The sequence below is a fragment of the Bacillus sp. A015 genome, from assembly GCF_053851875.1.
Genome location: NZ_JBSPZB010000010.1, coordinates 57,672 through 115,342, shown reverse-complemented (window position 1 = coordinate 115,342; position 57,671 = coordinate 57,672). Strand labels below are relative to the sequence as shown.

Below are 57,671 nucleotides of genomic sequence, written 5' to 3'. Positions count from 1 at the left end.
TTTCAATGGCGTTGTAAGAAGAGTCGTTGAATAAATCACTACTTTGTATATAACCGTAAACAGGCTTCCTTAAACAGCAGTTTAAGGAAGCTTTTTCTTTTTTTGAAGATATGAGCAAATGATTCGCTTATTCCCCGCAGATTTAATAGGATATGGGTAAGGAATAAAAGCTAAGAATGGAAATGATGCTTTCTGTCATGAATGGAAGCATCACCCAAGGGCATTCTAATAGGAAATGCTAGCAGCAATTGAAGAGGGAGTGACAGTTGTGTCAGAAGAAAAAATCTACGATACGATCATCATTGGAGCGGGTCCTGCCGGAATGACAGCCGCTGTTTATACATCACGAGGAAATCTTTCAACATTAATGATTGAAAGAGGAATTCCAGGTGGACAAATGGCGAATACGGAAGATGTCGAGAACTATCCTGGCTTTGAAAGCATTTTAGGGCCGGAACTTTCAAATAAAATGTTTGAGCATGCGAAGAAATTCGGTGCTGAGTATGCATATGGCGATATTAAAGAAATTGTTGACGGTGAAGAGTACAAAATCGTCAAAGCCGGTTCAAAAGAATACAAAGGGCGCTCTGTCATTATTGCAGCAGGTGCTGAATACAAAAAAATCGGTGCACCAGGTGAAAAAGAGCTTGGCGGCCGCGGCGTATCATACTGTGCAGTATGTGACGGTGCCTTCTTTAAAAACAAAGAGCTTGTGGTGATTGGCGGCGGAGACTCTGCGGTAGAAGAGGGTGTTTACCTCACACGCTTTGCATCAAAAGTAACGATTGTCCATAGACGCGACAAACTTCGTGCCCAAAGCATCTTACAAGCACGTGCCTTTGATAACGAAAAAATCGACTTCATGTGGAATAAAACCGTAAAACAGATTAATGAAGAAAACGGAAAAGTCGGCAGTGTGACATTAATTGATACTGTGACAGGTGAAGAAGAAGACTTCAAAACAGACGGCGTCTTTATCTACATCGGTATGCTGCCACTTTCTAAACCATTTGAAAACCTAGGGATTACAAATAAAGAAGGCTATATTGAGACAAACGAAAGAATGGAAACAAGAGTAGAAGGCATTTTCGCAGCTGGTGACATTCGTGAAAAAACACTTCGTCAAATTGTCACAGCAACAGGTGACGGAAGTATTGCAGCACAGAGCGCACAGCATTATGTAGAAGAGCTTGCTGAAAAGCTAAAAGCAGCGAAATAAACGGCTGTCGCAAATCCTTAATATAGCGTCACGGGCTTTTAACTGGAATGTAACACGGGTGAAACAATTATCCGTTATGATAAAACTAGTAATTGACCCCCTTTTATAAGGAATATATGTTTGGCACGGATGTGAATCCGTGTCCTTTTTTTTGCATAAAATCAGAAATTCACGAGATGTTCACAAATGACGCATGGAGAACCGTTAGATGTTGTAAAATAAAGAGTAGAGAAATTGGACGTGACATCATTCAGATCTATTTTTCGGTGAAGAACGGGCATGTTCATTGTGGGAGTCAGGATGAACCTGTATAATAAGAAAAAGACATATAAGAGTAGGTGACAGCTGATGCAACGAGTAACCAATTGTGTGCTGCATCACGAAGATCAAGTTCTCTTGCTGCAAAAGCCAAGACGCGGCTGGTGGGTAGCGCCGGGCGGCAAAATGGAAAGCGGAGAATCGGTCAAGGATTCAGTCGTTCGAGAGTATAGAGAAGAAACAGGCATTTATATTTTAAATCCGCAGCTAAAAGGTGTTTTTACCTTTATCATAAAAGAAGGCGATCAAATCGTTCAAGAGTGGATGATGTTCACCTTTATGGCAGATTCATTTACTGGGAAAAACGTGACAGAATCAGAGGAAGGTATTTTAAAATGGCATGACGTACAGGATGTGCCTAGTTTGCCGATGGCTCCTGGAGATTCCCATATTCTTGACTTCATGCTAAAGGGAAAAGGACTTCTCCACGGCACTTTTACGTATACGCCAGATTTTGAACTAATTGCTTATCGGTTAGATCCTCAAGGAGACTAATAAATGAACCGTTTTCATAAAGAAGGAGAGGGAGCAGGCATGAATACGCACAAACAAGATGATATTCAGCTTGTGATTATTACAGGAATGTCAGGTGCAGGGAAAACCGTTGCCATTCAAAGCTTTGAAGACTTAGGTTACTTCTGTGTGGATAACTTACCGCCATCACTTTTACCGAAGTTTCTAGAGCTCATGAAGGAATCGAATTCAAAGATGAGCAAGGTGGCTCTTGTGATGGATTTGCGCGGCCGCGAATTCTTTGATAGCTTAGTTGCTGCCTTAGATGAAATGAATGATATCGGCTGGATCACACCAAGGATTCTATTTTTAGATGCAAACGATAAGGTGCTTGTCTCAAGATACAAAGAAACGAGACGTTCGCATCCCCTTGCGACAACAGGACTGCCGCTCGAAGGTATTGCAATGGAGCGCGAGCTGTTAGAGGAGTTGAAAGGCCGGTCTCAAATGATTTTTGACACATCGGATCTGAAACCAAAACAGCTTCGAGAAAAAATTGTCACACACTTTGCCACCAATCAAGGGCAAGTGTTTACAGTGAATGTGATGTCCTTTGGCTTTAAATACGGTCTGCCGATTGATGCTGATCTTGTCTTTGATGTGAGATTCCTGCCGAATCCTTACTATATTGAGAGCATGCGTCCACAGACTGGAAACGATGAAGAAGTGCGCTCCTATGTGATGAAATGGACTGAAACACAAAAATTCATGGAGAAATTAATCGATCTCCTCAGCTTTATGCTTCCGTCCTATAAACGAGAAGGAAAGAGCCAGCTTGTGATCGCCATCGGCTGTACGGGCGGCCAGCATCGATCTGTGACGCTCGCTAACTATTTAGCGGAGTATTTTAAAAACGATTACTATACACATGTCACTCACCGGGACATTGAAAAGAGAAGCAGAAAATAGATGACGACACTACCAAAGGTTGTCATTCTTGGCGGCGGTACTGGCTTATCTGTTTTGCTCAGAGGGCTAAAAACAAAGCCAGTGGATATTACCGCCATTGTAACGGTTGCTGATGATGGGGGCAGCTCAGGCAGACTGCGCCATGATTTGAATATTCCGCCTCCAGGCGATATTCGAAATGTACTTGCGGCACTCTCTGATGTTGAACCGCTTGTAGAAGATTTATTTCAGCACCGTTTTAACAAAGGGAATGACTTAACAGGCCACTCTCTCGGCAACCTCATTCTTGCGGCTATGACAAATATAACCGGTGATTTTTTTCATGCCGTCACAGAAATGAGCAAGGTCTTAAATGTGAGAGGAAAAGTATTGCCAGCAGCGAATTCAAGTGTTGTTCTTCACGCGGAATTAGAAAATGGGCAAGTGGTGACTGGAGAATCAAAAATCCCAACCTATGGGGAAAGGATTAAACGAGTGTTCCTCACACCAAATACGATTGAGCCGCTCCAAGAATCCATTCAAGTCATCCGTGAAGCTGATTTGATCGTCATTGGACCTGGCAGCTTATATACGAGTATTTTGCCGAACTTGCTTGTACCGCATATTGGAGAAGAAGTGATTCGCTCTAAGGCGAAAAAAGTGTATATTTGCAATGTCATGACGCAGCCGGGGGAAACGCTTTCCTACAGTGCAGCTGATCATGTGCAGGCATTAAACGATCATATGGATCGACCGTTCATTGATATCATTTTTGTGAACAATAAAGAAATTCCAGAAGAAATCAAAGCAAAATATGCAGAAGAACAGGCGCAGCCTGTACAGTTCGACACCGATGTACTCAAAGCAATGGGACTGGAAGTCATCCCTGGAGAAGTCATTACATATGACCAACATGTGATTCGTCACGACACGCTCAAGGTGGCCTCACTGCTCGTCGACCTGCTGCATCAGAAAAAATAGGAATGGGGGTGGCAAGGATGTCATTTGCATCCGAAACAAAAAAAGAGCTGACTAATCTGGACGTGAAGGACTGCTGCTCAAAAGCAGAGCTTTCTGCCCTCATCCGTATGAACGGTTCATTATCTTTCTCTAACCGAAAATTGATTTTAGATATACAGACAGAGAACGCAGCCATTGCAAGACGTATTTATACGCTGCTTAAAAAGAAATATGACGTGACAGTCGAGCTGCTCGTCCGTAAGAAAATGAGATTAAAAAAGAATAATGTGTATATTGTCAGACTGGTAGAACGAGCGAAAACCATTTTAGAGGATTTGAAAATATTAGGTGAACAATTTGTATTTGAGCGCAATATTTCAGAAGAACTTGTGAAGAAAAGATGCTGCAAGCGCTCCTATATGAGAGGTGCTTTTTTAGCAGGCGGTTCTGTGAATAATCCAGAAACGTCTTCCTATCACCTTGAGATTTTTTCGCTATACAAAGAACATAATGATGCCCTTTGTGAGCTGATGAATCAATTTCATCTCAACAGTAAAACACTTGAGCGCAAAAAAGGGTATATTACGTACATGAAAGAAGCTGAAAAAATTACGGAATTCTTAAGTGTTGTGGGCGCCCATAACTCATTGCTTCGCTTTGAAGACGTGCGAATCGTCCGAGATATGAGGAATTCCGTGAATCGGCTCGTCAATTGTGAAACAGCAAACTTGAATAAAACGATCGGTGCCTCACTGCGTCAGGTCGAAAACATTCAATTCATTGATGAAAAAATTGGACTGGATGCTCTGCCAGATAAACTGCGTGAAATTGCTAAACTGCGAGTCGACTATCAAGAAGTCACGCTGAAGGAACTTGGCGAAATGGTGGAAAGCGGCAAGATCAGCAAATCAGGCATTAACCACCGCTTAAGAAAGCTAGATCAAATTGCAGAACAATTACGAAACGGACAAGCTGTTACACTTAAATAGGAAAATAAAAAAGGGAGGCAGATCATATGGTGGAAGAAACGGTCACAATCCAGCTGAAAACAGGTTTGCAGGCACGTCCAGCTGCTTTGTTCGTACAAGAAGCCAATCGCTTTGGTGCTGATATTTTTCTGGAGAAAGATGGGAAAAAGGTCAATGCGAAGAGCATTATGGGTCTCATGAGTCTTGCGATCAGCTCTGGGGTCACTGTCAAACTGATTGCAGATGGTGCGGATGAACAGGAAGCCATTGATACGTTAACGGATTTTATCAATCAAGAAAACTGAGTCTCTTCACAGGCTCAGTTTTTTTTAGGAGGGAATGTGGATGATTCAATCAGCCTTTTTACAGAAGATCGGATACGAAGGTCAGTCCATCACCTTTGATCACTTGCCTGCTTTATTAAAAAAGATGGCGTATACTTTTCCATTCGAAAACAGATCTGTGCTGAATAAACAATCCTATGACTTGGATCAAGAAGGGTTGAAGCAGCATCTTCTTGAAGGAAAGAGAGGGGGTCTTTGTTATGATCTCAATCCTCTCTTATATTATGTGTTAAAAGAGGCAGGACTCGCTGTACAGCTCGTTCAAGGGACAGTGTTTAACAATGAAGCGGGCGCATGGGCAATTGATGGCACGCATGTAGCCATAGTCCTGAAACATCACAGCGAACGCTTCCTCATTGATACAGGCTTCGGAGCCAATTTACCTCTTCAGCCTGTACCCTTTACAGGTGAATGGGTAGAAGCACCGTCTATTCGTTTTCGTGTCAAAGCAGAGGAAACCGAAAAAGGGACACACCTGCTCCAATTAGACAGGGGAGAAGGTGCTGAAACAGGCTATGCTTTTACATTAAAAGAAGTCAACGAGCACACTCTGGTCCAAATGAGGCAGGAGATTTATGAAAATGAAGCATCCCCTTTTAACAAAAAACCGCTTGCTTCAAAGCTGACACCAACAGGGCGTGTTGTCGTCACGGAGGATCATGTCACCACACATGAACATGAAGAAGTGTCGAAAAAGCCGCTCCCACAGCCTTTTGAGGACTACGTGAAAACCCTTATACCGTGAACAACATAAAAAGACAGCCCTTTTGACCTAGGGATGCCTTTTTTCATTGATTAACGAATACGTGTAAATGTCGCATAGTGGTCCGTTGTTTTGTATATGAGCCAGTCACTTGAATACACGAGGCGGTTAGCATTACGGAAGCCGGAGACGTAGTTGATATCTGCCTCACGCCATGTTCGGCCACTGGCTGAAGGAAGACGTCCCTCCCGGTTAGAGAAAACATCTCCACCGATGCTTTTGCCTGGCGCAACCTCCGCTAGATTTCCTTTCGATGCAACCCATCCAAGAGCACTTGCTTGTGATTTTGTGATGTAATTATCAGGTAGTCGTTTGTAGCGAATTAAATAATCTGCTACCCCATCAAATGTATTAATGACGGCAAGGGTACGCAAATCTGATGCAAGTTGAATTGAAGCTGGTTCATTCGTGGCTGTAGGTGTAAGAGGTGTTGCTGCTTGAGCTTGCTGCGGGATAAATCCAGAAAACAGAATAGTAGCGATCAGAGCGAACATAGTAAAAATCGAACTTATTTTTTTCATCTTCATCCTCCTATAAAGGAAATCGGATGCTGTCCTCTTGTTGCTTGTCTATCCATATTATAGCACCCGAACATGAAGGGAATGTAAAGAATCAGAATGTTTGCTAAAATGAGTCTTTTCTCCTGAGTCCATTCTTAGATAATAAATAAAAAGACGCAGTTCCCGCCTTTCAGCGTGTAGACAAACCCTCGCATTCTGTGTCAGTCCTGCGTGCCGGTGCTCACGAATGTCAAATTCGCTCCGCTTCGGTACTCGTCCTTCCTAGACTTCAAAGGTTTTCTATCACGCTGAAAAGAAGACAAAGGGCTAAAATAAAGATCATTTTAGCCCTTTGTCAACAGTCTAAAAGACGCAGTTTCCTGCGCCTTTTTCCATTAAGTTGTGGCAAGCTCCTTCACAACATCAACAGGGGCCTTTCCATCAATTCCATGAATCACATTATGAATGGCCCGTTTTAGCATGAGATCTCTTGTTGTTTCAGTAGCGGAACCGATGTGAGGGGCAAGAGTAACCTGGTTCATCTCTTTGAATGGATGATCTTCCTGGAGCGGTTCCTGCTCATACACATCAAGACCTGCCCCTTTAATCCATCCCTCCTGAAGTGCTTGAATCAGGCTTTTCTCATCCACTGTTTTCCCGCGGGAGATGTTTACAAATAAAGCGGTCTGCTTCATTAACTTAAATTCTCGTTCCCCCATCATATGATACGTTTCTTCGGTTAGCGGTGTGATCAAGACAATGATATCGGCTTGCTTCAGCAGGTCATCAAGTGCGCAATATAAAGCGCCATACGCCGATTCAGCCTTTTCATTCCGGCTTCGGTTATGATAGAGGACGTTCATATCAAAACCAAGTGCTGCCCGTTTGGCTACTTGCTCCCCGATACGGCCCATGCCAATAATGCCGAGCGTTTGATGATGAACATCAATGCCAAATATATCTTCTTCCTGTACAAATTTCGTCCATTTTCCCTCGCGGATAAAACGATCAAGCTCGGTGATTCTTCTTGCAGAGGAGAGAATGAGCGAAAAGGCAAGATCAGCGACGGTATGATCAAGTGTATAAGGAGTGTGCGTGCCGATCACTCCTCTTTGTTTCATGGCTTCTATATCAAAGTTGTCATAGCCGACCGAGTTATTGCTCACCACCTTGAGTTTTGGTGCGTGATCTAATAGTTCTTGATCGATTTTCGTTCCAGACGTTAAAAGGCCATCAGCATGTTGCAGCTTCTCAAACAAAATATCTCTTGGAATGGGGTCCTTTGATTGCCACACCTCATATGTACAATGTTCCTTTAGTATTTTCTCAAAAGAGGCAGGTAAGGGTTTGGCGACAAAAATATGTGGTGTCACAGTCAACTCGCTCCTTTCACATTGTCATCTTGCTCCTTTTATTATAAAGCAACCATTTCGGTATCACACGTTTGAATATGAGTTGCTCAATATTTAATATACTGAAATAACGGTGAAGGAGAGACATTTTCTTAGTAAACAAGTATATTCATAAGCCATCTGATGCATTTTTAAAACATTAAAAATAATCTATTGGTAGATGTGTCATAGAGAACTATCAGATTTTTTGAGAGATTATCTGACAAACTGGAAAATAGATCGAGACTTTCTGATAGAAAATTTATTATATTTGAAATGTATTAAACCGGACGTCCATTTTCTACTAAACCATTTCATCGTCTTTTGATGAACTGAGAACAATAGATTGAAAGAGCAGGCCGCATATCCCTTACGCTGAAGCGGTACCAAGACCAAAATAGAGAAAATGCTTACTTTTTTTCTCATCGTTTTCTCATTTTTTTCTTTTTTTTCTATCATTTTTCTTCTCTATGCTTGAGAGCACACGAAAGAAAAGGGGGACAGGCAAGGCGTTACGATACTTAAAAAAAGATGGGAGCTGGCAACATGGGATCAAAATTAGAAGAGATTCTTCAGCACAATTCAGAGTTTGTAAATGAGAGACATTATGAGCCTTACAAAGCGGGGAAATTTCCTGAAAAGAAACTGGTCATCTTAACTTGTATGGATACACGTCTTTTGGAACTGTTACCGCAATCCATGGGGCTGCGTAACGGTGATGCCAAAATTATTAAAAACGCCGGAGCCATCGTTACACATCCGTTCGGCAGTGTGATGCGGAGTATTTTACTAGCTATCTATGAGCTGAAAGCAGAGGAAGTGTGCATTGTGGGACATCATGAATGCGGAATGGCAGGTCTTGCGGCAGATCCTTTACTTGAAAAGGCCAAAGCACGCGGAATTGAAGAGAAATGTTTGAGCATTGTGAAAAACTCAGGGATTGATTTAAAGGGCTGGCTGACAGGCTTTGATTCGGTTGAAGAGAGCGTGTCCCAAAGCGTGAAATTAGTCAAAGCGCATCCGCTGATGCCAAGTAATGTGGCTGTTCATGGACTAGTGATTCATCCAGCAACAGGAAAGCTGGATGTCGTTGTAAAAGACAAACAGATCGATCCACAGTATACCTAAATCATCTACACATACTTGAAGGAGGCCAACACATACCATGCGTTTTTATGGAAGATTTGAAGGTTATGATTCATCAAAATTTAGACGCGATTTAATCGCTGGGCTTGTCGTGGGCGTTGTGGCAATTCCTTTAGGCATGGCATTTGCCATTGCATCTGGTGTCGGACCAGAATATGGATTATACACAGTCATCGTTGCCGGCATTTTGATTTCATTGTTTGGTGGTTCAAAGTATCAGATCGGCGGGCCGACCGGGGCGTTTGTTCCGATTTTATTCGGGATTGTCAGCCAATACGGTATTGAAAACTTACTTATTGCCGGCTTTATGGCAGGCTGTTTGCTTGTATTGTTCGGAGTATTCAAACTAGGAAAGCTCATGAAATTTATTCCTCGTCCGGTTATCATCGGTTTTACTGCTGGTATTGCTGTCATTATTTTTTCAGGGCAGATTGCCAACTTCCTCGGATTAAAGGGTGTTGAAAAGCATGAAAGCTTTTTCCTCAATATGAGAGAAATCGTGGTCCATCTCGGCACCACAAATAGTCTCGCCATCATCACAGCCGTCATCGGGCTCATCGTGATTTTGGTGGCACAAAAATACATTCCCAAAATACCTGGTGCTCTATTAGGTCTATTGGCTTCAACATTTGTAGCCGTTCTCTTTTTCCAAGGACAAGTTGAAACAATCGGCTCTGCATATGGTGAAATCCCTCGCCAGCTGCCAAGCTTCGCTTTTCCTGAATTAACGATCGAAAAAATGATTTATCTGCTGCCTCCAGCCATTGTCATTGCGCTTTTAGGCGGTGTGGAGTCAATCTTGTCAGCAATGGTTGCTGATAATATGAAAGGCTCTAAGCATGACAGCAACAAGGAGCTTGTCGGGCAAGGAATCGCCAATATGGCGGCACCGCTTTTCGGAGGGATTCCAGCGACTGGAGCCATTGCACGTACAGCAACGAACATCAAAAATGGCGGAGCAAGTCCGATTTCAGGTGTTGTCCATGGCGTCGTTGTATTGCTCATCTTAATGCTCTTTGCACCATATGCATCCATGATACCACTTGCTGCCATGGCGCCGATTTTAATGTTTGTTGCTTGGAATATGAGTGAGAGAAAAGAGTTTATCCATATTGTGAAAGTGAAAAATGCGGATTCACTTGTACTTGTCGTGACCTTCCTGTTAACGGTCATCGGTGATTTGATTATTGGCGTCACCGCAGGTCTCATTTTAGCGTTTATCGCCTTTATCAAAAAAATGAGCCAGACGACCAACATTCATACAAATGTCGCTGTTCCCCAAATAGAAACGGCAACCACTTTAGAAAAACAGACAGACCAGAAAGATATCAGTATGTATTCCATTGAAGGACCACTGTTCTTCGGTACAACAGATTCATTAGAAAATTCGATTTTGGATCATGTTCAGACAAAGCCGAAAACGCTCATCCTGCTCATGAATAAAGTCAACTATATGGACACATCAGCAGAAGCGGTCCTGATGAATATCTCCAATCGTTTAAAGCATCATAATGGCAAACTGATGATTGTCGGACTTCAATCACAGCCAAAAGAGCTTTTGCATCGTACGGGTCTTTTTCATCAAATTGGAAAGCAGCATTTCTTTGAACGAACGGATGATATTTCACCACAGCAGCTATAAGGGTGTAAAAAAGAGCACGTGACGGTTTGGTCACGTGCTTTTTGCTTGTTCTATTTCAGTGGAAAAACGTTTTGTGAGTTTCTGTTGATGAGAGGCGAAAACCTCTTCTAATGTCACATCATAAAGATCAGCTAAAACGAGTAGATTCGCTAACACATCGCCCATTTCTTCGATAAGGTCTTGCTTTAACTCTAGTGTCTCTTGTATTTTTTCATCAGGCCGATCACGCCCAATCTCTACGGCTCTAACGGCACGAGCGAGTTCTCCCGTTTCTTCCATAAGAAAGCCCAACCGAATAAACGGCCCGTATTTTGTCCAATTTCTCATTTCGTAAAACTCCTTGATCCACTTCTCCATGTCAGTTGTTTGCATTTTCTTTATACAGCTCCTTATATGGTGTTCATTTTTTCATTTTACACTATATATAGATAATGTAGCTGTTTCTTTACAATCAACTATAGTAGAATGGGTAGGTGAAGAAATCATAGAGAGAGATGGAGCTGTTTTGATGAAAACGATTTGTGTGTTTGCTGGTTCGAATCCAGGTGTGAATGACATCTACAAACAAAAGGCTGTCGAGCTGGGTGCTTATATGGTAGAAAAGGGCATTTGTCTTGTATACGGCGGTTCACGAATTGGACTAATGGGTGCCATTGCAGATGAGGTATTGAAAAACGGCGGGCAAGTGATTGGGATCATGCCAAAAGGGCTTTTTAGAGGAGAGGTTGTGCATCAAGAGCTGACAGAGTTAATAGAGGTAAAAGGGATGCATGAACGAAAAGCGAAAATGAGCGAGCTGGCCGATGGATTTATTGCCATGCCGGGTGGCTTTGGTACATATGAAGAATTATTTGAGGTGCTATGCTGGGCACAAATCGGGATTCACCAAAAGCCAATTGGATTGTATCAAGTGAATGACTATTTCAAGCCGCTCATTGACATGGTGAAGTTCAGTGTACAGGAAGGTTTTTCAAATGAATCACACCTTCAATTGTTACATGCCTCCAGTGAGCCGGAAGAATTGATTTCACAGATGGCTTCTTATCAAACACCATCTCTTCAGCAGAAATGGACGGAGCTGTCTTAAAGCATTTGAACAACAAAAAACCGTCTGTTCGAAGGAGCAGACGGTTTGTTTTGTCATTATTTTTGTTCTTCTGAATTACGGGTCAAGACTTTGTCAATGAGTCCGTATTGAAGAGCTTCTTCCGCTGTTTTGAAGTTGTCACGATCTGTATCGCGCTCAATCACTTCAATTGGCTGACCAGTACGTTCAGCAAGTACTTGGTTCAGTTTATCGCGTAAAGAAAGGATTCGTTTAGCCGCAATTTCAATTTCTGTCGCTTGACCTTGGGCTCCGCCTAATGGTTGATGAATCATCACTTCACTGTTTGGAAGGGCATAACGCTTACCTTTTTCACCAGCAGCAAGCAGGAACGCACCCATTGATGCAGCCATACCAATACAAATAGTTGATACCTTTGGTTTAATAAATTGCATCGTATCGTAAATGGCCATACCAGCTGTGATAGAACCGCCAGGGCTGTTAATGTAGATAGAGATATCTTTCTCTGGATCTTCGGCTTCCAAGAAAAGAAGCTGTGACACGATGGAGTTGGCAACATTGTCATCGATCGCAGAACCAAGCATGATAATACGGTCTTTTAAAAGACGAGAATAAATGTCGTAAGCTCTTTCCCCACGATTTGTTTGTTCAATGACTGTAGGTATTAAATTCATAATGTTCCTCCTTCACCTTTTAGGTAAGTATGTAATTCAATGATACATTTTTGGTCAATAAAGGTCAAACAAAATGCTGACCTAAAATCAAATACCTCTATCCATTTTCCCCAAAATCCTTCCACTTCAAACCATCATATGAATATATGTATTTGAAAGAAGAAAATACATCGGCAGGTCTGATGATTAATCATTGCTTTCTTGCAGCATTTCCCTTATAATTTGATATGCTGACGTTCAAAAAACATATCGTGCGCTCGTAGCTCAGTTGGATAGAGCGGTGGTTTCCGGTACCACGTCTGCCGGGGGTTCGAATCCCTCCGAGCGCGTCTATAGTATCCGATAGGATTCGATTTATCATTTGTGAAAAAGCTGAAAACCCTTTGAAATAAAGGGTTTTCTTTGTTTTTTATGTGATTGAAATTACGTGAGTACACGTTAGAAAACGATATTATTTCATTTCATTTTGCACAAATTTTTCACTTGTGGCACTTTCAAGTAATAACATTTTTTGAAACAAATCCAAAGTGTTTTTAGTATCTTCTTCTCTAAGCTCCTTCACCACATGAGCATAATATCTAAGAGTGTTGTGTCAATGCTAGCATGTCCTAGCCTTTCTGAAACATAAGAAATAGATATTTTCTTGTAATGAAGTATACTGCATGGGTGTGTCTAAAACCATGAATTGTTCCAGGTTCAATTTTTAAGTCGTTCAAATGTTAATACTTTTTTAGGGTTTGTAGGACTAACAAAATAAGCTCATAAGGGTTTGGTGTTATTTCTTTGAAAAAATCTTTAAACAATTTCATTGTTTCAATATCCATTTTAATGACTCTGTTAGAAGGGTCATTTTTTGTGGGCTAAAAACCTTTTCCTGTCTTGTAGTCCCATGTTCGAAATGTTGTTTTCTTAATATCTAATTTCTTCAATAACTCCGCGGACTAAAGAGTGGGAAATAGCATATAGCCAAGAAGAGAAAATACTAAAAGAAATATTTAAAGATGAATTGGTTGATATTTTTCACATTTGGGTTTTAAAAAATATTTAATTAAACACCCAGATGATGCTAAAAGATATTGAGATTTAAAAATAAAATTAGCAAAACAGTTTCCTGAAAATCATTATAAGTATCAAACTGAAAAACAGAAATTTGTTAATGAATTGGGCAAATTCTTATTAAGTTAACGGGTGCAATAGTCCAGGAAGGCTTATCGCTTTTTTGTAGAAGTTATTGTATTAACGGAGAGTTTAGTTGCAGAAATGTTGTAATATAGATTTTGTTTAAAAAAGATGTGGCTTTTTAACAATAAAATGGAGATTGGTTATAAATAGGGGGGAAGTTTGATGTTAAATCGTGTCATTCAACAATTTGGATTGAAGGTACTATCAATTAATGAGGTTGAAGACTCTCATAGTTCAACAGTTTATAAATGTATTTTGTCTAATGGTGATAAAGTTTTTTTGAAAATTCCTTTTACAAGATTGAAGTATCAGCGAGAATTAGAAGCCTATGAAATTTTAAAAGGAAGTGTCTCTATTCCTGAAATGATGGATTATTGGACAGGTGATGAGGATTGTCCAGGTGCTTTTTTATTATCTGAATTAAAAGGGAAACCGTTAACATCTAATGCTACACCAACAATAGCGTTCCAAGTTGGGGTCCTTCAGGCTGAAATGCATTCTATTCGTCCTCTTTCTGAGCAAATGTTAACTTGTATAAAAAATGAATTTCCGAACTGGTCTCATTTTGTTGAACAGAAATTTTATAGTTTTGCTGAAGATGTAAAGGATATTTTGGATGAACAATTATACAAAAAAGCCATTGAAAAATTTGAAAAGATGAAACAACAACTTCCGTCTCCAGATGGACCAAGCTTTGTACATATGGATTTTCGTCCAGCAAATATAATTGTTGATAATGATAAAGTTTCAGGAATAATAGATTTTGAAAGCGTAAGATTTGGTTCAACAGAAGTCGATTTTACCAAACTGTATCGTGATTTTTTAAGTTATGATGTTAGCTTGTATAATGCATACCAAGAAGGCTATAACAGTATCAGACCATTAATTGACCTGGAGAATGTGTTACCTTTTTATCGATTTACAGATGCATTCAATAGTATTGGATGGTCTAAACGCCGAGGAATTGAAAAAAATGCTTTGTTTTTAGAAGAAAATTTGTCAAGATTGAAAAAATGGTTACTATAATATAAGTTGATTTCTCTCTACATCAGAATATTAAATAATATATCGTGGTATGTGAAGGAATGTACTTAAATTAACGGGTGCTATAATTTAATAAGCACCTAATATGAAAAGACTTTTATTGTAAACATAGCAGTAGAATATATTAACAAAATGTATTCAACTAACATCTATCGTGTTGGTTCAAGTAATATCATTCTCAGTCTTTTAATATACATTTTTATCCAAATGAAAATTCCCAAAACGTTGATATAAATGGATTTAGGTGGATTCAATATACGTGAAATTGATAAGTATATTTCTCAAAACGAGAAGTGAGATTTTAAAAGGGTTTTTTAAATATTTAATGTTGATAAGACTGATTTAAAGTGGACATAGAAATATTCTTTGCACAAGATAATTTTAAAATGTTGTTACAACAGTAAATAAAGACATAAATTATACGTTGTGAAAAACAGTCTGCTGCATTCAAAAAAATGCTGCTCAAATCATAAGTTCAAAAAGACAAAGCACTTAATAGGAGGCTTTGTCTTTTGTTCTTGTATCCTTTTAAAATACTGGCCATAAGACTCATTTCTTCCCTTTTTAGGCGTATTTGTTGAGGTTGCTGGCTGTATATGATTAACATGGAAGGGAATTGACAATGAGGAGGGATTTCTTGTGGCGAAGATTTTATTGATTACGTTCCCAGCTGAAGGACATGTGAACCCCATGTTAGGGATCATAAAAGCATTGACGGATCGAGGTGATGAAGTTCATGCGGTCACAACTGAACATTATCAGGAACGAATCAAACGCTTAGGCGCTCACGTACATATACATCCAGACTATATTCGCACATTAAGTGTGGAAGAAGACGATTTAGATTCCATGCAGCCATTCTTTCATGCAATGCTGCAAACGTCATTAGATATTTTAGAGGTGGTGGAAACACTTTCTCAGCAGCATTCATTTGATTTGGTCTATTTCGAAATGTTTGGGGCAGGCGAGCTTGTCCGAGATTACTTGCAGATTCCAGGGATCGGTTCGAACCCTTCTTTTGTGCTGCAAGAGGCGCATTTTGATACACCTCTATATAGAAAGGATGAGAAGGCCGCTCATCTGTTAGAAGAAATAAATGAACGTTTTGGGGTACAGCCGAAGCGTTTGATGCAATTCATGAAAAACCGCGGAGAACTGAATATGGTGTATACAAGCGAATATTTTCAGCCGTCTGTCGATGCATTAAACGATTCGTTTGTCTTCATTGGACCGAGCTTTCTAAAACGAGCAGATCAGCACCCATTCCCGCTGGAAGCACTTGAGCAAGAAAAAGTCGTCTTTATTTCGATGGGTACAGTTCTTGGGGATACAGAAGCATTTTTTAATATGTGTATTGATGCTTTTGCAGACTTTGATGGAAAAGTGGTCATCGCAACAGGAGAAAAAATTGATAGGTCTCTCTTAAAAGAGGCGCCTTCTCATTTTCTGATCGAGCCTTATGTACCGCAGCTTGAAGTGCTCGAACTGACAGATGTGTTTGTGACACACGGCGGAATGAACAGTGTCAATGAAGGCATTCATTATCACGTTCCGATGGTGGTCATTCCGATCGACAAAGATCAGCCGATGGTGGCACAAAGGCTGACGGAATTATCCGCTGCTCGGACGCTTGATAAAGACCAGCTGACGACAAAGCAGCTAAGAGATGCCGTGGAGACTGTTCTGGAAAGTGACACGTACCGTGCCGGGATTGAAAAAATTGAAGAAAGCTTCCAAACAGCAGGTGGAACAGAAAAAGCATTACGTGTGATCGATCAATTTATGCAGGCGAAACAGACTCAATCATGAGCCTCAGCGTGTAGACAAACCCTCGCATTCTGTGTCAGTCCTGCGTGCCGGTGCTCACGAATGTCAAATTCGCTCCGCGCCGGTACTCGCCCTTCCTAGACTTCAAAGGTTTTCTATCACGCTGAAAGGAAGACAAAGGACTAAAATAAAGATCATTTTAGCCCTTTGTCAACAATCTGACAGACTCAATCATGAGTCTGTTTTTTTGATGAAAAAAGAATTGTATTTCCCATTTCTGTATGCTAATATTCAATTCGTAATCATTTCGATTAAAAATCGGAATGATTACGAAAATATCAAATTGGGGGAAGTACATATGAATGATCAAGCTGTTTACATAAAGAAGAAATATGAGAAAAAGCATCCCTATGTGACATATACCTTGATGCTGTTTTCAGTCATGGCTTGTTTTTTATTGGCATCATGCTCTGAAAATAAGGCATCTTCCAGCTTACATGACCGAGAAGAAGATGAGCTAGTGTATGCAAGTACAAAAGATATAAGGGACATTAATCCCCATCTATATGGCGGAGAGATGGCCGCTCAAAATATGGTATTTGAATCGCTTGTCGTCAATACAGACAAAGGAGTTCAACCAGCCCTAGCTAAAAGCTGGGACATTTCAAAAGATGGAAAGACCTACACCTTTCATCTTCGAAAAGACGTGACTTTTTCAGATGGTGAGCGGTTTAATGCGAAGGCAGTGAAAGTGAATATTGATGCAGTTGTCAAAAATATTGAAAAGAACGCTTGGCTCAATCTCGTATCAGAAATCAAATCCACAAAGGCTGTAGATGAACATACATTTGTTCTCACGTTGAAAGAACCTTATTACCCAACGTTAGAAGAGCTAGGCTTAACTCGCCCATTCCGTTTTATTTCTCCAAAAAGCTTCGTTGATGGGACCACAGCAAAAGGAGTCAAAGAGTATGCAGGGACAGGTCCTTATGTGTTAAAGGAACATAAAAAAAATCAATATGCCGTGTTTGAAGTAAATGATCACTATTGGGGGAAAAAGCCCAAGATTTCAACAGTGAAGTGGAAGGTCATGCCGGATCATCAAACGATTTTACTTGCGCTCCAAAAAGGAGAGATTGATCTCTTATTTGGAGCAGATGGTGACATGATCGACGGAGACTCATTTCAGGCATTAAAGGAAGCGGGTCAATACGGTGTGACCGTGAGTCCTCCTGTTGGTTCAAGATCTATTGTGATCAACTCCAATCAACCCGTCACAAAAGATCCAAAAGTAAGAGAAGCATTTCAATACGCCATTCAAAAAGAAATGATTACAGAAGGGATTTTAAATGGAACGGAACAAGTAGCACACACGCTGCTTGCCTCGTCAGTCCCTTATGCAGATATCCCGCTTAAAAAGAAAACCTATCAAAAAAAGAAAGCAGAGGCATTACTGGATGAGGCAGGCTGGAAGCTAAAAGAAGACGGCTATCGCTATCAAAAAGACAAACCACTAAGCGTGACCATTTATTATAATTCGGATAATGCAGGCGAAAGAACGATTAGTGAATCGATTCAACATGACTTCAAGCAGGTTGGGATCAAGCTGGATATTAGAGGAGAAGAAAAACAGGCATTTTTAGATCGTCAAAAAACAGGAAAGTTTGATCTGATGTACTCTCTATCGTGGGGACTTCCTTATGATCCACAAACCTACGTCTCTTCATTCCGTGTTGCATCTCATGCTGATTATCAAGCCCAATTAGGCTTGAAAAAGAAAAAGTGGCTAGATGAGACAATTACGAAGGTATTGGTGGAAGCAGATGAGCAAAAGAGAAAACAAATGTACCGAGAAATTTTGACGTATATTCATGATGAAAATGTCTACATCCCAATCTCTTACTCTGTGACAAAGGCCGTTTATAATAAGCGCCTTAAAGGTGTAGGTTTTCATGTATCACAGTATGAAATTCCCTTTGACCGATTGTATTTTTCGTCTTAAACCGGAGGCGGGGACATGACACACTATATCTTAAAACGAATATTGCTGCTTTTCCCACTCATTGTCTTCATCACCTTCTTTGCGTTTGTGTTACTTACGATGCGGGCAAGTGATCCAGCTGAGGTCGCTTTGCGTGTGAATCAAGTGACTCCAACAGAAGAAATGATTGAATCGATGCGACAAGAGCTAGGCTTAGATCAACCATTTTTCATACGCTATGCCACATGGCTTAAAGATGGATTAACAGGTGATTTTGGCAACAGCTATGTCACACAGGAGCCGGTTTTTGATCTCATTATGGAGGCGCTGCCTGCCACATTGAAGCTTGCAGGAGCAGCGCTCTTTTTCATCATTGTGTTGAGTTTGTTATTCGGAATGGTATGTGCGTATGCGGCTCATACCTGGGTGGACCGAATACTGAGAGCCTTTGTGTTTATCACAGCTTCAATGCCTAGTTTTTGGTTGGGGATTTTGTTTATTTGGCTTTTTTCTGTCAAATTCAACTGGGTCAATACGAGTGGAATGGAAGGTTTCAAATCTATTCTTCTACCAGCTATCATACTATCACTTGGCTACTTATCGACCTATGTGAGACTGATTCGAAATCAAATCCTAAAGTTTCAGCACGAGCCATTTGTTTTTTATGCAAGAGCCCGTGGTTTAAAGGAACGTACTATTCAATTGAAAGTCATGAGACATGCGCTTCAACTAGCGGTGACAGCACTTGGCATGTCTATTCCAAAGCTCATTGCTGGAACCGTCATTATTGAAAATCTTTTTGCTTGGCCAGGGGTTGGACGGTTGTGTGTGACGGCTATTTTCCACGCCGATTTCCCGATTATTCAAGCCTATTTGTTTGTGATGGGGTTCCTGTTTGTTGTGTGCAACCTCATCGCTGATGTTATGCAAATGATCATGAACCCGCAGTTAAGAAAGGAGGGCTGAGAACGATGATAGGGTGGAATCAATTAAGAAAAGACCGTATGGCCATTCTTTCTATCTGGTTATTAGCACTTGTCGCATTAGCTGGACTGTTTGCACCAGTGTTAGCACCACATGACCCGACAGATACGAACATTCTTCAAAAATATGCCGGCGTCAGTCTTACTTATCCGCTCGGAACGGATCAGCTGGGGAGGTGTGTATTGTCGCGGCTTTTATATGGCATTCGCACAACGATGCTTGCGGCCATGCTGACGATGTGTATCACGATGCTTATTGGCACCACACTTGGACTCATAGCCGGCTTTTTTCGAGGAAAGGTTGATGGAGTTTTGATGAGGCTGTGTGATGTCATGCTGTCCTTTCCAGCAGAGGTGATGATCCTGGCCATTGTGGGAATATTGGGACCTGGACTTTTCAATATTATTTTGGCCAATGTCCTTGCGAAATGGGCCTGGTATACAAGAATGATTCGTTCGTCTGTCCTGCAATATGCGAATGAGCCATCTGTTCAGTTTGCAAAAGTGTCTGGTGGTTCCCCCTTTTACATACTGAGGAGACATCTATTCCCTCGCATCTCAGGAGAAATCGCTGTCTTTGCTACACTTGATGCGGGCTGGGTGATCTTAAATATATCCGCTCTGTCTTTTCTTGGGTTAGGTGTGAGTGCACCTACACCGGAATGGGGCATGATGCTAAACGAGGCGAAGAATGTCATGGTGACACACCCAGCTCATATGCTCGCGCCTGGACTTGCCATCTTATTCGTGGTCATGGCGCTGAACTTTTTAGGAGATAGTCTGCAGCAGGCCGCGAACCCTGCTATGCATCATATCAACAAAAAAGGGGGGAAACCATTTGCCTTTCATCGACGTAAAAAATCTGTCCGTACATGATCCAGTACAGCAAAAGAATTTGGTGGCGAATATCACGTTTTCATTACAACAACAACGCTGTTTAGCCGTTATTGGAGAAAGTGGAAGCGGAAAATCAACCGTCGCAAAAGCGTTAATTGGCCTGATACCCCCTTTGCTAGAGGTGGGAGGAGCGATCATGTTTGACGGTGAGAAATTGACAAGTCAGGCGGCAGAGCAGTGGCGAGGAAAACGAATTGGCTTCATCTCACAGGATGCCATGAATGCGTTCAATCCCATCGAAACCATTGGTCATCAAATGATGGAAACGTTTCAGCGGCATTTGAGCATACGCGGGAAAGAAGGAAAAGCCCAAGCCATCGCTGGACTGGAGCGTGTCCATTTAAGAAATCCACATCAATTGATGAAAAAATATCCTCATGAGCTGTCTGGCGGCATGCTGCAGCGTGTCATGATTGCGATCACGATGATGCTTTCTCCTGACGTAATCATTGCGGATGAGCCAACTGCGTCGCTTGATGCATACAATCGGCGTGAGGTCATCATGGAATTACAGAGGCTGAAAGAAGAAACAGGTGCTGCCTTGATCATCATTTCGCATGATTTAGGCGTCGTTCAGGCGATCGCTGACGAGTTGATGGTGATGCATCAAGGAGTGATGCTTGAGCATCGCGCAGCTGAGAAGATATTCACATCACCCGAGCATCCCCAAACAAAGCATTTACTAGAGACGAGACTTCGCTTATCTGCCCCCCTTGAAGCACTTAGACAGCAGAAGAGAGTGAGGGTGTTCCCATGTTGATCACAGCCAATCAATTACTCAAACATGGAGAGGCAAAAGGCTTTTTCTCTCATCAAAAGGAATCAAAAGCACGAATATCAAACGTATCGTTTCAAATCGAAAAAGGACAATGTATCGGGTTAGTCGGTGAGAGTGGAAGTGGTAAAAGCACATTAGCACGTATCCTGCTCGGTTTAGAAAAGTTAGATGGTGGAGAGGTATTGATTGATGGGAGGCCAGCTCACATATGGAGGAAGAAGAATCGGGGGAAAATGAGTGTTGTCTTTCAGGATTATCTATCTTCTGTCCATCCATCCTTTACGGTGAAAGAAATCATTGCTGAACCCATGCGATTGTTAAAGCATGAAAAGAATATGGATCAGAAAGTATTGTCATTGCTTGATCAAGTCAGGCTTCCCTCGTCTTTGCTGAATCATTATGCTCATCAGCTAAGCGGGGGGCAGCTCCAGCGGGTTTGCATAGCAAGAGCCATATCCACGAATCCTGCAATTCTCATATTAGATGAAGTCCTTAGCTCACTTGATGTTTCTGTTCAGGTACAAATATTGGAGCTGCTTGAGACATTAAAACAAGAATTAGACATGACCACCCTGATGATTACGCATGATGTAGAGGCAGCGGTGTATCTATGTGACAGGCTCCTTTTTTTACATGAAGGGTTACTTGTGGAAGAATGTACAAATGACCAGCTGTTTGAAGCGACCCATCCATTTACGCTCAAGCTGCTGGACTCACTCATGCCTTTTCAGCTTGACAAAAAATAACCAATCTTTTATCGTATACGTAACAAACGACGGAAGGGTGACCCAATGCAATGAAGTACTAATCCTATGACCTGTAAGCAAAATGAAAGAACGAAGGCAGTGAGCAAACGACATGTGTTGCCATGTTTGCTGCGTTTTCATTTTTTAGCTTCGGAATAGGATGGTACAGCTTGGGAATCAAAGAATGAGGGGATTGATACGGGGATGTGTGTGTTCATTCGATGAACAGCACGTCATTCTGTATCAATACGCTTATTTTTGTACACCATTTTGCCTCCTATTCTGAGAATGGGAGGCTTTTTCATGTCTCCTGATACGAAAGGAGAGGGTTGGATGTTACTCAAAGCCAATCAGTTAAAGGTATTTCGAAAGGATCGGTTGTTATTTGATATTGAGGAGCTTGCCATCCATCAAGGCGATCGCATTGGTCTAGTGGGGGCAAATGGCAGTGGGAAAACGACTTTATTGCATGTGCTGGCAGGTCAAGAAAAACCAGACAGTGGAACGTTTGCTGCCACAACGACCTGTACTTTGCTTCCACAGCTGAAAACAGCTGATGGCAGACAGAGTGGTGGAGAGATGACCCAGACTTATATTGAAAGGGCCTTAAGCCGTCCGTCTGCCCTTTTATTAGCAGATGAACCGACGACTCATTTAGATACAGAGCACATTGAGTGGCTGGAAGAGAAGCTGCGTGATGATCAAGGTGCCCTCATTGTCGTTTCACATGATCGTGCTTTTTTAGATGCGCTATGTACAGAAATTTGGGAGCTGGATGATGGGGTGCTTAAGCAATACAAGGGCAGCTACACGCATTTTGCACAGCAAAAAGAGCTGGCGCATCGTCAGCAGGTGGAAGCCTACGAGGCTTATACACAAAAGAAAAAGCAGTTAGAGCATGCGCTGCAAAAGAAAATGAAAAAAGCGGACAAAGCCACAAAGCCATCACAGAAGCTGAAATCCTCAGGGCCCAAAATTGCAAAGCCCTACTATGCATATAAGCAAAAAAAGCTTCAAAAAACAGCCAAATCCATTGAAACAAGAATGGAGAAATTAGAAAAGGTTGAGAAAGTAAAGGACGTCCAGCCCATTCAAATGACTCAGCATACGATGAAAGAAGTAGCAAGCCGAACCATCCTGCGTGTGAAAAATGTAGATGGCAAGGCGGGTGATAAAGTTCTTTGGAAGCAGGCGAATGTGGAAGTGAGAGGCGGAGACAAAGTCGCCATCATCGGAAAGAACGGGAGCGGCAAAACGACATTTCTCCGAATGCTAGTGAATGGACATCCCGGTGTTTCTCGTTCAGAAGCTGTCAAATTAGGCTATTTTAGTCAGGATCTTTCAGGGCTGAAGGTAGATGAATCGATTTTACAAAATGTGCTTAGAGAGGCTGTTCAAGATGAGACAGTGGTTCGAACGGTTTTAGCGAGACTTGGGTTTCGGGGAGATGATGTGTATAAGCTTGCTAGCGTGTTAAGCGGGGGAGAAAGAGTGAAGACCATGCTTGCATCATTACTCGTCAGTGATGCCAATGTCCTCATGCTGGATGAACCGACGAACTTTTTAGATCTTGCGGCAGTAGAAGCGCTTGAAGGTCTATTGAAGGATTACCCAGGTACAGTTGTGTTTGTCTCCCACGACCGCAGACTCAATGAGGAGGTTGCCACTCGTATTCTGCATGTTCACGAAGAACGCATTGAAGGGTTTGATGGCACATATAAAGAGTATAGGCAAAAGGAAGAAAAACCATCTGTTACAAAGAGAGAAGAGGAGCTTCTGTTGATTGATATGCAGCTGTCTGAAGTGCTCAGTCGCTTAAGTATAGAGCCTTCTCAGGAGCGGGAAGAGACATTTCAAGCATTATTGAAAAGAAAGAAGTCTTTGGAGTCATAAAAAGAAACCCCTGTGTTTACTGCACAGGGGCCTGTTCATTTCGTTCCTTTTTTAATTGTTCTAGTTCACTAACTGTGACAAGCTGGTAGCCTTGTTTGGTGAGCTCATGTATGATTTTCACTGCTGCTCGAGCTGAGCTTTCATAAATATCGTGCATTAATACCGTTCTGCCATCTGCTGCATGTGAGAGAACGTGGCTTGTGATCTGCTGGCTGTTGCGAATTTTCCAATCCTCAGGATCAACATCCCACAAAGAAACTTTCATATCAACCGCTTGATTGATGTCTTGATTTGTTCCTCCATATGGCGGTCTAAAGTGTGTAGGTGTATAACCGCTAGCTTTCTTAATCAGCTGCTGCGTGTCCTTTACCTGTTTCACCGCTTGCTTTAGAGGCAGTCTTGTTAATAAAGGATGGTTGTAAGAATGGTTTCCAATCTCATTCCCGCCTTTTAAAATGTCGGCAAGCATTCCAGGATAGTACTGAACCCTGCTGCCTAATACGAAAAAGGTGGCGTGTCCTTTATTTTCCTTCAGCGCATCTAAGATTTTTGTCGTTGTTGCGGGATTCGGACCATCATCAAATGTGAGTGCGATGGCTTTTTTGTTCGGATCAAGCTTTGATTTCTGTGGCAGCTTGACGGCTTTTCTTTTAGGGTTCGGTTCTTTGATTTCATTCTGATTTTTGGTCTTATTCATATATTCTGGCTTCAAGATATCTTTCAGCAAAGTCTTTTTGATCGCGAGCGTTTGCGGACCAAGATCCTCTGCGGCTACTTGAGAAGCTGGGAAATAGAATTCTACATATTTCTCTTTCAAGGCAAATTGACTGAAGTTTTGAGCAGTAGGGGCTGTTCCTTTCTGAAGGAGAGAGTGATCCTTAGCCAAGGTTTTGTCCTTTCGAAGCTCCGTGTATGTAATATAGGATAATTTCTTTAAATAATTGGTTTTAGGCAGAAATAAATCTTTTGTGTCAAGAAAGGTTTTTTTCTGAAAATCAAAATTGATCGTTAGATGATTAGTGGTCCCATTTTGCTGACCTGTATAGGTATAGGTTGTAAAGTGAATGGCAGCGGATTGTTTCGCATAATGCACCATGTCATAATCAATATTCAGTTCAAAGCGTTTATTTTCATCGATATCTTTTGCTTCACTGAATGTCTTTTTGAAATGCTCTAATGCTGAATTTGTATAGCTTTGAATCTTGTCATCTAGCTCTTTTTGGTGAAAAAGAGGATAGTTGACTGCATATCTCATAAATTTCCCGTCATTTACGAGAGTGACTATTTCGACATTTTTATAGTTCGTATCCTGCTTCACATTTTTCTTCTCTCTACCGCTAGCTTGTTGGTTTTGAAAGAAAGCAACTGCTCCAATGACGATCGCAAGCGCAAATAGGATGATACTCCATTTTCTCTTTACTGACACAACTTTCAAATCTCCTCTCATGACGGGTCATTCTTTATCAGTTTGACATCTGTTTGTAATATTTTTATAACATTTGACTTACTTTTGTAATTTTAGGTGATTTTCATGCGGAATGTCAACTATTTTCCTATTAAAATATCGGAAAAAATGATAGGTCTTTCAGAACGAAAAAAAGAAGAGGAAAAGAATCATCTCATCTTGTTGTCTCACACATACCTTCAATAATTAAAAAATGGGGTGTACATTGATTTTTCAGAGGCTGGCGGCTATAATTTTAATGATTATGATTCTCATTTTCAAATTGACTTTAATGAAGAAAAGGATGACACCGATTTTGCACGATAAGCAAACACCTCAACAAAAACGATCATCACGTATTCTGTTCTTTTTGATATTTTTTCTCGCAGTCATTGGTTTGCTTACTGCTATGTTTTTTGCTGTTTCATACGGTGCAAAAACATTGTCTCTGCAAACGGTTTGGACAGCTGTATTTGACTACCAGTCAGATGTAACAGAGCAGCAGATCATCCATGAATTAAGACTTCCGCGTGTTCTAGGGGCAGCCCTTGTTGGAGCGGCCTTTGCTGTAGCGGGTGCTCTCATGCAGGGCATCACAAGAAATCCGCTGGCAGATGCGGGGATTTTGGGCATTAATGGCGGTGCGATGTTTGTTGTCGCTCTCTGTTTTGCTTTTTTCCCAGGCATGCCTTATTCAGCACTCATGTTTTTTTCTTTTATCGGTGCTGTACTGAGTACGCTGCTCATCTTTGCCATTGGGGCAGCTGGTGGTGTATTGACACCGCTGCGCCTGACCGTTGCGGGAGCAGTTGTTGCCGCGTTGCTTCATGCGCTCAGCTCTGGAATCGCCATTTATTTTGATTTAAGTCAGGATCTGGCTTTTTGGTATGCAGGCGGTGTGGCTGGTGTGAAATGGCCGCAGCTGACGATTCTCGCCCCGGTCATTCTGATTGTGATCGTATGGGCGATGCTATTAGGGCGTTCACTGTCGTTACTATCGCTCGGTGAAGATGTAGCGGCGAATTTAGGGGTGAAAACACGACAAGTGCGAATACTAGGAATGGCAGCTGCTGTTTTATTAGCAGGGGTTTCTGTATCAGCAGTTGGGTCCATTGGGTTTGTCGGGCTCGTCATCCCGCATATTGCACGCAGGCTGGTTGGTGTAAACTATCGTTTCGTCATTCCGATGTCAGCGATTTTAGGCGCTATGCTGCTTGTCTTCGCTGATCTTGCCAGCCGCACAGTGAATCCGCCAAGAGAGCTTGCCATTGGCGTGATGGTGGCACTTGTCGGTGTTCCTTTCTTCTTATATATTGCTAGAAAAGAAGGGAGGAACCTGTCATGAAGGAGAAACAGCGTGCTCTTGTTGTGACAGTCGTCTTGCTTTGTCTGAGTGCTGCTGTGATGCTGTATAGTTTAAATACCGGCACGCTGAAACTCAGTCCCATCGTTGTCGTCAAAACCTTATTTGGCTTTGGGGATTTCCAAAGCGAAACGGTACTGTTTGACTATCGTCTGCCACGAATTGTGGTGACCATTCTAGCGGGAATTGGTCTTGGCATCGCGGGCGGCATTTTGCAGAGTTTATCTCGTAATCCACTGGCCGATCCTGGGATTATTGGACTGAATGCAGGGGCAGCATTTGGCTTAATTATTTTTGTGACGTATTTCCACGCACTTGAAGGCAATCCATCTCTTCTTATTCCGCTCTTTACATTTGGTGGTGGACTGCTTGCGGCAGCGGTCATCGTGCTCCTTGCGTATGACCGGCATGAAGGGCTTGTTCCCATCCGGCTGATCCTAGTAGGAATCGCGGTTGCGGCGGGATTTAGTGCATTGACCTTATATTTGTCATTGAAGCTTGATGAAGATACATACACGTTTGCTTCAAGATGGCTTGTGGGCAATGTATGGGGGAGAGACTGGATTCATGTGTTAGCGCTTCTGCCTTGGATTGTATGCCTTGTGCCGCTTACGCTTATGCAGTCAAGCACGCTTAATGCATTAACATTAGGAGATGCTGTCGCCTCAAGTGTAGGTGTACGTGTCCAGCGTAAACGCCTCTTTTTGCTTACCTTAGCTGTTGGCCTGGCTAGTGCAAGTGTTTCGATGACAGGCGGAATTGGCTTTATTGGCCTCGTCGCCCCGCATTTGGCCAGGCGGCTTGTCGGGTCACTGCATCAGTATTTTTTACCGGTTAGTGCGCTGCTTGGCTTGGTGATTTTGGTCAGCGCTGATACAGTCGGACGTTCCATATTTGCTCCAAATGCCATACCAGCGGGTGTGGTTGTGGCCTTTATCGGAGCCCCTTATTTTCTCTATTTACTGACAAAAACGAAATAAAAAATGAAAGAGGAACCCATCATGAAAAAATTACTTGTGTTTGGTTTAACGATCTGTTTCTTGCTTCTTGCCGCTTGCGGTCAACAGGAAACAAAAAATACGACAAATCAAAATGATCATGGAACACCTAAGGTTGCTTCCTTGTCTATTCATTTAACAAATAACTTACTAGCACTCGGTATCAAGCCCGCCGGCTCTGTCGTAGGAGGAGGCTTAAAAGATTTCCTTCCACATGCGAAAAAGCAGCTGAGCCATACGAAGAAGCTCGGCATTGCAGCAGATCCAGATATGGAGTCACTGCTTGCTTTAAAACCAGATGTCATTTATGTCGATGAAGAACTAGCTGGACAAGACTTATCGAAATACAAGAAAATTGCCAAGACCGAAGTGTTTAATTTAAATGATGGCACGTGGCGGGATCATTTGAAAAAAATCGGCAAGCTCGTCAATAAAGAAAAAGAAGCCGATCAATATATCAAGGATTACAATCAAGAAGCAAAAGAAGTGAAATCACTCATCCAACATAAGATTGGAAACGGAAAAGTAATGGCGATCCGTGTGACAGCAAAGGAGCTTCGAGTATTTAGCATGAAGCGTCCAATGGGTCCTATTTTATACGAAGATTTAGGTCTCACACCTGTCGATGGTGTGAAAAAGCTGGACAGCAAAAGACCATTCGAAGTGATTTCTCAAGAGGTTCTTCCTGACTATGATGCAGATGCTATTTTTGTCGTCGTCAACCGTGATGATAAAGCGCAGCAGGCATTCAAACAGTTAGAACAGACACCGATCTGGAAAGGCCTAAAAGCCGTGAAGAAAAACCAAGTATATCCGATTGCTGATCAGCCATGGCTTGATTACTCAGCACTAGGCAATAAAATGGCATTGGATGAAGCAAAAGAGATGTTTTCTAAATAAAAAGCACATGAATCAAGGCATCATTCCGCACATAGGAATGATGTCTCTTTTTTTGATTCGTTCTTCTATTCATTCGCTTTTTGCATACATATGAGAGGGAACGAGCAGTAACGCCCGCGTGAAGGGGAAAGGGAGGGTATACAGTTGGAAGTTCAAAAAATTAGTGCAGGTACGATTGCAAGGCTTGTGTTGCTTTTGTTGGCGCTTGTTAACAGTGCTCTAACCGCTGCGGGAAAAAGCCCAATTCCTATTGATGAAGAAGGTATTCAGCAATTCATCACCTTAGCTTTTCTTGGGATTACATCACTATGGGCCTATTGGAAAAACAATGATATTACGAAAAAAGCACGAACAAAAAAAGAAGAATAAGAGAAAAAAGAGCCTTTTCATGATAAAAGGCTCTTTTTCATCGAAGCGTCAAACGCCTCTCCCCGCAATTTGATTCTTCCTGAAAGGCTTACGACCGGCGTTCTCCCATGTTGGTGAGGAATGCTTTCACTTCCTCAATGCTTAAGCCAATCGCTTTCGCTTCACTCATAAGACGCTTCCACTCTGACATATTCGAATCGGTCAGCTTTCTATGGGTGACATGTAACGTCTTTTCTTCCTGCTCCTTTCGGTAGGTTTGGAGCAGCTGATATAATCCTTCTTTAGGCATGCCGGATTGGACGGCATTGACTATATGCTCCCGCCATTCCTGTTCACCCCCCTCAGAGTAATGAAACATCATCGTCTCTGCATCAAACAGCTCTTGTAAATCAATTTCTAGTGAAGAGGATACCTTTTTTAAAAACTGGACAGATGGATTCCGATGGACACCACGCTCAATTTTACTCAAATACGACTTAGAAACATGGGCATCTTCAGCCAGCTGCTGAATCGAGTATCCTTTCCTCTTTCGGTAAATGCGTATCACCTTGCCTATCATTCGATAAATGATCTCCCTTCTCCCTTGCGAATAGTTCTGCGACCTTTTCGTTCATTATAAGAAATAAATTGTTCTTTATAAAATTCAAAAACGTAAGAAACAGGAAGTAAACAAAAGAAAACGAACGATTTTGTTCTTTAAAAAGAACTATAAGACCTATTATGACATTTTTCTTTGCGGGTATTATCTTTTATAATCCAATCATTAACAAAAAGAAACCATATATAACCTTTTTATGATGAAATCGGGAGGTATCTATGAATGAGAATATAGGTTTTAAGCAGCTGTTTTCTGTCATTAAAGAGAAAATGGCCCTTCTGATCCTGATTGTCCTGATCGTAACGGGCATTTCGGCCTACTATCAGTTCTATGTCTCGACTCCTGTATATCAGGCAACCACTCAAATTCTTGTTCATAAACGCAGCAATGACGCACAAGCGAATTTAAACGATATTCAGATGAACCTTCAATATACACGTACCTTTCAAGTCCTATTAAAAAGTCCGGTCGTCATTGAAAAAGTAAAAGAAACGCTCAATCTCACAGAATCAGCTGAAGGATTAAAACACAAAATTGCCACAAGTACAGAAAATGAGTCTGAGGTCATAAATATTTCTGTACAAGATGAGGATCGCGCGAAGGCAGTAGCGATTGCTAATACCGCAACAGAGGTGCTGCAAGAAGAAATCAAAAAAACCATGAATATGGATCGCATTAATGTTTTGTCTGAAGCCAAGCTGTCCAACACGATTCTTATGAATTCAAGGAAATTCGTTCATATCGTTCTGGCACTAGGCGCCTCTTTATTAGGAGGAATTACACTCATTTTCTTAATGAATCTACTCGATGATACTGTAAAACGAACACATCAAATAAGAGAAGAGATCGGATTGCCGTCGCTCGGCAGTGTCTATCAGATGCAAGCAGACAGGAGGGCAAAAAAAGACAAGCAGTCCGTCATAACGGGAGGACAGAACATTGATCTTTAAGAGGAAGAAAAGAGAAAAGAGAGATTTATCCTGTATTTCTGTATTAAATCCTCACTCTGTCATTGCGGAACAATTTCGTACGATCCGAACGAACATCGAATTCACATCGATCCAAACAAGGCTGAAGTCCATATTGGTGACATCCTCCTTGCCGAAGGAAGGGAAATCATTTGCGGCTGCAAACTTAGCAGCTGTTTTTGCACAGCAGAAAAAGCGGGTCCTGCTCATGGATGCTGATTTGCGAAAGCCGGCCGTTCATGAATATTTTGACCTGAGTCATCACACGGGTTTAACCAACGTGCTATTAAATAACTGCAGTTTGGAGGAAGCCATTTTACCTACACCGATTGAGCATTTAGAGCTGCTTCCGAGCGGAACCATTCCGCCGAACCCAGCTGAGCTGCTCTCCTCTTCTGTGATGAAGCAGCTATTTTATGAGATTGAACAGCAATATGACATGGTGATCGTTGATTCCGCACCGCTTCTGCCTGTTGCCGATGCGAAGATCCTGGCGAACCGTACGGATGGAAGCATTCTCGTTGTATTAAGCGGCAAAACAAAGATTGCCGCCGTAAAGAAGTCAAAAGAAGTATTAGAAGGAACAACAGGCAAACTGCTTGGGGCTATGCTAAATGGAAAGAAAGAGAAAAAGGGCAGGCTGTATATGTATTAAAAAGATTGATAGGTGATGTCTCCTGATCTTTAACAACGGAGGCACTCGATCCTGCTGTGGGCATATGAGATGCCTTAGATGCTCGTCATCAATAGTGGGGTGTGAGGACGGGTTTGATGCCCATTTTACGTAAGAATAGTGATGTTGAAAAAGGGGGAGGAGCGTTGACTTACGCCCAAAGATTATCAATTATCGTGGCACTAGATTCATATCTCATCTTAGTTTCCGTCTTTTTTGGCTTTCAATTTGTCCAAGAAGCGGCGTTAACCGTATATACATTTGAAATGCTCGTCATTTCTTCGCTCAGTCTGCTCATTGGGCACCATGTATTTGCCTACATTTTTCACGTGTACAAGCAAGTATGGGCATATACAGGGGTTAGAGAGCTATTTTCTTTAATGAAGACCTTTGTGTGTTCTTTTTTATTTTCAATGACGATGCTGTACCTTTTCGTACAGACATGGCCATTTCGATTTTTATTCATCGTTTGGCTTTTCCATATCTTGTTCATCGGGGCATCTCGTATGGCATCTAGACTATTTCATGATGGCGCAAAGCGGCTGCAGGTAGAAAAGGAGCGGGCATTAATCATTGGTGCCGGATCAGCCGGGACCATTATTGTTCGTCAGCTTCAGCAGTCGAGTGATATCCATATTGAGCCAGTCGCCTTCATCGATGATGACAAGACGAAGCATAAGCTTGAAATCATGGGTCTGCCCGTCCTAGGGGGAAAAGAACATATTCAAACAGCAGTCGTGATGATGGATATTCAAAAGATCATCATCGCCATTCCGTCCAAAAGCAGCCACACCTTAAAAGGGCTGTATAAGGAATGTGTAGCGACTGGCGTCAAAACACAGATTATGCCGGAAATGGAGCAGATTTTAAAAGGAACCCATGCACTGAATCAATTACGGGATGTACAGCCAGAGGATTTACTAGGAAGAGAGCCGATTCAATTAGATACAAGTCGTCTATCTGTTCATTTAAAAGGAAAAACAATCATGGTGACAGGGGCAGGCGGGTCGATTGGATCAGAAATCTGTCGTCAAATTTGTGTGTTTGCCCCTCAAGCGATTGTGCTTGTGGGACATGGAGAATTTAGCATTCATTCTATTTTACTAGAGCTGAAAGAATTATATGAGGGCAGCATCAGTCTCTATCCACAAATTGCGGATATTCAAGATAAACAGAAAATGAGTGAAATCGTTGGCCATTTTCAGCCGGATATGATTTATCATGCTGCCGCACATAAGCACGTCCCGCTCATGGAGATCAGTCCGAAAGAAGCGGTGAAAAACAATATTATCGGGACAAAAAATGTTGCAGAAGCCGCACATGAGCACGGAATCGAAACCTTCGTCCTCATTTCATCTGACAAAGCGGTCAACCCTGCCAATGTGATGGGAGCCACAAAGCGGTTTGCTGAAATGCTGATCATGCAAATGGGGGCAAGCAGTGAGACGAAGTTTGTGGCCGTTCGATTTGGGAATGTACTCGGAAGCAGGGGAAGCGTCATACCAATCTTTAAAAAACAAATCGAAAAAGGTGGACCGGTGACGATCACGCACCCAGCTATGACAAGATATTTTATGACCATCCCAGAAGCATCAAGGCTGGTCATTCAGGCAGGCGCACTGGCAGAAGGAAGACAGATCTTTGTTTTAGATATGGGGGAGCCAGTGAAAATTGTCGACCTCGCAGAAAACCTCATTCACCTCTCAGGCTACACTACAGACCAGATTCCGATCACCTTCACGGGCATTCGTCCCGGAGAGAAAATGTACGAGGAGTTACTCAACCAGCATGAAAAAGCACAGGAGCAAATTTTCCCGAAAATTCATATCGGTCATGCGCTGTATGGTGATCCATATGTGCTGAACCGCTTTATCCACGAATTTGACATGATGAGTGACGATCAAATGAGACAAGCGTTATTTGCTGCCATTGAGTCGCATGATTTGTTGTCTGAACAGATGAAAAGAGAGGAGGAGACGCTTGCCAATGAAGAAAAAAGTCTTGTTTTGCGCAACGGTTGATTATCATTTTAAGGCATTCCACCTTCCGTACTTCCGGTGGTTTCAGGAACAAGGATGGGAAGTGCACACAGCGGCAAATGGTCAGCTGGAGCTGCCGCATGTGGATCAAGCTCATTCTATTCCGATTCAGCGCTCCCCTTTTCATTTGCGCAACCGGCTTGCGTATGTGGCGCTGAAGAAGCTGCTAGAGAAAGAGCATTACGACTTGATCCATTGTCACACACCGATGGGAAGTGTCATTGGCAGGCTTGCAGCCAAAAGCACGCGCAAAAAAGGGACGAAGGTTCTTTACACGGCACATGGGTTTCACTTTTGGAAGGGGGCGCCGCTTCAAAACTGGCTGCTTTATTATCCAATTGAGAAATGGCTCGTTCAATATACAGACGCGCTCATCACCATTAATGGAGAAGACTATGAAAGAGCAGATCGTCTGTCAAAAGAGAAGGCATCTGTCCATTATGTTCCCGGCATGGGTGTGGATATGAAGCGGTTTGCACCTGTCGATGACAAAGAAAAGCAACGCCTTCGCACAGTATATGGATTTACCCCGCAAGATTTCATCGTGCTGTGTGCTGGTGAATTGAACGTCAATAAAAATCAAAGGATGCTCATCAAAGCATGTGCACAGCTGTATAGGAAAATACCGAATGTGAAGATCGTGTTTGCCGGGGAAGGGGCGAGCAGGCCGTTCTATGAAAAGCTGGTACGCCAGATGAATCTTGAGCAGCATGTCCAATTTGCTGGTTTTTGCAAACAAATCGAGGAATGGATGCATGTGAGTGATGTATGTGTGTCAACTAGCCTGAGAGAAGGGCTCGGCATGAACCTTCTTGAAGCGATGTCTGCTGAGAAGCCGGTCATTGCAACTGAAAATAGAGGGCACTGTGAGCTTATCAAACATGGAGTGAACGGCTTTTTAGTCAAACCGCTAGATGTGAATGGTTTAGCTGATTATTTGCAGCAGCTTTATCACCAAAAGGACCAGCTGCACCTCATGGGAAAAGCGGGGCGTTCCATGGTTCATGCATTTGCACAGGAGCAGACGGTGAGTGCCATGGAAGGGATTTATACAACCTATATGGGTCATGCAGAGAAGGTGATGCAGCATGCGTAAGCCGAAGGTGTCTATCATCATGGGCGTCTACAATTGCCAAGAGACAGTAGAAGAAAGCATTGAATCGATTCTTCATCAAACCTATAAAAACTGGGAGCTCATCATATGTGATGACGCATCAACAGATGGGACCTATGAGAAAGTACTGCCTTATACAAAGCATGATCCTGAAAGAATTCGCCTCATCCGAAATAAACACAACCTAAGACTTGCCGCCAGTCTGAATCGCTGTCTAGCTGAAGCGAGTGGAGAATTGATCGCCAGACAGGATGGTGATGATCTATCGGCATCGACACGTTTAGAAAAACAGGTTTATTTCCTCGAAACACATCTTGAATATGATGTGGTCGGTACGGCGATGACGGTTTTTGATGAGTCTGGAACGAAGGGCGTACGTGCACTTGCCTCAGAACCTAATCGAAAGGTGCTGGCAAGAGGAACTCCTTTTTGTCACGGGACCATTATGATGAGAGCTTCTGCATACAAGGCTTTAAATGGATATCGTTCTGTGAAAACAACAAGGCGTATGGAAGATATCGATCTTTGGATTCGCTTTTTTGCTGCTGGAAGGAAAGGCTTTAACTTGCAAGAGCCGTTATACCTTGTGAGAGAGGATGAAGCGGCCTTTCAGCGCCGAAAGTTCCGATATTCCATGGATAATGCCTGGCTCGTTTTAAAAGCATGCTGGCTATTAAAGTTGTCGCCGTTTGATTATTTATTTGCTCTCAAGCCGGTGATCCGGGCCTGTTTGTCACCGAAGACCATGAGGCTTTATCATCAGCGGAAGCTGGAGGTGTCTATGTTGAAAAGGAGGACGATTCGGGATGAGTGAGCCAAAGCGTGTACTCCATATTGTGGGCGGGATGAACCGCGGCGGAGCAGAAACGATGATCATGAACATCTATCGTGCACTCGACAGAAATGTCCTTCAATTTGATTTCATGACCCACCGACAGGACGTCTGTGATTATGATGAGGAAATTCGTCGGCTCGGGGGACGCATCTTTTACGTCCCAAGTATTGGGGCGTCTTCTCCTTTGGCTTTTGTGAAAACATTGGCGAAGACGATGAAGCGAACAGGACCTTATCAGGCAGTGCATGCACATACGGATTTTCAAACAGGTTTTTCCGCACTTGCTGCTAAACTTGCGGGCGTTAAGGTGCGCATTTGTCATTCACATAATACGGCTTGGAAACAGTCTTCAACCTGGCTTGACCACTTGATGCTCAAAGGGTTTCGTCAGCTGATCTTTGCCTTTTCTACACAGCTCGTCGCATGTGGCGAAGATGCCGGTGTTTTTTTATTCGGGCAGAAAAAAATGAAAAATGGACGAGTTGAGGTTTTGCCAAATGGGATTGATTTGAACCTTTTCTTTCAGCCTGGGCCAGACGAAAAGGTGGAGATGAAAAAGCAGCTTCATCTTCATGAAAAGAAACTGGTCATTGGTCATATTGGGCGATTTCATGAGCAAAAAAATCATGTTTTTTTCATTGAGCTGGCACAAGCATTAAAGAAGCAGGGGGTCTCTTTTCAGCTTGTCCTCGTAGGAGATGGACCGCTGAGACAAGTGGTCGAATCGTATGCGAAAAAAGCAGGATTAATGGAGGACATTGTCTTTACCGGGGTCGTATCGGACGTTCCGCAGTATATGAGAGCATTTGATGTGTTTGTGATGCCTTCCTTGTTTGAAGGTCTTCCGCTTGTATTAGTGGAAGCACAGGCATCTGGATTGCCTTGTGTGATCTCAGATCACATTACAGAGGAAGTTGATCTAGGCTGCGGACTCGTTAAACGGAAATCACTGCGCGATTCAGCACATGAGTGGATGAAAGCGATTCTTGGAGCGTATCATGCAGAACCTCCTCTTCAAGAGACCATTACTTCTCAGCTTGGCCAAAGAGGATTTGATGTGAAACAGAACATCACACGTGTGATGAATGTATATGGATTGTAAGGAAGGATTGGAAGATGGCGGTATATTTGGTGAACATGATCATGGTCTATTTATGGTCGAGCTTTGCTGCATTTTACGGCAGGCGTGATGATACCATTCAAAGCGGATGGCGGCCTAACAAGCTTCTGGTGTTTTTTCCGTTTTTATTTCTTTGTATCGTAGCTGGTATTCGGTACAAAGTGGGAACCGATTTTGTGACCTATGGACAGATGTATGAGTTCTCCGTTAACTATGAAAAGCCTTGGCATATATTTGGATTCGGTGTGGACAAAGCCGCAACCGATCCGGGGTTTACGTTCATCTTATGGATGCTCAATCAACTATCACATGAGCCCCAAATGATGTATATCTCGGTCGGGGTCATCACCTATTTTTTTATTATCAAGACGCTGGTGCGATATGGACGGCCCTTTGAGCTCAGTATGCTGCTTTTTCTCGGCACCTTTCATTATTACGCTTCATTTAATGGGATGCGTCAGTATATGGTGGCTGCGGTTCTTTTTTATGCCATCCGGCTCGTTATCAATGGTGAATGGAAATTGTATTTTCCGCTCGTTCTTGTGTGTTCGTTGTTTCATTCATCGGCTCTCATCATGATTCCAGTTTATTTTATTGTGAGAACAAAGGCTTGGTCATGGATGATGCTTGTCTTATGCATGATTTTCTTAGGCTTAACCGCTCTGTATGACCGTTTTATCTCCGTGTTTGTGGTGATGCTGCAAGGGAGTTCTTATGGTCATTATGAGGAATGGCTCACAACGAATACGAATGGGATGAATGTGACAAAAATCGGTGTATTGATTCTGCCGCTCCTGCTTGCTTTCTTTTATCGAAAACGACTTCGTGAGCTGACACCTGAGAGTGATTACATTGTGAATTTTTGCTTGCTCGGTTTCTTGTTTGGCATTCTTGCAACAAAGGATGTCATTTATGCAAGGTTTCATATTTATTTTGGTTTATATCAGCTCATTTTACTGCCATATTTCACACGCATTTTTGATCAGCGGTCTAATGTCTTTATGTATGTAGGGATCGCTGTTTGCTATATTTTGTACAGCATCATGCTGATGCCGTTCGATTCTTCTGTTTTACCGTATAGAACGATTTTTACAAAGTAGATTTGAAGAAAGGTGGGGCATGCTGTAATGCCAACTATCAGTCTATTGGTCGCAGTCTACAATACGAGTCAATATGTGGAGCAATGCCTTCAATCGATTGCAGATCAAAGCTTTTCAGATATAGAGGTCATTCTCGTCAATGATGGATCTACAGATCACAGCGGAGCATTGCTTGAAGCGTTTGCTGAGCGTGATGAGCGTTTTCGGGTGATTCATCAAACCAATCAAGGGCTAGGAGCTGTGAGAAACCGGGGCATAGAAGAAGCAAGAGGGACGTATTTCGCCTTTGTTGATTCAGACGATATTCTCGCTCCTCATTACTGTGAAGCCTTATATGAAAAAGCCGAAATGACTGGGGCAGATCTTGTTGTAAGTGAGTATTGGATTCAATTTGAACAATCAAAACGAACAATACCAACGACTCTTTTAGCCCATCGATCAGCCGATAAAACGAGTTTAATAGAAGCAATATTACATGGAGACATTACTGGTTTCTCATGGAATAAGCTGTATCGGCGTTCTTTTATCGAAGAACACCACATCCGTTTTCCGCTTCGGGGTGAGCTTGAGAACATTGAAGATCAGTATGTGACGCTGCGCTGTTTTTCTTTATCACGTGTCATTGCCTTTGTTCATGAGCCTCTCTATTATTACCGGGTTCATCTGTCATCGATTGTGCAGCGATACCAAAAGCAGTATTTTCAGCATGGACTGACCTTTTATCATGCACAGCGCTTGTTTTTAAAAGAGTATGATGAACTGCCTCCGTATGAGAAGGCCTTAGATTTTTTTATGGTCAATCATACGCTTCACTGTATGCTCAATGAATGGAAAAGCCAGAATTCCCTCTCCTTCCAGGAAAAGCTTGATCACATACGGGAAATGGTGACACACGAGGCTTTTCAGCATGCAGTCAAACGAGTGGAGCGATCGAAGCTCACCGTTCGAAAACGAATGATTTTATATCTTGCCAGGTGTCAGTGGGTTTATCCGCTCTCTGCCGCCGCTTCAAGCTATCAAAAATGGATTGAATATCAAACAAGGAAATAGGGGTGATGAGATTGACATTACAGCAATTGAAGGCACACGCCGCAGAGTGGCTGCTCTTAAAGGTCAAATATCCGCTTGAGTATAGGCTGAGCCGCCGCAAGCTGCCAGAGATGAGCCATCAGAAAAAAATCATTCTCACGCTGCTGCCAGCACATGATAATTTGGGGGACCATGCCATTGCCTATGCGAGCTATTGTTTTTTAAAGAAGTACTTTCCAGCCTATGAAATCATTGAAGTGGATATGAGAGAGATGTATCGCCTCGCACGCCCGCTAAAGCGAATGCGGCACCCGGAGGACATCATCTGTATCATTGGTGGGGGTAATATGGGTGATTTATACCGGTATGAAGAATGGACAAGGCAATTTATTATGAACACCTTCAAGTCCTATCCCGTGATTCAGCTGCCCGCTACTGTTCATTTCACAGAAACAAAAAGAGGGAAAAGAGAAGAACGGCGCGCCATTCAAACGTACAAACGTCACCCGAGACTGCTCCTTATGGCAAGAGATCAAACAACCTATGAATGGATGAAGCAGCATTTTCCTGATAAAGATGTGTGGAAACAGCCTGATATGGTGCTGACATTAGACGAATCATCAAAGGATCAAAAGCGTGAAGGGGTTCTGCTTTGTCTGCGAGAGGATAAGGAAGCGTATCTCACCCAAAAGGAGCGGCAGCAACTACAGCAGCATGTCAAAGAGACGTATGATCAAGTTGGTTTCATCACGACGACAATTGGCAAACGAGTCGATCGAACAACTCGCAAAGAGGAATTATCAGCCTTGTGGACCGAGTTAAGACAAGCGCAAGTCGTCGTGACAGATCGGCTGCATGGCATGATCTTTTGTGCGATTACAAATACACCATGTGTTGTCCTCAGGTCGTTTGATCATAAGGTGATGGAAGGGTATGAATGGGTGTCGCATCTTCCGTTTGTAACCCTTTTAAAAGAACCAAATGAGACAGCTGTGAAAGAGGCGATGATTCAGCTTATAAAAACAGGCGATCAAAAGGGAGAGGAAGCTGGATGAAGGCCCTTAGACGCTGCGTGACAACACAATGAATCGTGCGTTTCTTTACAATGTCAGTGCGAACTTAATGACGTTTGTCTTGATGATGCTCATGTCTGTTTGTTTAACGCCTTACATTGTTCATACGCTTGGAGTAGAAGCATTTGGCTTAATTCATCTTACGCAAAATATGATCAACTATTTATCAGTCATTACGGCTTCATTAAGTGCTGTTGTTGTGCGTTTTTTTTCTGTGGCGGCTCATAAGGGAGAGATGGAAAAGGCGCAGCGCTTTCTCGCTTCCTATTTCGTCAGTTCGATTTTTTTATCAATCAGTCTCTTTTTGCTTTGCCTTTTATTGTCTCAGCAGCTGGTTGATTGGCTTCATGTACCTGTTCATCTCGTAAAAGACACACAGATCGCCTTTGTTTTAGGGGGTCTTTTATTTATGCTCAATTTCGTCATGTCCGGTATTGGGGCTGCGCCGTTTTATGCGAACAAGTTATATGTATCAAGTGCTGGGCTGGCCATTCAGATGTTTTGCAGGGCGCTTGTCATTGTGATGTTGTTTACATTGACGACCCCAGCCATTTGGCATATACCGCTTGCGGCCGTCATTGGGAGCTTAGCGGCTATGGGGATCGGCATCTATTATTTTAAGAAACTCATTCCTTGGTTTTCGTTTAAGTGGCGGCATGTCTCTTTCTCTTCTAGTCTCACTCTTGTTCGATCAGGGGTATGGCATTCACTTGAGCAAATGGGGATTTTGTTGTTTTTACAAATTGATTTATTGATGACCAACTTGCTGATTGGTGCGGAAGCGACTGGCCAGTATGCCGCCATTTTACAATTCCCATTATTATTGCGCACGCTTGCAGGGACACTTGCGGTTGTGTTTGCGCCAACGATTACGAGGTTCTATTCGAATCAGGACAAAGAGGGACTCATTCAATATGCCGCCAACGCCATTAAGTGGAGTGGTTTATTTGTTGCGTTCCCAGCCGCACTCCTAGGAGGTCTTGCCGGCCCGCTTATGCTTCTATGGCTTGGACCAGCCTTTGAGGAGCTGAAATGGCTCCTCATGATTCATGCTGCTTATTTAGGTTTGACGTTGATGTTTTTACCACTGACATATGTGCCGACCGCTTTTAATCGATTGAAAGTTCCAGCGGTGGTCACGCTCATATTAGGTGTATCCAACGTGCTTTTTGCCTATGGATTGACTCATATGCTTCAGCTTGGTTTATACGGCATTGCATCAGCAGGAGCGTTTGTTTTATTGATGAAAAATATCGTGTTTCTGCCATTTTATACAGCCGCCATCACGAATCAGAAACGCACCATCTTTTACAAACATACGATGGTTCCACTTGCAGGAGCGCTCATGATTTGGGGCATCTGTGCAGGGATTCAGGCAATTTATGACGTGACCTCATGGTGGGAGCTATTTTGTATCAGTGGGTTTTGTTTCATTCTCTATATGGGTTACTTGTATCAATTTGCAGGAACAAAACGAGAGCGGAAGCAGCTGGTGCGTAAGGTAAAACAAGCGGTCTCCCGCTAGTGAGAAAAGAGGGTTTAATGATGAAAAGAATGATAGATGTGATGGTGTCATTGACGCTGCTCATCGCAGGCAGCCTTCTGTTTCTTCTGATTTATGGGCTTATTCGGTGGAAAATTGGGACGCCTGTGTTGTTTCGGCAGAAGCGGCCTGGTCTGTATGGCCGGCCATTTATGCTGTATAAATTTCGGACAATGACCGATGAACGCGACGAACATGGCGTACTGCTACCAGATCATCTTCGATTAACAAAAACCGGCGCCTTGATTCGCAAGCTCAGTCTCGATGAATTGCCGCAGCTAGTCAATGTGCTGAAAGGAGAGCTCAGTCTCGTTGGGCCAAGACCCCTTTTGATGGAGTATTTACCAATGTATACAGAGCAGCAAGCAAGGCGTCATCTTGTGAAGCCTGGCATCACTGGATGGGCACAGGTGAATGGAAGGAACACGATCTCCTGGGAGGAGAAATTCACCTATGACCTCTGGTATGTCGAGCATCAATCGTTTTGGCTTGATATGAAAATTTTATGGATGACCTTGCTGAAAGTGATCAAAACAGAGGGGGTGCAGCAGCCGCATCATGCCACAGCTGAAAAATTCAAAGGAACCGATACGTAAAGAGCAAACCATTGGTGTAATTGGGGCTGGCGGGCATAGTAAAGTCATTCAGGACTTGATTTTTGCGCATCCTGATTACTCATTGTGTGCCGTATTAGACGATCAATTTGAAGAGGCTGCCACTCAAAATGGCATTCTGTATGGACCGATCTCCATGAGTCAGCAGCTGAGAGAGAAAATACCTCATACGAAATGGCTGATTGCCATTGGACAAAATGAGATCCGACAGATGGTAAAGGAACGTTTGACGTTTGAAAACATGGCGTTTGCCACACTCATTCATCCAGAGGCGGTCATTAGCCCATCAGCTGCGATCGGAAGGGGAACTGTGGTGATGGCAAGGGCTGTTGTTCAAGCAGATGCAGTCGTCGGTGAACATGCGATTATCAACACAGGGGCTATCGTAGAGCACGATTGCTTACTCGAATCGTTTGTGCACCTTTCACCAGGAGCAGTCCTTACTGGCTGTGTTTCCACGCGTGAGGGTGCCCATATTGGGGCAGGTGCCGTTGTGACACCCGGTACATCGATTGGAAGCTGGACAGTCATTGGCGCAGGAGCGGCCGTGACCAGAGATATACAGGATCAGAAGGTCGCTGTAGGAGTTCCTGCAATTGAGATCAAAGATCGGAGAGAAGGTGGGAAATCATGAAAGAAAGAAAGCGAATCTACTTATCTCCTCCTCATATGAGCGGAAAGGAGTATATGAAAATAGAGGAAGCGTTCAAGAGCAATTGGATTGCGCCGCTGGGACCTCTTGTGAATGAATTTGAGCAAGTGGTCGCAGGCTATGCAGGGGTGAAGGGGGGAGCGGCTTTATCTTCAGGGACAGCAGCGATTCACCTCGCCTTAAAGCTTATTGGCGTTCAAAAAGGGGACGTTGTCTTTTGCTCCACCCTCACATTTGTTGCAAGTGCAAACCCTATTTTATATGAACAAGCCACGCCCGTTTTTATTGATTCTGAAAGGGAGACATGGAATATGTGCCCGCTTGCTTTAGAGAAAGCCTTTGTCGAAGCAAAACGTCTTGGAAAAACCCCCCGCGCGGTCATTGTCGTTCATTTATACGGACAAAGCGCGAAAATGGACGACATCGTGGCATTGTGTGAAGCGTATGATGTGCCGATCATTGAAGATGCGGCTGAATCGTTAGGCGCTCTGTATAAAGGAAGAAAAAGCGGCTCAATGGGCAGGTTTGGCGTCTATTCTTTTAATGGAAATAAAATCATTACAACATCTGGGGGCGGAATGCTTGTGAGTGATGATGAAGCTGCGATCGAACGCTGCCGCTTTCTAGCTTCACAGGCAAGAGAGCGAGCCATGCATTATGAGCATCAAGAGATGGGGTACAACTACCGCATGAGCAACCTGCTAGCAGGTGTCGGGATTGCCCAGATGGAAGTATTGGACGAGCGTGTTGAACAAAAGCGCCGCATTTTCCAGCGTTATCAGGACGCGTTATCCGAAGTAGAAGGTCTTCATTTTATGCCAGAATATCAAGAAACCAAGTCCAACCGCTGGCTAACGACATTGACCATTGATCGTGATGCGCCGATTTCTCCAGTAGACATCATGGCTGCGTTAGAAAAAGAACAGATCGAAGCTCGGCGTGTATGGAAGCCGCTGCATCAGCAGCCGCTCTTTCGTGATTATCCATTTTATACAGCCGCCAAAGGGACCCCTGAATCCGAGTTATTATTTGAGACGGGTCTTTGTCTGCCATCTGGAACAAGCATGACAGAAGTAGAACAGGAGCGTATCATTGACACACTGCGTGACGTCCTGCGAGAAAAAACATCCACCTCTTCACAGGCTGCTCGTTCATAAGCAGCCTGCCTCTCTTTTTATTAAATTCATCAATTTATAGAATATAAAGGAAATTGTATTGTTATATCGTTTCAAATATGATCTTGACAACGGTGTGCTTCCTCCTTAAAATGAAAATGATTATCAACATCAATTAGGAGGAGCAACTTATGTCTATTTGGAATAATTTTCCGAAAATTAAAATAAATACAGTATTTACATTCCTACTGATCTTCTTACTAGTAGGCTGCTCTCAAGCAAACAATGGAGCAGGTGGAAAGAAGGATCATCCTGACATGATCACAATGGCATGGCCGAGAGATATTGGCGAAATGAATCCGCACGTATACAACCCATCACAATTGTTTGCGCAATCAATGATTTATGAGCCATTGGTCAGCTACCAAAAGAATGGTAAGCTAAAACCTGAATTAGCGAAATCATGGGATGTTTCAAAGGATGGCAAGGTGTATACGTTCCATCTAAGAGACAATGTGACATTCTCAGATGGATCTGATTTTAACGCGGGCATTGTCAAAAAGAACTTTGATACGATTTTAAAAAACAAAGATGTACATAGCTGGTTAGGTGTTATTAAAAAAATCAAAAAGACAGAAGCAGTAGACAAGAAAACATTTAAACTCACATTAACAGAGCCTTATTATCCAACTGTTCAAGAATTAGCAGTCGTCCGTCCGGTTCGTTTCTTAGGCGAAGCAGGCTTTCCTAAAAACGGAGATACGTCAAAAGGAATCGAAAAACCAGTGGGCACAGGCCCTTGGGTATTAAAAACGTATAAAAAAGATGACTATGCGATTTTTGAACGAAATGATCATTATTGGGGAGAGAAACCAAAGGTCAAGGAAATCAAGGTGAAGGTCATCCCAGATGCTGAAACGAGAGTGATGGCATTTGAAAAAGGCGATGTGGATTTACTTTATGGAGAAGGAACGATCAGCCTTGATGCCTATAAACAACTAGAGGCGAGCGGCAAGTATGAAACGAACATGTCAGAGCCTGTTGCAACGAGACAGCTTGTGATGAATACAAAAGTGGATCAGTTGTCAGATGAAAAAGTGCGTCATGCTCTTCAGTATGCCATCAATAAGAAGGCAATGGTAGAAGGTGTAACCTCTGGCTTAGAGGACGAAGCAGATCACATTTTGCCGACAAACATGCCCTATACGTCCAATATTAAGGTGAAGTCTTTCCAATATGATGTGGACAAAGCAAAAGCATTGCTAGATGAAGCGGGCTGGACACTTCCAAAAGGGAAATCCGTTCGTGAAAAGGATGGAAAAGCGCTTGAATTTAGTATGATGTATGATTCAGCAGAATCGATTCAAAAAGCGATGGCTGAGACGCTGCAGGCAGAATGGGCAGCCATTGGCGTTGGCGTCAAACTTGAAGGCGTAGAGCTTGCGACGCAGGTTCAACGCTTTAAAGCCAACAAATTTGATATGAACTTCTTTAGCAACTACGGAGCGCCGTATGATCCGCATACATTTATGAACGTTGTCTCATCAGATGGTTATGGCTTCAAAGAAACCATCTCAGCGTATCCAAATAAGGAAAAGCTGATCAGAGAAATGAAAGAAATTCCGTCAACAACAAATGAAAACAAACGCAAAGCTCTTTATTCGTCGGTCTTATCTTCTTTGCAAGATCAAGGGGCGATTGTGCCAATCTCTTATTTTAAAAAGACAGCCGTTTATCAAAAAGATGTGAAGGACTTTGAGTTCCCTGCGAATCGAGATGAACATCCTTTCACAGGCATCAAGCTCAAGTAATAGAAGGAAGGTAAGGAAATGGGCCGCTATATCATCAAACGAATGCTTTCAATCATCCCTGTATTTCTATTAGCCACACTTTTCACAACTGGTATGATTCACCTTTCGCCAGTTGATCCGGCTGAGGCATATTTAGCAGCGGCTCATATTCAGCCTAATGATGAAATATTAGCGCAAAAAAGAAGTGAATTTGGCTTAGATGAACCGTTTTATATGCAGTATCTTCATACCATTGAAAAAGTCATTCGCCTTGATTTTGGCCGGTCGTATATGTCGAATCAGCCTGTGCTCGATGAGGTCATCTATAGAATACCGGTGACCATTCAATTGGCGTTCACCAGTCTGCTGCTCGCTATTTGTGTCAGCATTCCGTTAGGCTTTTTCAGCGGCATGAGAAAAAATGGCGTCGTTGATCATATGAGCCGGCTCATTTCTTTCTTAGGAGCATCTATCCCGACATTTGTCTTGGGGTATTTGCTCATCTTCTTTTTTTCCGTGAAGCTCGATCTCTTACCGGTTGAAGGTGTTGGGACGTGGGAGCATCTCATCCTGCCATCAATCACACTGGCAGTGCCTTTAATTGCGATGTATACGAGGTTATTACGGTCAAGTGTGAGTGAGGCGCTTCAAGAGCCATTCGTTCAATATGCGAGAATCAGAGGATTAAAGGAACAGTCGATCATGTTCAAGCATGTATTCAGAATCGCGATTTCGCCGATGCTGACAGGACTTGGTGTGAATCTTGGCAAGCTGCTGACAGGAACCATTATTGTCGAGGCGGTTTTTTCATGGCCGGGGTTTGGACGCTTTTTTATTGAAGCGATCTTTAACCGGGATCTGCCAGTCATTCAATTCTATGTGTTGATGGCAGCATGTATCTTTATTTTGAGCAGTTTGATTGTTGACCTGCTTCAGCTGATCATTGACCCCCGTATTTCTAGAAAGGAAGGCCGCCAGCAATGATGACAAAAGTACAACATTTCTTCTATCATCAAAAGATGATCTCGATCTGCGTTTTGCTGCTCGGTCTCCTCCTGATTGTGACAGTATGTGCACCATGGATCGCTCCACATGATCCGTCGGCTGTCAATCTTGCCATGAAGCTAAAGGGCTCTTCGTGGGAGTATCCTCTTGGGACAGATCAATTAGGACGATGCAATTTATCTCGTATTTTATATGGTGCGCGTATTTCGTTAGGCTGTGCATTATTAATCTTTCTCTCTTCTTTATTGATTGGATTAATCGTTGGTTTGTTTTCTGGGTATCAAGGCGGCTGGATCGATCACGTCTTAATGAGAATTTGCGACGGGGTCATGGCTTTCCCGAACTTGGTGCTGATCCTTGGGCTAGTGGGCATCTTTGGTCCGGGGCTTTCTCAAGTAGTGCTTGCCTTGATGCTTGTGCAATGGGTGTATTACGCCCGCGTCTTTCGAGGGATGGTGCTCAGTTTAAAAGAACAGAATTTTATTGCAGCTGCGAAGATCAGTGGAACTTCACACTGGAACATCATGAGAAAGCATATGATTCCCAATGTTCTACCGCCTTTAGCAGTGATTGGCACACTCGAAATGGGCTGGGCGATTATGGACATTTCTGCGATGTCTTTTCTCGGCTTGGGGGTTCAGCCTCCTATGCCTGAATGGGGAGCGATGATCCATGAAGGGAAGTCGTACATTCAAACAAATCCTCAACTGATGCTTTACCCAGGTCTTGTAATCATGGCTGTGGTGGTTCTGTTTAATTTACTGGGAGAAGCCCTTTCAGAGAAATATGGCATCAAACGTCGTGTTTAAAGGAATGAGCAATTTGGAAGAGTCCATTTTACAAATAGACAACCTGCATGTGCATACGAAAACGTCTCAAGGGACAATCCCTCTTATTCAGGACGTATCGTTTGAAGTAGGGCGCGGTCAAATCGTTGGATTAATTGGTGAGAGCGGCTGCGGGAAAACGGTGACAAGTATGTCGATCTTAAACATGCTCGACCGGAAAACAACTGAAGTCACTGGCAGTATCACATTGCAGGGACGGGAATTGATCGGTGTGAGTGAAAAGGATATGCGCTCTATTCGAGGCAAAGACATCTCGTATATTATGCAAAATCCAATGAACAGTTTTACGCCGGTATGGACGATCGGTCATCAGCTGATTGAAACCATTCGCCGGCATACAGCTGTCAGTAAAAGGCAGGCACGGGCGCAGGTGATCGATGCGTTAGCGCAAATGAATCTGCCTCAACCAGACCAACTGCTAAACAAGTATCCCTTTGAATTAAGCGGCGGCATGCTGCAGCGTGTCATGATTGCCATGGCTGCCTGTATGCATCCGCCTCTCATCATTGCAGATGAACCAACAACCGCTTTAGATGTACACAATCAGAAGCTGGTGCTCCAGCATCTGAACCAAATTCGTCATGACTATGGAACGGCCATTTTACTGATTACCCATGATCTTGGTGTCATTGCAGAAATGGCAGATCAGGTTGTGGTCATGAGAAAAGGAGAAATTGTTGAAAAGGCAGAAGTTCTTGAGCTTTTTGAAAATCCAAAGCATGATTATACAAAGAAACTATTAGCAGCTCGTCCATCCATTCCAGCTGTTTGCCCGATTTGAGGTGAGAAGGCCCTTGCATTTATTAGAAGTGAAAGCAGTCAGTCATGCATACAACAGCCGATCGTTTCTTATGAGAAAAAAAGACGCAGCTCCTGTCCTGAAAAGCGTCCATTTGACCATTGAAGAAGGTACTTGCCTTGGGTTACTAGGGCAAAGTGGCGCAGGGAAAAGTACACTTGGCAACATCATACTTGGACTAGAGAAGCCGAGTGCCGGTCAGGTTCTTTTTGAAGGTCAGGATGTATACCGCGCAGATCAGCGAACACGTAAACACTTTCGCCGGCATGTGCAAGCGGTGTTTCAAGATTCATATTCGGCCATGAATCCAAGGTGGACAGTCGAACAAATTTTATCTGAGCCGCTTGAAAACTATGAAACACTGACCCGTAAAGAACGCAAGAAAGTGCTGATCCACTGGCTGGAAAGAGTGGGACTCAGTGAAAAGGATTTGTCTAAGTATCCGCATCAATTCAGTGGCGGACAGCTGCAAAGGATCAACATCGCAAGAGCATTATTGCTACAGCCAAAGCTGATTGTGCTCGATGAATCCGTCAGCAGCTTAGATATGGTCACACAGGCTGTCATTTTAGATTTATTAGTAGAATTAAAGAAAGAGCTGGGACTGGCTTACTTATTTATTACACATGATATGACAGCAGCCTATCACTTAAGTGATCAATTGGCGATTCTTGATCAAGGAGAGCTTGTCGCCCAATTTCAATCAAAGGATGATTTCTTTTTATCAGAAAAGGAAGCTATTCTGAAAATGAGAGATGCGATGCTCGCAGACCATCCTTTGTCACGAACGATTGGCAGACCGGTTCGTTCAATTTGATTCATTCAATCAACGCCTCTTTTAGGAGAGGCTATTTTTCATGAAAGGCAGGTGGTATCGTGAACCATCGAGCGTATTTAGCTCTAGCCATTCCTTTAACAATTTCAACGATGACCACTCCATTACTCGGTGCTGTCGATACAGCAGTTGTCGGTCAGCTCGCCAATCCCGCTTATATTGGAGGCGTCGCAGTCGGCAGTCTCATTTTCAGTACATTATATTGGCTGTTTGGTTTTTTGCGGGTGAGTACATCTGCCTTTGCCGCCCAGGCAAATGGAGCACAGAGCGAGGAGCAGAGCGTTCTTGCTTTTCTAAGGCCTTTTTTGGTCGCCATCATGGTCGGGCTTTGTTTTATTGCCCTCCAGTGGCCCATTATTCAATCCGCTTTTTTGGTGATCTCTCCTGCTGCTGATGTCCGTCAATTTGCAGCAGACTATTTTCATATTCGCATTTGGGGAGCGCCATTTACCTTGATGAATTATGTCATATTGGGCTGGCTGATGGGGATGGCAAAAATGAAAGAAGCCCTATCTTTACAAATTTTGATCAATGTCATGAATATGGCTCTCGCATTTCTGCTTGTTCATGTGTTTTCCTTTGCAGTGAAAGGTGTGGCGGCTGCAACATTGATTTCTGAATTAACCGCTTTTGTGCTAGGAACATGGATCATGATGAAGCATACGTCAAACGGGTTCCGGATGCCTTCTGTTAAGAAGATCATGGACACACAGGCAGTGCAGAAAATGTTTCATGTCAATAAAGATTTGTTTATTCGGACGATCTGTCTGCTTGTGGTGATTAACATGTTCACTGCAAAAGGTGCTTCTTTTGGAACAGAGCTGCTTGCGGCTAATGCGATCTTATTTCAAATACACTACATCATGGCTTATTTGTTCGATGGTTTTGCCAATGCGTCCAGCATTCTTGTTGGCAGATCAGTTGGTGCAAATGACCGGACTCTCTATGAAAAAACATTGACCCTTTCAAGGCAGTGGGCACTTGTGATGGCGTGTGTCATTGCGGCGAGTTATTTTCTACTAAAAGAGCCGATTTTGAGCTTGTTTACGAATCTTCCTCAGCTGCTTGACGTCACATTGCGCTATGCAGATTGGCTTGTTCTTTATCCGTTTGCTGCTTGTTTTGGCTTGGTGATTTACGGTGTATTTACAGGTGCGACAGAAATTGCCCCTATCAGAAATTCGATGCTGTTTGCGATGATCTTGTTTGTGGTTGTCCAAGCAGCGGTCACGCCAATTTGGCACAATCATGGACTCTGGTTTGCCTTTATCATCTATACTGTAGGACGGTCTGGCTTTTTGATGATGTACAAATCAAAGCTGGATCAGAAACTATTCATACATGACAAACACCCTTTGCAATCGTGACAAAGGGTGCTCCTTTTCGTCCATTCATTCGCTTTCTTTTTTCACCTTTTGATAGGCTTCATCAAGATGCTGAATTCGCTTCAATACGACAGCATTTTTGGTCAGCTGGTCCTGAACAAGTGTAGAAACCACTGAGCGGTAGTATGCATTCATTGCATGAACCTTGTCTTCATTTTGATTCATGGCGATATGCTGTTTCAAGTTGTCAACAAAGTATGGAACGGAAAAAAGTTCAGACATGGCAATCACTCCTATTTCGTATATACGGTCCGTCAATCTTCATGTAAAATGATGAGAGGGAGGGGAGACAATGAGCCTTAAACTGCAACAAGAACAGGTATTAAAGCAGGTGCTCACACAAGAACTCAGGCAGGCCATTACACTGCTGCAATTGAATTGCACAGAGCTGGGCGAGTATCTTGACCAGTTAGCGCTTGAGAACCCTCTGATTGAGCGGAAAGACACGGACAGCTATCAACCAGTTTATCATAAAAGATCACGAGATCGAATGACAGAGCCGTATCGTACGCATCAAAAAGAAAGCCTGCAAATGGTTTTGAAAAGACAGGCAATTGATTTGACCTTAAGTGAAAGAAATGAAAGGATCTTTCACTTTATGATTGAGTCCATTGATTCAAATGGCTATCTAAATGAACCGGTTGATGCAATGGCCGCTGTTTTAGAGGTTTCGGCGGAAGAAGTAGAAGCCGTTCTTCACCAGCTTCAATCATTAGAGCCTGCCGGTATTGGCGCAAGATCATTGCAAGAGTGCATCCTGCTTCAGCTTAGAAGAAAAAAGGAGCGCTGGTATGAAGCTGAGCTGATCATCGAAGAGCATTTCTTTCTTTTTGCAAGAAAGGCCTGGAAGGAGATTGCGGCAAAAACAGGCATTTCAATGAAAACACTTCAAGCGATACAAGATGATGTCTCACTGCTTGAACCAAGACCAGGTCTTCATTTCTCATATGAAGAACAGCATGTGTATATAGAGCCCGATGTGTATATCACGGTGATGCAGGATCACATCACATTTGAGCTGAATCAGCGTGCTTTTCCTGACGTTGAGATGAATGAAGGTTATTTCGCTATGATCCAAGATCAAAAGCGGCATGAAGCATATGCGTATTTAAAGGAAAAAGAGCAGCAGTACAATTGGCTTGTCCAAGCGCTGAAGCAGAGAAAACAAACGATGACCCATGTCGTTCGTGAGATTATCTTACATCAGACTGATTTTTTCCTCACAGGGAAACATAAAATGAAACCGCTTACGATGAAGCGGATAGCAGATATATTGCAAGTGCATGAGTCGACAGTCAGCCGGACTGTCAAAGGGAAAATGGTGCAAACCCCTTATGGTTTAATGGAAATGAAGCAATTTTTCCAAGCAAAACTAGAAGGACATTCGCTAGAAGAGGCATCCAGCTACACAGTCAAGACGCACATCGCCGAGCTGATCCAAACGGAAAATAAGAAAAAACCGTATTCGGATCAGCAAATCATGACTCAGCTTCTGCAAACCTTCGGCATCCGCGTCTCACGCAGAACCATTGCCAAATATCGTGAACAAATGAATCTTCCGTCATCCACGCTGCGGAAACGCTATGATTAAAAAGGAGCACATGCATTTTCTGGCATGTGCCGAACATGAACAAATTTATCAAGCCGTATTGCCAAACAGCCAGAGGAAGCAGAGAGAGCGATGCTCACACATTTGAAAAATGTAGAAAGACTACTGAGTGATGTGCTGCAAAAACCGGTAGGGCAGTCAGATACACAATAAGCTGTGCCCAATGAGGGCGCAGCTCCAGATTGTTGACAAAGGGCTAAAATGAACTTAATTTTAGCCCTTTGTCTTCTTTTCAGCGTGATAGAAAACCTTTGCAGTCTAGGAAGGACGAGTACCGGCGCGGAGCGAATTTGAGATTCGTGAGCACCGGCACGCAGGACTGACACCAAATGCGAGGGTTTGTCTACATGCTGAAGCTGTGCCGAATGAGGGCACAGCTCTATTATTGACGAGAAATATGTAGCTTTTTCATTCGATATTGCAGACTTTGCCTGCTCATGCCCAAAACCTTTGCAGTCTGTGAAATATTGTCGTCCATTTTTTCTAAGTAATGGACGATGTATTGTTTTTCAAATCGCTCCATTTGGGTTTGAAAATCAGGCGTATGCTCTGGACTTGTGTAGACATATGTGTCAGCTGCCGCTGTTTTCTGCAATGGCTTCGCCTGCAATTGTGCAGCAGGACGACCTTCCCCATGCTTGAACCTGAAATGATAGGGAAGGTGATGCAAGCTTAAATATACTTCATCCATCATCATATTCATCCCAGCCTCAATCACATGCTCCAGCTCTCTTACATTCCCTGGCCAATCATAGGCTTGAAAAAGGGCAAGCACCTCTTCGTCAGCCGCCTTCACATTCATTTGAAACAGCTCATTATATTTTTGAATAAAATGACTGACAAACGTAGGAATGTCTTCTTTTCGCTCAGAAAGTGGCGGGATAAATAAGGTGACAATGCCTAATCGATAAAATAAATCCTTTCGCATGCGTCCACCTGCGATCGCATCCACCGGGTCCTCATTCATATTAGCAATAACTCTCACATCAACGGCGATTTCTTTTGTGCTGCCTAACCTTCTCACGCTTTTCTCCTGCAATACGCGCAGTAGTTTCGCCTGAAGAGCAGGGTTTAAGGAATTGATCTCATCTAAAAGCAGTGTCCCTCCCTGTGCCTGTTCGAATAAACCGGGCTGATCCGTTGCACCTGTAAAAGCACCTTTTTGCGTACCGAAAAGCAGGCTTTCAATGAGGTTATCAGGCAGTGCCGCACAATTCTGGGTAATAAATGGTCCAGATGAACGGCTGCTGCCGTTATGAATGCTTTGAGCAAATAGTTCTTTTCCTGTCCCTGTTTCGCCAACAATGAGCACATAGGAAGAGGTGCGTGTAGCTCGTTTGGCATGCTCAATCACTTCTAAAAATGCCGGGCTTTTTCCAATGATTGAATCAAATGTAAAACGTGTGTTTCCTTTTTGCTTCATATTGTGGTGAATCAGCCGTTCCAGCTTGGTCACATCATTTGAAATTTCAACCGCGCCTTGAATGAGACCGTCTCGAACGAGCGGATAGGTATGGTTAATCGTTGTGATTTCTTTTCCGTTGTAATTATGATACGTCTGTTTAGCATGAACAGTTTGTTTCCCAGTACGCAGCGCTTGGACAAGCGTACTGTGCATCTCGTCTTGAAAGGCGAAGAAGTCGAGTACATTTTTATGGAGCACATCAGAACGTTTCAAAGATTCAATTTCCATCATTTTTTTATTATAAACAACAGTATTCCCATTCTCGTCAATGGCGTGGACCCCGACATCAATTAAATCGAGCATTTGTTTATACAAATCAATCTCATTTTCCAGCTTTGCGGTATGATGATCTTTTTTCACTTGCGCCACCTCCAGACCTTAACTCCATTTTACATGAAAAATTTTGCGGTTTCCTCTAAAAAAATTGGCATATGCAAAAATATTTTGCGTGAAAAATCTGCTCAAACCTAGTGATGAAGCGATCAGAAAGTTGGCACGATCCTTGCATAACATATGAGTGAAGATGAACCGAGTGAAAAGAAGCAAGCTTATAGAAGGAGGATTATACAATGACACAGACAAATGAATTGATTCAACAAACAGAGCAATACGGTGCTGCGAACTATCATCCACTGCCAATTGTGATTTCAGAGGCTGAGGGAGTATGGGTGACTGACCCTGAAGGCAATCGATACATGGATATGCTGAGTGCGTATTCCGCAGTGAACCAAGGACATCGCCATCCCCGCATTATTGATGCGCTCAAAAAACAGGCAGACCGCGTGACGCTCACCTCGAGGGCTTTTCATAATGATCAGCTTGGTCCTTGGTATGAGAAAATTTGTAAACTGACAAATAAAGACATGGCATTGCCGATGAATACAGGAGCGGAGGCTGTGGAGACGGCTGTAAAAGCAGCGAGACGCTGGGGATATGACATCAAAGGAATCAAAGGGAATCGGGCGGAAATCATTGCTTGTGTCGGAAATTTTCATGGCCGAACGATGACGGCTGTGTCTCTTTCTTCTGAAGCAGAATATCAAAGAGGTTTCGGGCCGATGCTTCCGGGAATCAAGCTCATTTCTTACGGAGATATTGAGGCGTTACGTGAAGCCATTACGCCACAAACAGCGGCTTTTCTCATTGAGCCGATTCAAGGTGAAGCGGGCATTGTCATGCCGCCAGAGGGCTTCTTGAAAGAAGCGAAGGCGCTATGTGAAAAGGAAAATGTGTTATTCATTGCAGATGAAATTCAAGTGGGATTAGCGCGGACAGGCAGGATGTTTGCTTGCGACTGGGAAGAAATTGAGCCTGATATGCTGATCCTCGGCAAGGCATTAGGCGGCGGAGTATTCCCGATTTCATGTGTCGTGGCAAACCGCGATATTTTAGGCGTGTTTAACCCCGGGTCTCATGGGTCTACCTTTGGCGGAAATCCTCTTGCGTGTGCGGTGTCGCTTGCTGCACTGGACGTCTTAATCGACGAGAAGCTTGCAGAGCGTTCCATGGAGCTTGGCCAATACTTAAAAGACAAACTGTCACGCATTCAAAGCCCTGTCATTAGGGAAGTACGCGGACGCGGACTATTTATTGGCATGGAGCTGACAGAGGCAGCTAGACCCTATTGTGAGAAACTCAAACAAGCAGGACTGTTATGTAAAGAAACCCATGAGACAGTGATCCGTTTTGCACCGCCGCTTACCATTTCAAAAGAAGATTTAGACTGGGCGATCGGTCATATTGAAGCATTGTTTCAAGCATAAATGTAAAAGGGAGAAGCCTGCACATTCTCCCTTTCTCTTTCAACGAGCGGCGAATTTTGTCAAAGGATGATGAATAGAAGAGTGAAAGTGGGGAAGCGGATTTGAAGCAAGATCAGCATAATGAACTAGAGCGTTCCATGAAAAGCAGACATCTCTTTATGATTGCCTTAGGCGGCGTCATCGGTACAGGTCTTTTCCTTGGGTCAGGACTCATTATCCACCAGGCAGGACCTGGAGGAGCCATTCTTTCGTTTATCATTGGCGGACTGTTAATGTATTTGGTGATGCTGTGTCTTGGTGAATTAGCAGTGGCAATGCCGACAGCCGGGTCCTTTCAAGAGTATGCGACCAAATATATTGGTCCGTCCACAGGCTTTATGATCGGCTGGCTTTATTGGTTTAGCTGGGCGTGTACGATTGGACTTGAGTTTACGTCGGCAGGTATTTTACTCCAAAGGTGGTTCCCAGATATCCCTGTTTGGCTTTGGTGTCTTGCATTTAGTGTGATTTTATTTGCCATTAATGCCATCTCAGCACGCAGCTTCGCTGAAACGGAGTTTTGGTTTTCGGCCATCAAGGTCGCTGCCATCTTATTGTTCATTATCATTGGAATTGGCGCAATTTTCGGAATGATTCATCTGAAAGACGGGGAACCAGCCCCTCTATTTCGTCATTTGACGGATCATGGCGGACTTTTTCCTAATGGTGTTTTTGCTATTTTATTAACCATGGTCACGGTCAATTTCTCCTTTCAAGGAACAGAGCTTGTAGGGATCGCAGCAGGAGAGAGTGAAAGCCCTGAAAAAACATTGCCTCGATCCATACGGAATATTATTTGGAGAACGATGGTCTTTTTCGTCTTATCTATTGCGGTTCTTGCCGCACTTCTTCCTTGGCAGGCAGCCGGCGCAGTCGACAGTCCGTTTGTTGTGGTGCTGGACAAGGTCGGCATACCATACGCCGCAGATATCATGAATTTTATTATCATCACAGCCGTCTTATCTGTAGCAAACTCTGGATTATATGCATCATCACGTATGCTATGGGCACTATCGAAAGACGGGAAAGGACCTAACTTCACAAAAAAATTGTCCAAGCGTAAAATTCCGATCAATGCACTATTGGTGACAATGGGCATATCCGCTCTATCTTTGCTCACAAGTGTTGTGGCACCAAAAACGGTGTATGTCTGGCTCATTTCGATTTCAGGTATGGTCCTTGTTGTTGTCTGGATGTCCATTTGTTTATCTCAGTATTTTTTTAGAAGACACTTCATAAAAGCGGGTGGAGATGTAAAGGATCTCGTCTTTCGTACACCGTTATATCCATTTGTGCCATTGGCAGGCTTTATCGCATTTGGCATCGTCCTCATCAGTTTATTCTTTATTGAGGATCAGCGAATTGGTCTTTATTGCGGTGTTCCGTTCATGGCCGTTTGCTACATCATTTATTATCTCAAAATCAAACCGAAGGAAGATGCAAAACGGTTTGCCGAAGAGGAAAGGCCGATATCTTAAGCAGGCTGATGCATCAGCCTGCACCTTTTTAATGACAAATTCATTATATATAAAAGAAAAATAAATATTTACATAGCAAGAAAGAACCTTGATGACAAGCAGGTTATCGGCGAAAATGTGTCTATTTTTTGTCTAAATGTGTTTGTAAGAGTTGAAAATGCAAGATGATCCTGTTAAAATAATTAAAGAAAGCAGGGATTGATTTTTTTTGGCTGTGGCGGGACGTTTTTTGTCACAGTGGGACGTTTTGAGTCCAGCGTGAAAAGAAAGGGTCGTTAGCCATGAATCGTTTATTGGAAGCTCAAAAAAAATTATTGCCAGATCTTCTCACAGTTATGCAAAAACGCTACGACATTTTGCAGTACATCAGGTTAGCTGAACCAATTGGCCGCAGAAGCCTTGCGACGAGTCTTGGGCTCAGTGAGCGCATCTTAAGGGCTGAAGTTCAGTTCTTAAAAGAACAAAACCTGCTGGATGTCAAAACGAGCGGTATGATGCTGACGAGTGAGGGTCATGCTTTGCTAGACATGCTTGAAGGAATGATGAAGGACGTTTTAGGTTTAACCTTTTTGGAAAATACATTAAAGAGAAAGTTAGGCCTAGAAGAAGTGATCATCGTTTCTGGTGACAGTGACGAATCCTCGTGGGTGAAGCAAGAAATGGGAAGAGCTGCTGTCCAATGTATGAAAAAAAGGTTTACAGGAAATAATATCGTCGCCGTCACTGGCGGAACGACGATGGAAGCCGTTGCCGAAATGATGACCCCTGATGCCAAAAATCGCGACATGATGTTTGTCCCTGCGAGAGGCGGTCTTGGGGAGAATGTGAAAAATCAGGCAAACACCATTTGTGCCCACATGGCTGAAAAAGCTTCCGGTACTTACAAGCTGCTGTTTGTTCCAGGGCAGCTGTCAGAAGGTGCTTACTCTTCGATTATCGAAGAGCCGTCAGTCAAAGAAGTGCTTCAAACGATTAAATCATCCACGATGCTCATTCATGGAATCGGTGAAGCAAAAACAATGGCGATGAGACGAAATACACCAGCTGAAGATTTAAAAAAGATTGATGAGCATGACGCAGTGACAGAGGCCTTTGGCTATTACTTTAATCGTGATGGTGAGGTCGTACACAAAGTTCACTCCGTCGGCATGCAGCTAGATGATCTAGAAAGCATTCCGCACATCATTGCTGTTGCAGGTGGATCATCAAAGGCCGGGGCCATTGAAGCTTATTTCAAAAAACCCCGCCGAACGGTTCTTGTCACAGACGAAGGAGCCGCAAAAGAGTTATTAAGGGAGTCAATTGATCCCTCAATATAAAACATTCTGTTACCTATAAAAGGAGGAAACATCATGGCAGTAAAAGTCGGTATTAACGGATTTGGACGTATTGGACGTAACGTATTTCGTGCAGCATTAAACAATCCTGAAGTGGAGGTAGTAGCG

General features: G+C 43.0%; 55 protein-coding genes and 1 tRNA gene (2 of these 56 cut by a window edge). 48 read left to right on the top strand and 8 right to left on the bottom strand.

Annotation, left to right across the window (positions count from 1 at the left end; translation table 11 throughout):
* The 8 genes from ACSLGF_RS10835 to ACSLGF_RS10800 all read left to right on the top strand — a co-directional run.
* Window positions 1-34 carry the end of an NlpC/P60 family protein gene (locus ACSLGF_RS10835; RefSeq protein WP_456005224.1) on the top strand. The gene continues 1,328 nt to the left of window position 1, outside the view, so the window shows 34 of its 1,362 coding nt (coding positions 1,329-1,362); its start codon lies beyond the left edge, outside the window; the stop codon is at window positions 32-34.
* A 234-nt stretch (window positions 35-268) separates the two neighbouring features.
* Entirely contained in the window at window positions 269-1,219 is a 951-nt protein-coding gene (gene trxB / locus ACSLGF_RS10830; protein ID WP_099727985.1) for a thioredoxin-disulfide reductase, read from the top strand.
* 348 nt (window positions 1,220-1,567) lie between these two features.
* Window positions 1,568-2,032, top strand: coding sequence for an 8-oxo-dGTP diphosphatase (locus tag ACSLGF_RS10825; protein ID WP_099727982.1), 465 nt, complete (start codon window positions 1,568-1,570; stop codon window positions 2,030-2,032).
* Window positions 2,033-2,071: 39 nt separating this feature from the next.
* Window positions 2,072-2,959 (top strand): RNase adapter RapZ, encoded by an 888-nt coding sequence (rapZ, locus tag ACSLGF_RS10820; protein WP_456005262.1) that lies wholly within the window; start codon window positions 2,072-2,074, stop codon window positions 2,957-2,959.
* Entirely contained in the window at window positions 2,960-3,919 is a 960-nt protein-coding gene (locus ACSLGF_RS10815; RefSeq protein ID WP_456005221.1) for a gluconeogenesis factor YvcK family protein, read from the top strand. It begins immediately after the preceding gene.
* Window positions 3,920-3,936: 17 nt separating this feature from the next.
* Window positions 3,937-4,887, top strand: coding sequence for a DNA-binding protein WhiA (gene whiA / locus ACSLGF_RS10810; protein ID WP_456005219.1), 951 nt, complete (start codon window positions 3,937-3,939; stop codon window positions 4,885-4,887).
* Window positions 4,888-4,913: 26 nt separating this feature from the next.
* Window positions 4,914-5,171 carry an HPr family phosphocarrier protein gene (locus tag ACSLGF_RS10805; protein WP_456005216.1) on the top strand — a complete coding sequence of 86 codons (258 nt, stop codon included), beginning with the start codon at window positions 4,914-4,916 and terminating at the stop codon, window positions 5,169-5,171.
* A 40-nt stretch (window positions 5,172-5,211) separates the two neighbouring features.
* Window positions 5,212-5,955 (top strand): arylamine N-acetyltransferase family protein, encoded by a 744-nt coding sequence (locus ACSLGF_RS10800; RefSeq protein WP_456005214.1) that lies wholly within the window; start codon window positions 5,212-5,214, stop codon window positions 5,953-5,955.
* A 50-nt stretch (window positions 5,956-6,005) separates the two neighbouring features.
* Here ACSLGF_RS10800 and ACSLGF_RS10795 read toward each other — a convergent pair whose 3' ends face one another.
* Both ACSLGF_RS10795 and ACSLGF_RS10790 read right to left on the bottom strand, forming a co-directional pair.
* On the bottom strand, window positions 6,006-6,494 hold the full coding sequence (locus ACSLGF_RS10795; RefSeq protein WP_456005211.1) for a ribonuclease: 489 nt from the start codon (window positions 6,492-6,494) through the stop codon (window positions 6,006-6,008).
* 374 nt (window positions 6,495-6,868) lie between these two features.
* Window positions 6,869-7,846, bottom strand: a complete 978-nt coding sequence (locus ACSLGF_RS10790; RefSeq protein WP_456005208.1) for a 2-hydroxyacid dehydrogenase — start codon at window positions 7,844-7,846, stop codon at window positions 6,869-6,871.
* A gap of 564 nt (window positions 7,847-8,410) precedes the next feature.
* Here ACSLGF_RS10790 and ACSLGF_RS10785 point away from each other — a divergent pair.
* Together ACSLGF_RS10785 and ACSLGF_RS10780 are read left to right on the top strand one after the other, a co-directional pair.
* Window positions 8,411-8,992 (top strand): beta-class carbonic anhydrase, encoded by a 582-nt coding sequence (locus tag ACSLGF_RS10785; RefSeq protein WP_456005206.1) that lies wholly within the window; start codon window positions 8,411-8,413, stop codon window positions 8,990-8,992.
* A 37-nt stretch (window positions 8,993-9,029) separates the two neighbouring features.
* A complete protein-coding gene (locus ACSLGF_RS10780) occupies window positions 9,030-10,652 on the top strand; it encodes a SulP family inorganic anion transporter (protein WP_456005203.1) in 1,623 nt (540 codons plus the stop codon).
* Window positions 10,653-10,682: 30 nt separating this feature from the next.
* Here ACSLGF_RS10780 and ACSLGF_RS10775 read toward each other — a convergent pair whose 3' ends face one another.
* Entirely contained in the window at window positions 10,683-11,024 is a 342-nt protein-coding gene (locus ACSLGF_RS10775) for a MazG nucleotide pyrophosphohydrolase domain-containing protein (RefSeq protein WP_456005200.1), read from the bottom strand.
* 136 nt (window positions 11,025-11,160) lie between these two features.
* Between ACSLGF_RS10775 and ACSLGF_RS10770 the strand changes: the two genes are divergently transcribed.
* Entirely contained in the window at window positions 11,161-11,739 is a 579-nt protein-coding gene (locus tag ACSLGF_RS10770; RefSeq protein ID WP_456005197.1) for an LOG family protein, read from the top strand.
* A gap of 56 nt (window positions 11,740-11,795) precedes the next feature.
* Here the strand turns inward: ACSLGF_RS10770 and clpP are convergent, their stop codons facing one another.
* Window positions 11,796-12,392 carry an ATP-dependent Clp endopeptidase proteolytic subunit ClpP gene (gene clpP, locus ACSLGF_RS10765; RefSeq protein WP_024719872.1) on the bottom strand — a complete coding sequence of 199 codons (597 nt, stop codon included), beginning with the start codon at window positions 12,390-12,392 and terminating at the stop codon, window positions 11,796-11,798.
* A 253-nt stretch (window positions 12,393-12,645) separates the two neighbouring features.
* Here clpP and ACSLGF_RS10760 point away from each other — a divergent pair.
* The 9 genes from ACSLGF_RS10760 (at window position 12,646) to abc-f (ending at window position 23,663) form a co-directional block, all read left to right on the top strand.
* Window positions 12,646-12,721 (top strand) — tRNA-Arg (locus ACSLGF_RS10760).
* A gap of 1,015 nt (window positions 12,722-13,736) precedes the next feature.
* On the top strand, window positions 13,737-14,600 hold the full coding sequence (locus ACSLGF_RS10755) for an aminoglycoside phosphotransferase family protein (RefSeq protein ID WP_456005194.1): 864 nt from the start codon (window positions 13,737-13,739) through the stop codon (window positions 14,598-14,600).
* 657 nt (window positions 14,601-15,257) lie between these two features.
* Window positions 15,258-16,427, top strand: a complete 1,170-nt coding sequence (locus tag ACSLGF_RS10750; RefSeq protein WP_456005191.1) for a macrolide family glycosyltransferase — start codon at window positions 15,258-15,260, stop codon at window positions 16,425-16,427.
* 316 nt (window positions 16,428-16,743) lie between these two features.
* On the top strand, window positions 16,744-18,387 hold the full coding sequence (gene nikA / locus ACSLGF_RS10745) for a nickel ABC transporter substrate-binding protein (RefSeq protein ID WP_456005189.1): 1,644 nt from the start codon (window positions 16,744-16,746) through the stop codon (window positions 18,385-18,387).
* 15 nt (window positions 18,388-18,402) lie between these two features.
* Window positions 18,403-19,332, top strand: a complete 930-nt coding sequence (gene opp1B / locus ACSLGF_RS10740; RefSeq protein ID WP_456005187.1) for a nickel/cobalt ABC transporter permease — start codon at window positions 18,403-18,405, stop codon at window positions 19,330-19,332.
* A 5-nt stretch (window positions 19,333-19,337) separates the two neighbouring features.
* Window positions 19,338-20,225, top strand: coding sequence for a nickel/cobalt ABC transporter permease (opp1C, locus tag ACSLGF_RS10735; protein ID WP_456005185.1), 888 nt, complete (start codon window positions 19,338-19,340; stop codon window positions 20,223-20,225).
* Entirely contained in the window at window positions 20,188-21,006 is an 819-nt protein-coding gene (locus tag ACSLGF_RS10730) for an ABC transporter ATP-binding protein (RefSeq protein WP_456005183.1), read from the top strand. Before opp1C ends, ACSLGF_RS10730 begins: the two co-directional genes overlap by 38 nt.
* On the top strand, window positions 21,000-21,770 hold the full coding sequence (locus tag ACSLGF_RS10725) for an ABC transporter ATP-binding protein (protein ID WP_456005181.1): 771 nt from the start codon (window positions 21,000-21,002) through the stop codon (window positions 21,768-21,770). Before ACSLGF_RS10730 ends, ACSLGF_RS10725 begins: the two co-directional genes overlap by 7 nt.
* Window positions 21,771-22,103: 333 nt before the next feature.
* Window positions 22,104-23,663 (top strand): ribosomal protection-like ABC-F family protein, encoded by a 1,560-nt coding sequence (abc-f, locus tag ACSLGF_RS10720; protein ID WP_456005259.1) that lies wholly within the window; start codon window positions 22,104-22,106, stop codon window positions 23,661-23,663.
* A 16-nt stretch (window positions 23,664-23,679) separates the two neighbouring features.
* Here the strand turns inward: abc-f and ACSLGF_RS10715 are convergent, their stop codons facing one another.
* Window positions 23,680-25,089 (bottom strand): polysaccharide deacetylase family protein, encoded by a 1,410-nt coding sequence (locus tag ACSLGF_RS10715; RefSeq protein WP_456005178.1) that lies wholly within the window; start codon window positions 25,087-25,089, stop codon window positions 23,680-23,682.
* Window positions 25,090-25,516: 427 nt separating this feature from the next.
* Between ACSLGF_RS10715 and ACSLGF_RS10710 the strand changes: the two genes are divergently transcribed.
* The 4 genes from ACSLGF_RS10710 to ACSLGF_RS10695 all read left to right on the top strand — a co-directional run bounded on the left by ACSLGF_RS10710 (window position 25,517) and on the right by ACSLGF_RS10695 (window position 28,737).
* Window positions 25,517-26,452: a FecCD family ABC transporter permease gene (locus ACSLGF_RS10710; protein WP_456005256.1), complete on the top strand. Its 936-nt coding sequence runs from the start codon at window positions 25,517-25,519 to the stop codon at window positions 26,450-26,452.
* Window positions 26,449-27,450: a FecCD family ABC transporter permease gene (locus tag ACSLGF_RS10705; RefSeq protein WP_456005176.1), complete on the top strand. Its 1,002-nt coding sequence runs from the start codon at window positions 26,449-26,451 to the stop codon at window positions 27,448-27,450. The genes ACSLGF_RS10710 and ACSLGF_RS10705 overlap by 4 nt, the downstream gene beginning before the upstream one ends.
* 18 nt (window positions 27,451-27,468) lie before the next feature.
* Window positions 27,469-28,368 (top strand): iron-hydroxamate ABC transporter substrate-binding protein, encoded by a 900-nt coding sequence (locus ACSLGF_RS10700; protein WP_456005254.1) that lies wholly within the window; start codon window positions 27,469-27,471, stop codon window positions 28,366-28,368.
* A 144-nt stretch (window positions 28,369-28,512) separates the two neighbouring features.
* Complete coding sequence (locus ACSLGF_RS10695) at window positions 28,513-28,737, top strand: phage holin (RefSeq protein WP_335373289.1); 225 nt, start codon at window positions 28,513-28,515, stop codon at window positions 28,735-28,737.
* Window positions 28,738-28,825: 88 nt separating this feature from the next.
* On the opposite strand, the gene slrR is transcribed toward ACSLGF_RS10695, so the two are convergent.
* Window positions 28,826-29,296, bottom strand: coding sequence for an HTH-type transcriptional regulator SlrR (gene slrR / locus ACSLGF_RS10690; RefSeq protein ID WP_456005174.1), 471 nt, complete (start codon window positions 29,294-29,296; stop codon window positions 28,826-28,828).
* A 257-nt stretch (window positions 29,297-29,553) separates the two neighbouring features.
* Here slrR and ACSLGF_RS10685 point away from each other — a divergent pair, with 257 nt between their 5' ends.
* The 19 genes from ACSLGF_RS10685 (at window position 29,554) to ACSLGF_RS10595 (ending at window position 49,854) form a co-directional block, all read left to right on the top strand.
* Window positions 29,554-30,285 (top strand): YveK family protein, encoded by a 732-nt coding sequence (locus ACSLGF_RS10685; protein WP_456005172.1) that lies wholly within the window; start codon window positions 29,554-29,556, stop codon window positions 30,283-30,285.
* Window positions 30,275-30,958 carry a CpsD/CapB family tyrosine-protein kinase gene (locus ACSLGF_RS10680; RefSeq protein ID WP_456005169.1) on the top strand — a complete coding sequence of 228 codons (684 nt, stop codon included), beginning with the start codon at window positions 30,275-30,277 and terminating at the stop codon, window positions 30,956-30,958. The genes ACSLGF_RS10685 and ACSLGF_RS10680 overlap by 11 nt, the downstream gene beginning before the upstream one ends.
* 164 nt (window positions 30,959-31,122) lie before the next feature.
* Window positions 31,123-32,997 (top strand): polysaccharide biosynthesis protein, encoded by a 1,875-nt coding sequence (locus tag ACSLGF_RS10675; protein WP_456005167.1) that lies wholly within the window; start codon window positions 31,123-31,125, stop codon window positions 32,995-32,997.
* Entirely contained in the window at window positions 32,963-34,111 is a 1,149-nt protein-coding gene (locus ACSLGF_RS10670; RefSeq protein WP_456005165.1) for a glycosyltransferase family 4 protein, read from the top strand. Before ACSLGF_RS10675 ends, ACSLGF_RS10670 begins: the two co-directional genes overlap by 35 nt.
* A complete protein-coding gene (locus ACSLGF_RS10665; RefSeq protein WP_456005163.1) occupies window positions 34,104-34,943 on the top strand; it encodes a glycosyltransferase family 2 protein in 840 nt (279 codons plus the stop codon). The genes ACSLGF_RS10670 and ACSLGF_RS10665 overlap by 8 nt, the downstream gene beginning before the upstream one ends.
* Window positions 34,936-36,066: a glycosyltransferase family 1 protein gene (locus tag ACSLGF_RS10660; RefSeq protein WP_456005160.1), complete on the top strand. Its 1,131-nt coding sequence runs from the start codon at window positions 34,936-34,938 to the stop codon at window positions 36,064-36,066. The genes ACSLGF_RS10665 and ACSLGF_RS10660 overlap by 8 nt, the downstream gene beginning before the upstream one ends.
* 14 nt (window positions 36,067-36,080) lie before the next feature.
* The gene (locus tag ACSLGF_RS10655) at window positions 36,081-37,184 is read left to right on the top strand and encodes an EpsG family protein (RefSeq protein ID WP_456005157.1); all 1,104 of its coding nucleotides are present in this window, start codon (window positions 36,081-36,083) and stop codon (window positions 37,182-37,184) included.
* Between the two features lie 27 nt (window positions 37,185-37,211).
* Window positions 37,212-38,234 carry a glycosyltransferase family 2 protein gene (locus tag ACSLGF_RS10650; protein WP_456005154.1) on the top strand — a complete coding sequence of 341 codons (1,023 nt, stop codon included), beginning with the start codon at window positions 37,212-37,214 and terminating at the stop codon, window positions 38,232-38,234.
* Window positions 38,235-38,239: 5 nt separating this feature from the next.
* Window positions 38,240-39,268, top strand: a complete 1,029-nt coding sequence (locus ACSLGF_RS10645; protein ID WP_456005152.1) for a polysaccharide pyruvyl transferase family protein — start codon at window positions 38,240-38,242, stop codon at window positions 39,266-39,268.
* Window positions 39,269-39,296: 28 nt separating this feature from the next.
* Window positions 39,297-40,811 (top strand): MATE family efflux transporter, encoded by a 1,515-nt coding sequence (locus ACSLGF_RS10640; RefSeq protein WP_456005150.1) that lies wholly within the window; start codon window positions 39,297-39,299, stop codon window positions 40,809-40,811.
* A 20-nt stretch (window positions 40,812-40,831) separates the two neighbouring features.
* Complete coding sequence (locus ACSLGF_RS10635; RefSeq protein WP_456005148.1) at window positions 40,832-41,425, top strand: sugar transferase; 594 nt, start codon at window positions 40,832-40,834, stop codon at window positions 41,423-41,425.
* The gene (locus ACSLGF_RS10630) at window positions 41,388-42,077 is read left to right on the top strand and encodes an acetyltransferase (protein ID WP_456005146.1); all 690 of its coding nucleotides are present in this window, start codon (window positions 41,388-41,390) and stop codon (window positions 42,075-42,077) included. The genes ACSLGF_RS10635 and ACSLGF_RS10630 overlap by 38 nt, the downstream gene beginning before the upstream one ends.
* On the top strand, window positions 42,074-43,252 hold the full coding sequence (locus ACSLGF_RS10625) for a DegT/DnrJ/EryC1/StrS family aminotransferase (protein ID WP_456005143.1): 1,179 nt from the start codon (window positions 42,074-42,076) through the stop codon (window positions 43,250-43,252). Before ACSLGF_RS10630 ends, ACSLGF_RS10625 begins: the two co-directional genes overlap by 4 nt.
* Window positions 43,253-43,401: 149 nt before the next feature.
* Entirely contained in the window at window positions 43,402-45,021 is a 1,620-nt protein-coding gene (gene nikA, locus ACSLGF_RS10620; protein WP_456005141.1) for a nickel ABC transporter substrate-binding protein, read from the top strand.
* An 18-nt stretch (window positions 45,022-45,039) separates the two neighbouring features.
* A complete protein-coding gene (gene nikB / locus ACSLGF_RS10615) occupies window positions 45,040-45,984 on the top strand; it encodes a nickel ABC transporter permease subunit NikB (protein ID WP_456005139.1) in 945 nt (314 codons plus the stop codon).
* Window positions 45,981-46,814, top strand: a complete 834-nt coding sequence (gene nikC, locus ACSLGF_RS10610) for a nickel ABC transporter permease subunit NikC (RefSeq protein ID WP_456005136.1) — start codon at window positions 45,981-45,983, stop codon at window positions 46,812-46,814. The genes nikB and nikC overlap by 4 nt, the downstream gene beginning before the upstream one ends.
* A gap of 4 nt (window positions 46,815-46,818) precedes the next feature.
* Complete coding sequence (gene nikD / locus ACSLGF_RS10605; RefSeq protein WP_456005252.1) at window positions 46,819-47,634, top strand: nickel import ATP-binding protein NikD; 816 nt, start codon at window positions 46,819-46,821, stop codon at window positions 47,632-47,634.
* A 13-nt stretch (window positions 47,635-47,647) separates the two neighbouring features.
* Window positions 47,648-48,469 (top strand): ABC transporter ATP-binding protein, encoded by an 822-nt coding sequence (locus ACSLGF_RS10600; protein WP_456005133.1) that lies wholly within the window; start codon window positions 47,648-47,650, stop codon window positions 48,467-48,469.
* Between the two features lie 59 nt (window positions 48,470-48,528).
* On the top strand, window positions 48,529-49,854 hold the full coding sequence (locus ACSLGF_RS10595; protein WP_456005131.1) for an MATE family efflux transporter: 1,326 nt from the start codon (window positions 48,529-48,531) through the stop codon (window positions 49,852-49,854).
* 24 nt (window positions 49,855-49,878) lie between these two features.
* Here ACSLGF_RS10595 and yvfG read toward each other — a convergent pair whose 3' ends face one another.
* A complete protein-coding gene (gene yvfG / locus ACSLGF_RS10590) occupies window positions 49,879-50,094 on the bottom strand; it encodes a protein YvfG (protein WP_024423509.1) in 216 nt (71 codons plus the stop codon).
* A gap of 70 nt (window positions 50,095-50,164) precedes the next feature.
* Between yvfG and rpoN the strand changes: the two genes are divergently transcribed.
* Complete coding sequence (gene rpoN / locus ACSLGF_RS10585; protein ID WP_456005129.1) at window positions 50,165-51,463, top strand: RNA polymerase factor sigma-54; 1,299 nt, start codon at window positions 50,165-50,167, stop codon at window positions 51,461-51,463.
* Between the two features lie 400 nt (window positions 51,464-51,863).
* On the opposite strand, the gene ACSLGF_RS10580 is transcribed toward rpoN, so the two are convergent.
* Window positions 51,864-53,306 (bottom strand): sigma-54 interaction domain-containing protein, encoded by a 1,443-nt coding sequence (locus ACSLGF_RS10580; RefSeq protein WP_456005126.1) that lies wholly within the window; start codon window positions 53,304-53,306, stop codon window positions 51,864-51,866.
* Window positions 53,307-53,515: 209 nt separating this feature from the next.
* On the opposite strand from ACSLGF_RS10580, the gene ACSLGF_RS10575 reads away from it, so the two are divergent.
* From ACSLGF_RS10575 to gap, 4 genes are all read left to right on the top strand, one after another.
* Window positions 53,516-54,709: an ornithine--oxo-acid transaminase gene (locus ACSLGF_RS10575; protein WP_456005124.1), complete on the top strand. Its 1,194-nt coding sequence runs from the start codon at window positions 53,516-53,518 to the stop codon at window positions 54,707-54,709.
* A 137-nt stretch (window positions 54,710-54,846) separates the two neighbouring features.
* Window positions 54,847-56,226, top strand: a complete 1,380-nt coding sequence (locus ACSLGF_RS10570; protein ID WP_456005250.1) for an amino acid permease — start codon at window positions 54,847-54,849, stop codon at window positions 56,224-56,226.
* Window positions 56,227-56,507: 281 nt separating this feature from the next.
* Window positions 56,508-57,545 carry a sugar-binding transcriptional regulator gene (locus tag ACSLGF_RS10565; RefSeq protein WP_456005122.1) on the top strand — a complete coding sequence of 346 codons (1,038 nt, stop codon included), beginning with the start codon at window positions 56,508-56,510 and terminating at the stop codon, window positions 57,543-57,545.
* Window positions 57,546-57,578: 33 nt separating this feature from the next.
* Window positions 57,579-57,671, top strand: partial view of a type I glyceraldehyde-3-phosphate dehydrogenase gene (gene gap / locus ACSLGF_RS10560; protein ID WP_012011304.1) — the start only. It continues 915 nt past the right edge of the window; the window shows 93 of its 1,008 coding nt (coding positions 1-93); the start codon lies at window positions 57,579-57,581; its stop codon lies off the right edge, out of view.

Coding starts and splice junctions, on each gene's coding strand:
- ACSLGF_RS10825 (WP_099727982.1), top strand. CDS start 1,568: ATGCAACGAGTAACCAATTGTGTGCTGCATCACGAAGATCAAGTTCTC.
- rapZ (WP_456005262.1), top strand. CDS start 2,072: ATGAATACGCACAAACAAGATGATATTCAGCTTGTGATTATTACAGGA.
- ACSLGF_RS10815 (WP_456005221.1), top strand. CDS start 2,960: ATGACGACACTACCAAAGGTTGTCATTCTTGGCGGCGGTACTGGCTTA.
- whiA (WP_456005219.1), top strand. CDS start 3,937: ATGTCATTTGCATCCGAAACAAAAAAAGAGCTGACTAATCTGGACGTG.
- ACSLGF_RS10805 (WP_456005216.1), top strand. CDS start 4,914: ATGGTGGAAGAAACGGTCACAATCCAGCTGAAAACAGGTTTGCAGGCA.
- ACSLGF_RS10800 (WP_456005214.1), top strand. CDS start 5,212: ATGATTCAATCAGCCTTTTTACAGAAGATCGGATACGAAGGTCAGTCC.
- ACSLGF_RS10795 (WP_456005211.1), bottom strand. CDS start 6,494: ATGAAAAAAATAAGTTCGATTTTTACTATGTTCGCTCTGATCGCTACT.
- ACSLGF_RS10785 (WP_456005206.1), top strand. CDS start 8,411: ATGGGATCAAAATTAGAAGAGATTCTTCAGCACAATTCAGAGTTTGTA.
- ACSLGF_RS10780 (WP_456005203.1), top strand. CDS start 9,030: ATGCGTTTTTATGGAAGATTTGAAGGTTATGATTCATCAAAATTTAGA.
- ACSLGF_RS10775 (WP_456005200.1), bottom strand. CDS start 11,024: ATGCAAACAACTGACATGGAGAAGTGGATCAAGGAGTTTTACGAAATG.
- ACSLGF_RS10770 (WP_456005197.1), top strand. CDS start 11,161: ATGAAAACGATTTGTGTGTTTGCTGGTTCGAATCCAGGTGTGAATGAC.
- clpP (WP_024719872.1), bottom strand. CDS start 12,392: ATGAATTTAATACCTACAGTCATTGAACAAACAAATCGTGGGGAAAGA.
- ACSLGF_RS10755 (WP_456005194.1), top strand. CDS start 13,737: ATGTTAAATCGTGTCATTCAACAATTTGGATTGAAGGTACTATCAATT.
- nikA (WP_456005189.1), top strand. CDS start 16,744: ATGAATGATCAAGCTGTTTACATAAAGAAGAAATATGAGAAAAAGCAT.
- opp1B (WP_456005187.1), top strand. CDS start 18,403: ATGACACACTATATCTTAAAACGAATATTGCTGCTTTTCCCACTCATT.
- opp1C (WP_456005185.1), top strand. CDS start 19,338: ATGATAGGGTGGAATCAATTAAGAAAAGACCGTATGGCCATTCTTTCT.
- ACSLGF_RS10725 (WP_456005181.1), top strand. CDS start 21,000: ATGTTGATCACAGCCAATCAATTACTCAAACATGGAGAGGCAAAAGGC.
- abc-f (WP_456005259.1), top strand. CDS start 22,104: ATGTTACTCAAAGCCAATCAGTTAAAGGTATTTCGAAAGGATCGGTTG.
- ACSLGF_RS10710 (WP_456005256.1), top strand. CDS start 25,517: ATGTTTTTTGCTGTTTCATACGGTGCAAAAACATTGTCTCTGCAAACG.
- ACSLGF_RS10705 (WP_456005176.1), top strand. CDS start 26,449: ATGAAGGAGAAACAGCGTGCTCTTGTTGTGACAGTCGTCTTGCTTTGT.
- slrR (WP_456005174.1), bottom strand. CDS start 29,296: ATGATAGGCAAGGTGATACGCATTTACCGAAAGAGGAAAGGATACTCG.
- ACSLGF_RS10685 (WP_456005172.1), top strand. CDS start 29,554: ATGAATGAGAATATAGGTTTTAAGCAGCTGTTTTCTGTCATTAAAGAG.
- ACSLGF_RS10670 (WP_456005165.1), top strand. CDS start 32,963: ATGAAGAAAAAAGTCTTGTTTTGCGCAACGGTTGATTATCATTTTAAG.
- ACSLGF_RS10665 (WP_456005163.1), top strand. CDS start 34,104: ATGCGTAAGCCGAAGGTGTCTATCATCATGGGCGTCTACAATTGCCAA.
- ACSLGF_RS10660 (WP_456005160.1), top strand. CDS start 34,936: ATGAGTGAGCCAAAGCGTGTACTCCATATTGTGGGCGGGATGAACCGC.
- ACSLGF_RS10655 (WP_456005157.1), top strand. CDS start 36,081: ATGGCGGTATATTTGGTGAACATGATCATGGTCTATTTATGGTCGAGC.
- ACSLGF_RS10650 (WP_456005154.1), top strand. CDS start 37,212: ATGCCAACTATCAGTCTATTGGTCGCAGTCTACAATACGAGTCAATAT.
- ACSLGF_RS10645 (WP_456005152.1), top strand. CDS start 38,240: ATGAGATTGACATTACAGCAATTGAAGGCACACGCCGCAGAGTGGCTG.
- ACSLGF_RS10640 (WP_456005150.1), top strand. CDS start 39,297: ATGAATCGTGCGTTTCTTTACAATGTCAGTGCGAACTTAATGACGTTT.
- ACSLGF_RS10635 (WP_456005148.1), top strand. CDS start 40,832: ATGAAAAGAATGATAGATGTGATGGTGTCATTGACGCTGCTCATCGCA.
- ACSLGF_RS10630 (WP_456005146.1), top strand. CDS start 41,388: ATGCCACAGCTGAAAAATTCAAAGGAACCGATACGTAAAGAGCAAACC.
- ACSLGF_RS10625 (WP_456005143.1), top strand. CDS start 42,074: ATGAAAGAAAGAAAGCGAATCTACTTATCTCCTCCTCATATGAGCGGA.
- nikA (WP_456005141.1), top strand. CDS start 43,402: ATGTCTATTTGGAATAATTTTCCGAAAATTAAAATAAATACAGTATTT.
- nikB (WP_456005139.1), top strand. CDS start 45,040: ATGGGCCGCTATATCATCAAACGAATGCTTTCAATCATCCCTGTATTT.
- nikC (WP_456005136.1), top strand. CDS start 45,981: ATGATGACAAAAGTACAACATTTCTTCTATCATCAAAAGATGATCTCG.
- nikD (WP_456005252.1), top strand. CDS start 46,819: ATGAGCAATTTGGAAGAGTCCATTTTACAAATAGACAACCTGCATGTG.
- yvfG (WP_024423509.1), bottom strand. CDS start 50,094: ATGTCTGAACTTTTTTCCGTTCCATACTTTGTTGACAACTTGAAACAG.
- rpoN (WP_456005129.1), top strand. CDS start 50,165: ATGAGCCTTAAACTGCAACAAGAACAGGTATTAAAGCAGGTGCTCACA.
- ACSLGF_RS10575 (WP_456005124.1), top strand. CDS start 53,516: ATGACACAGACAAATGAATTGATTCAACAAACAGAGCAATACGGTGCT.
- ACSLGF_RS10570 (WP_456005250.1), top strand. CDS start 54,847: ATGAAAAGCAGACATCTCTTTATGATTGCCTTAGGCGGCGTCATCGGT.
- ACSLGF_RS10565 (WP_456005122.1), top strand. CDS start 56,508: ATGAATCGTTTATTGGAAGCTCAAAAAAAATTATTGCCAGATCTTCTC.